At 73.2% G+C, this 56,443-nt stretch carries 49 protein-coding genes and 1 pseudogene (2 of these 50 running past the window's edge); 26 read left to right on the forward strand and 24 right to left on the reverse strand.

All coding sequences use genetic code 11. The annotated features are described in order from the left end of the window. Positions 1-1,254, forward strand: partial view of an FxsB family cyclophane-forming radical SAM/SPASM peptide maturase gene (locus ACIA6T_RS21070; protein ID WP_399447985.1) — the 3' portion only. Its footprint begins 3 nt before the window's first position; only the last 1,254 of its 1,257 coding nucleotides appear in the window; the start codon falls outside the window, past its left edge; it ends in the stop codon at positions 1,252-1,254. After that, positions 1,251-2,552: an aKG-HExxH-type peptide beta-hydroxylase gene (locus ACIA6T_RS21075; RefSeq protein WP_399447986.1), complete on the forward strand. Its 1,302-nt coding sequence runs from the start codon at positions 1,251-1,253 to the stop codon at positions 2,550-2,552. Before ACIA6T_RS21070 ends, ACIA6T_RS21075 begins: the two co-directional genes overlap by 4 nt. A 52-nt stretch (positions 2,553-2,604) precedes the next feature. Here ACIA6T_RS21075 and fxsT read toward each other — a convergent pair whose 3' ends face one another. The 5 genes from fxsT to ACIA6T_RS21100 all read right to left on the reverse strand — a co-directional run bounded on the left by fxsT (position 2,605) and on the right by ACIA6T_RS21100 (position 12,358). Beyond that, positions 2,605-7,176 (reverse strand): FxSxx-COOH system tetratricopeptide repeat protein, encoded by a 4,572-nt coding sequence (fxsT, locus tag ACIA6T_RS21080; protein ID WP_399447987.1) that lies wholly within the window; start codon positions 7,174-7,176, stop codon positions 2,605-2,607. After that, complete coding sequence (locus ACIA6T_RS21085) at positions 7,173-8,279, reverse strand: AAA family ATPase (RefSeq protein ID WP_399447988.1); 1,107 nt, start codon at positions 8,277-8,279, stop codon at positions 7,173-7,175. Before ACIA6T_RS21085 ends, fxsT begins: the two co-directional genes overlap by 4 nt. Continuing rightward, positions 8,276-9,808 carry a hypothetical protein gene (locus tag ACIA6T_RS21090; protein WP_399447989.1) on the reverse strand — a complete coding sequence of 511 codons (1,533 nt, stop codon included), beginning with the start codon at positions 9,806-9,808 and terminating at the stop codon, positions 8,276-8,278. Before ACIA6T_RS21090 ends, ACIA6T_RS21085 begins: the two co-directional genes overlap by 4 nt. Further along, positions 9,805-11,034 carry a trypsin-like peptidase domain-containing protein gene (locus ACIA6T_RS21095; RefSeq protein WP_399447990.1) on the reverse strand — a complete coding sequence of 410 codons (1,230 nt, stop codon included), beginning with the start codon at positions 11,032-11,034 and terminating at the stop codon, positions 9,805-9,807. Before ACIA6T_RS21095 ends, ACIA6T_RS21090 begins: the two co-directional genes overlap by 4 nt. A gap of 355 nt (positions 11,035-11,389) precedes the next feature. Beyond that, entirely contained in the window at positions 11,390-12,358 is a 969-nt protein-coding gene (locus ACIA6T_RS21100; protein WP_399447991.1) for an endonuclease/exonuclease/phosphatase family protein, read from the reverse strand. 166 nt (positions 12,359-12,524) lie between these two features. On the opposite strand from ACIA6T_RS21100, the gene ACIA6T_RS21105 reads away from it, so the two are divergent. Then, positions 12,525-13,505, forward strand: coding sequence for an aldo/keto reductase (locus ACIA6T_RS21105; RefSeq protein WP_399447992.1), 981 nt, complete (start codon positions 12,525-12,527; stop codon positions 13,503-13,505). 6 nt (positions 13,506-13,511) lie between these two features. Here the strand turns inward: ACIA6T_RS21105 and ACIA6T_RS21110 are convergent, their stop codons facing one another. The 5 genes from ACIA6T_RS21110 to iolC are packed head-to-tail and all read right to left on the reverse strand — an operon-like array spanning position 13,512 to position 19,001. Then, the gene (locus ACIA6T_RS21110; RefSeq protein WP_399447993.1) at positions 13,512-14,297 is read right to left on the reverse strand and encodes a GntR family transcriptional regulator; all 786 of its coding nucleotides are present in this window, start codon (positions 14,295-14,297) and stop codon (positions 13,512-13,514) included. Between the two features lie 32 nt (positions 14,298-14,329). After that, a complete protein-coding gene (iolD, locus tag ACIA6T_RS21115; protein ID WP_399447994.1) occupies positions 14,330-16,201 on the reverse strand; it encodes a 3D-(3,5/4)-trihydroxycyclohexane-1,2-dione acylhydrolase (decyclizing) in 1,872 nt (623 codons plus the stop codon). After that, on the reverse strand, positions 16,198-17,091 hold the full coding sequence (iolB, locus tag ACIA6T_RS21120; RefSeq protein ID WP_399447995.1) for a 5-deoxy-glucuronate isomerase: 894 nt from the start codon (positions 17,089-17,091) through the stop codon (positions 16,198-16,200). Before iolB ends, iolD begins: the two co-directional genes overlap by 4 nt. 28 nt (positions 17,092-17,119) lie before the next feature. Beyond that, on the reverse strand, positions 17,120-17,995 hold the full coding sequence (locus tag ACIA6T_RS21125) for a deoxyribose-phosphate aldolase (protein WP_399447996.1): 876 nt from the start codon (positions 17,993-17,995) through the stop codon (positions 17,120-17,122). A 13-nt stretch (positions 17,996-18,008) separates the two neighbouring features. Continuing rightward, the gene (gene iolC / locus ACIA6T_RS21130; RefSeq protein WP_399447997.1) at positions 18,009-19,001 is read right to left on the reverse strand and encodes a 5-dehydro-2-deoxygluconokinase; all 993 of its coding nucleotides are present in this window, start codon (positions 18,999-19,001) and stop codon (positions 18,009-18,011) included. A 309-nt stretch (positions 19,002-19,310) separates the two neighbouring features. Here iolC and ACIA6T_RS21135 point away from each other — a divergent pair, with 309 nt between their 5' ends. The 5 genes from ACIA6T_RS21135 to ACIA6T_RS21155 are packed head-to-tail and all read left to right on the forward strand — an operon-like array spanning position 19,311 to position 24,272. Beyond that, a complete protein-coding gene (locus ACIA6T_RS21135; protein WP_399447998.1) occupies positions 19,311-20,327 on the forward strand; it encodes a sugar ABC transporter substrate-binding protein in 1,017 nt (338 codons plus the stop codon). Next, complete coding sequence (locus tag ACIA6T_RS21140) at positions 20,327-21,403, forward strand: ABC transporter permease (protein ID WP_399447999.1); 1,077 nt, start codon at positions 20,327-20,329, stop codon at positions 21,401-21,403. Before ACIA6T_RS21135 ends, ACIA6T_RS21140 begins: the two co-directional genes overlap by 1 nt. A gap of 5 nt (positions 21,404-21,408) precedes the next feature. Further along, complete coding sequence (locus ACIA6T_RS21145; RefSeq protein WP_399448000.1) at positions 21,409-22,320, forward strand: ATP-binding cassette domain-containing protein; 912 nt, start codon at positions 21,409-21,411, stop codon at positions 22,318-22,320. A gap of 1 nt (position 22,321) precedes the next feature. Continuing rightward, entirely contained in the window at positions 22,322-23,224 is a 903-nt protein-coding gene (locus ACIA6T_RS21150) for a sugar phosphate isomerase/epimerase family protein (protein WP_399448001.1), read from the forward strand. A 28-nt stretch (positions 23,225-23,252) separates the two neighbouring features. Further along, positions 23,253-24,272: a Gfo/Idh/MocA family protein gene (locus ACIA6T_RS21155; RefSeq protein WP_399448002.1), complete on the forward strand. Its 1,020-nt coding sequence runs from the start codon at positions 23,253-23,255 to the stop codon at positions 24,270-24,272. Between the two features lie 73 nt (positions 24,273-24,345). On the opposite strand, the gene ACIA6T_RS21160 is transcribed toward ACIA6T_RS21155, so the two are convergent. The 3 genes and pseudogenes from ACIA6T_RS21160 to ACIA6T_RS21170 form a co-directional block, all read right to left on the reverse strand. Beyond that, positions 24,346-25,350 carry a Gfo/Idh/MocA family oxidoreductase gene (locus ACIA6T_RS21160; protein ID WP_399448003.1) on the reverse strand — a complete coding sequence of 335 codons (1,005 nt, stop codon included), beginning with the start codon at positions 25,348-25,350 and terminating at the stop codon, positions 24,346-24,348. 56 nt (positions 25,351-25,406) lie between these two features. Beyond that, positions 25,407-26,216: pseudogene (locus tag ACIA6T_RS21165) on the reverse strand (SDR family oxidoreductase); the annotation flags it as partial. Between the two features lie 18 nt (positions 26,217-26,234). Beyond that, positions 26,235-27,410: a phytanoyl-CoA dioxygenase family protein gene (locus tag ACIA6T_RS21170; RefSeq protein WP_399448004.1), complete on the reverse strand. Its 1,176-nt coding sequence runs from the start codon at positions 27,408-27,410 to the stop codon at positions 26,235-26,237. A 107-nt stretch (positions 27,411-27,517) separates the two neighbouring features. Between ACIA6T_RS21170 and ACIA6T_RS21175 the strand changes: the two genes are divergently transcribed. From ACIA6T_RS21175 to ACIA6T_RS21195, 5 genes are all read left to right on the forward strand, one after another. Continuing rightward, positions 27,518-28,555, forward strand: coding sequence for a LacI family DNA-binding transcriptional regulator (locus tag ACIA6T_RS21175; RefSeq protein ID WP_399448005.1), 1,038 nt, complete (start codon positions 27,518-27,520; stop codon positions 28,553-28,555). A gap of 53 nt (positions 28,556-28,608) precedes the next feature. After that, positions 28,609-29,223 carry a TMEM175 family protein gene (locus ACIA6T_RS21180; protein ID WP_399448006.1) on the forward strand — a complete coding sequence of 205 codons (615 nt, stop codon included), beginning with the start codon at positions 28,609-28,611 and terminating at the stop codon, positions 29,221-29,223. A gap of 490 nt (positions 29,224-29,713) precedes the next feature. After that, the gene (gene aceE / locus ACIA6T_RS21185; RefSeq protein ID WP_399448007.1) at positions 29,714-32,419 is read left to right on the forward strand and encodes a pyruvate dehydrogenase (acetyl-transferring), homodimeric type; all 2,706 of its coding nucleotides are present in this window, start codon (positions 29,714-29,716) and stop codon (positions 32,417-32,419) included. Positions 32,420-32,479: 60 nt separating this feature from the next. Further along, the gene (locus ACIA6T_RS21190) at positions 32,480-33,454 is read left to right on the forward strand and encodes a helix-turn-helix transcriptional regulator (protein WP_399448008.1); all 975 of its coding nucleotides are present in this window, start codon (positions 32,480-32,482) and stop codon (positions 33,452-33,454) included. A 304-nt stretch (positions 33,455-33,758) separates the two neighbouring features. Continuing rightward, positions 33,759-34,277 (forward strand): DUF4240 domain-containing protein, encoded by a 519-nt coding sequence (locus ACIA6T_RS21195; RefSeq protein WP_399448126.1) that lies wholly within the window; start codon positions 33,759-33,761, stop codon positions 34,275-34,277. Positions 34,278-34,290: 13 nt separating this feature from the next. On the opposite strand, the gene ACIA6T_RS21200 is transcribed toward ACIA6T_RS21195, so the two are convergent. Together ACIA6T_RS21200 and ACIA6T_RS21205 are read right to left on the reverse strand one after the other, a co-directional pair. Beyond that, entirely contained in the window at positions 34,291-34,467 is a 177-nt protein-coding gene (locus ACIA6T_RS21200) for a hypothetical protein (RefSeq protein ID WP_385058846.1), read from the reverse strand. Then, a complete protein-coding gene (locus tag ACIA6T_RS21205) occupies positions 34,464-35,390 on the reverse strand; it encodes a peptidoglycan recognition protein (RefSeq protein ID WP_399448009.1) in 927 nt (308 codons plus the stop codon). The genes ACIA6T_RS21200 and ACIA6T_RS21205 overlap by 4 nt, the downstream gene beginning before the upstream one ends. 198 nt (positions 35,391-35,588) lie before the next feature. Between ACIA6T_RS21205 and ACIA6T_RS21210 the strand changes: the two genes are divergently transcribed. Continuing rightward, on the forward strand, positions 35,589-36,773 hold the full coding sequence (locus tag ACIA6T_RS21210) for a MarP family serine protease (RefSeq protein ID WP_399448010.1): 1,185 nt from the start codon (positions 35,589-35,591) through the stop codon (positions 36,771-36,773). Between the two features lie 16 nt (positions 36,774-36,789). Here ACIA6T_RS21210 and ACIA6T_RS21215 read toward each other — a convergent pair whose 3' ends face one another. Next, complete coding sequence (locus ACIA6T_RS21215) at positions 36,790-37,275, reverse strand: GNAT family N-acetyltransferase (protein ID WP_399448011.1); 486 nt, start codon at positions 37,273-37,275, stop codon at positions 36,790-36,792. A gap of 71 nt (positions 37,276-37,346) precedes the next feature. Between ACIA6T_RS21215 and ACIA6T_RS21220 the strand changes: the two genes are divergently transcribed. Together ACIA6T_RS21220 and ACIA6T_RS21225 are read left to right on the forward strand one after the other, a co-directional pair. Beyond that, entirely contained in the window at positions 37,347-38,249 is a 903-nt protein-coding gene (locus tag ACIA6T_RS21220; RefSeq protein WP_399448012.1) for a TIGR01777 family oxidoreductase, read from the forward strand. Positions 38,250-38,647: 398 nt separating this feature from the next. Further along, positions 38,648-40,051 carry an NAD(P)/FAD-dependent oxidoreductase gene (locus tag ACIA6T_RS21225; RefSeq protein ID WP_399448013.1) on the forward strand — a complete coding sequence of 468 codons (1,404 nt, stop codon included), beginning with the start codon at positions 38,648-38,650 and terminating at the stop codon, positions 40,049-40,051. Between the two features lie 271 nt (positions 40,052-40,322). Here the strand turns inward: ACIA6T_RS21225 and ACIA6T_RS21230 are convergent, their stop codons facing one another. Next, on the reverse strand, positions 40,323-41,777 hold the full coding sequence (locus ACIA6T_RS21230; RefSeq protein ID WP_399448014.1) for a regulator: 1,455 nt from the start codon (positions 41,775-41,777) through the stop codon (positions 40,323-40,325). Between the two features lie 263 nt (positions 41,778-42,040). Here ACIA6T_RS21230 and lipB point away from each other — a divergent pair, with 263 nt between their 5' ends. From lipB to ACIA6T_RS21250, 4 genes are all read left to right on the forward strand, one after another. Next, complete coding sequence (lipB, locus tag ACIA6T_RS21235) at positions 42,041-42,838, forward strand: lipoyl(octanoyl) transferase LipB (RefSeq protein WP_399448015.1); 798 nt, start codon at positions 42,041-42,043, stop codon at positions 42,836-42,838. Between the two features lie 130 nt (positions 42,839-42,968). Continuing rightward, positions 42,969-43,934, forward strand: a complete 966-nt coding sequence (gene lipA / locus ACIA6T_RS21240) for a lipoyl synthase (RefSeq protein WP_399448016.1) — start codon at positions 42,969-42,971, stop codon at positions 43,932-43,934. A 255-nt stretch (positions 43,935-44,189) separates the two neighbouring features. Continuing rightward, positions 44,190-44,420, forward strand: a complete 231-nt coding sequence (locus ACIA6T_RS21245) for a hypothetical protein (protein WP_399448017.1) — start codon at positions 44,190-44,192, stop codon at positions 44,418-44,420. A gap of 37 nt (positions 44,421-44,457) precedes the next feature. Then, the gene (locus ACIA6T_RS21250; protein ID WP_073935628.1) at positions 44,458-45,162 is read left to right on the forward strand and encodes a DUF4191 domain-containing protein; all 705 of its coding nucleotides are present in this window, start codon (positions 44,458-44,460) and stop codon (positions 45,160-45,162) included. An 81-nt stretch (positions 45,163-45,243) separates the two neighbouring features. Here the strand turns inward: ACIA6T_RS21250 and ACIA6T_RS21255 are convergent, their stop codons facing one another. Next, positions 45,244-45,714, reverse strand: a complete 471-nt coding sequence (locus ACIA6T_RS21255) for an RDD family protein (RefSeq protein WP_399448018.1) — start codon at positions 45,712-45,714, stop codon at positions 45,244-45,246. Positions 45,715-45,924: 210 nt separating this feature from the next. Between ACIA6T_RS21255 and glnA the strand changes: the two genes are divergently transcribed. From glnA to ACIA6T_RS21275, 4 genes are all read left to right on the forward strand, one after another. Continuing rightward, entirely contained in the window at positions 45,925-47,334 is a 1,410-nt protein-coding gene (glnA, locus tag ACIA6T_RS21260) for a type I glutamate--ammonia ligase (RefSeq protein ID WP_399448019.1), read from the forward strand. Between the two features lie 129 nt (positions 47,335-47,463). After that, a complete protein-coding gene (locus tag ACIA6T_RS21265) occupies positions 47,464-47,724 on the forward strand; it encodes a hypothetical protein (RefSeq protein ID WP_399448020.1) in 261 nt (86 codons plus the stop codon). A 69-nt stretch (positions 47,725-47,793) separates the two neighbouring features. Continuing rightward, the gene (gene htpX, locus ACIA6T_RS21270) at positions 47,794-48,711 is read left to right on the forward strand and encodes a zinc metalloprotease HtpX (RefSeq protein WP_399448021.1); all 918 of its coding nucleotides are present in this window, start codon (positions 47,794-47,796) and stop codon (positions 48,709-48,711) included. Positions 48,712-48,717: 6 nt separating this feature from the next. Continuing rightward, positions 48,718-49,296: a hypothetical protein gene (locus tag ACIA6T_RS21275; protein ID WP_399448022.1), complete on the forward strand. Its 579-nt coding sequence runs from the start codon at positions 48,718-48,720 to the stop codon at positions 49,294-49,296. A gap of 66 nt (positions 49,297-49,362) precedes the next feature. Here ACIA6T_RS21275 and ACIA6T_RS21280 read toward each other — a convergent pair whose 3' ends face one another. The 6 genes from ACIA6T_RS21280 to ACIA6T_RS21305 form a co-directional block, all read right to left on the reverse strand. Continuing rightward, complete coding sequence (locus ACIA6T_RS21280) at positions 49,363-51,924, reverse strand: FtsX-like permease family protein (protein WP_399448023.1); 2,562 nt, start codon at positions 51,922-51,924, stop codon at positions 49,363-49,365. After that, positions 51,921-52,604 (reverse strand): ABC transporter ATP-binding protein, encoded by a 684-nt coding sequence (locus tag ACIA6T_RS21285; protein WP_399448127.1) that lies wholly within the window; start codon positions 52,602-52,604, stop codon positions 51,921-51,923. The genes ACIA6T_RS21280 and ACIA6T_RS21285 overlap by 4 nt, the downstream gene beginning before the upstream one ends. Positions 52,605-52,690: 86 nt before the next feature. Continuing rightward, a complete protein-coding gene (locus ACIA6T_RS21290; protein ID WP_399448024.1) occupies positions 52,691-53,149 on the reverse strand; it encodes a hypothetical protein in 459 nt (152 codons plus the stop codon). Between the two features lie 171 nt (positions 53,150-53,320). Further along, positions 53,321-53,995 (reverse strand): response regulator, encoded by a 675-nt coding sequence (locus ACIA6T_RS21295; RefSeq protein ID WP_399448025.1) that lies wholly within the window; start codon positions 53,993-53,995, stop codon positions 53,321-53,323. Then, positions 53,995-55,242 (reverse strand): sensor histidine kinase, encoded by a 1,248-nt coding sequence (locus tag ACIA6T_RS21300; protein ID WP_399448026.1) that lies wholly within the window; start codon positions 55,240-55,242, stop codon positions 53,995-53,997. The genes ACIA6T_RS21295 and ACIA6T_RS21300 overlap by 1 nt, the downstream gene beginning before the upstream one ends. Before the next feature lie 179 nt (positions 55,243-55,421). Beyond that, positions 55,422-55,736, reverse strand: a complete 315-nt coding sequence (locus ACIA6T_RS21305) for a hypothetical protein (RefSeq protein ID WP_399448027.1) — start codon at positions 55,734-55,736, stop codon at positions 55,422-55,424. Positions 55,737-55,968: 232 nt separating this feature from the next. Here ACIA6T_RS21305 and ACIA6T_RS21310 point away from each other — a divergent pair, with 232 nt between their 5' ends. Together ACIA6T_RS21310 and ACIA6T_RS21315 are read left to right on the forward strand one after the other, a co-directional pair. Then, positions 55,969-56,328: an ArsC/Spx/MgsR family protein gene (locus ACIA6T_RS21310; protein ID WP_399448028.1), complete on the forward strand. Its 360-nt coding sequence runs from the start codon at positions 55,969-55,971 to the stop codon at positions 56,326-56,328. 109 nt (positions 56,329-56,437) lie between these two features. Next, positions 56,438-56,443: the start of a hypothetical protein gene (locus ACIA6T_RS21315; protein WP_399448029.1), read on the forward strand. 669 nt of this gene lie beyond the right edge of the window; the window shows 6 of its 675 coding nt (coding positions 1-6); the start codon lies at positions 56,438-56,440; its stop codon lies off the right edge, out of view.

A 56,443-nucleotide genomic window follows, 5' to 3' on the forward strand; every position in this document is an offset into this window, starting at 1 on the left:
CCCGAGCGGTCCCGGCCGCCGCTCCCGTTCCGGGAGTTCCTGGTCAAGGTGCACAGCCGCTGCAACCTCGCCTGCCGCTACTGCTACGTGTACGAGAGCGAGGACCGGGGCTGGCGCACCCAGCCGGCCGGAATGGCCCCCGCGACGGCCGGGCGGCTCGTCCTGCGGATCGCCGAGCACGCCCGCCGCCACGCCCTCCGTTCCGTCCGGGTGATCCTGCACGGCGGCGAACCCCTGCTCGCGGGCGGGGAGTTCCTCGCCCGGTTCGTCCGCGGACTGCGGGCCGCGCTGCCCGCCGCCACCCGTGCCGAGGTGGCCCTCCAGACCAACGGCACCCTCCTCGACGAGACGCTCCTGAGGCTCTGCCACGCGGAGGACATCCGGATCGGTGTCAGCCTGGACGGTCCGCCCGCCGTCCACGACCGGTACCGCCGCGACCCGGCCGGCCGCGGCAGCCACGCCCGGGTGGCCGCCGCGCTGGAACTCCTCGCCCGCCCGGAGCACCGTCCGCTCTGGAGCGGACTGCTCACCACGGTCGACCCGACGACCGACCCGCTCACCACGTACGACCACCTGCTCTCGTACGATCCGCCCGCCCTCACCTTCATCCTGCCGCTCGGCAACTGGACCGTCCCCCCGCCCGGCCGCGTCCCGGACCCGGCCCGGACCCCGTACGCCGACTGGCTCGTCCAGGTCTTCGACCGCTGGTACGCAAGCGCGGGCCGGGCGCCGCGTGTCACCCCCTTCGAGTCGGTGATCGACCTGCTGCTCGGCGGCGCCTCCGGCAGCGAGGTGATCGGCGGCGGCCCGAGCCGGCTCGCCGTGATCGACACCGACGGTTCGCTCACGCTCTCCGACCATCTCAAGACCACCTACGACGGGGCCGACCGGACGGGACTCAGCGTGCACCGCGACCCGTTCGACGCGCTGCTCCGCCACCCGGGCGTCGCGGCCCGCCAGGCCGGCCGGGCGGGGCTCTGCGCCGGCTGCCGGGCCTGCCCGCTGGTCGCCGTGTGCGGCGGCGGCCACTACCCGCACCGCTACCGGGCGGGATCCGGCGGCGCGGGTCACGACAACCCGTCCGTGTACTGCCCCGACCTCGCCCGGTTCATCGGCCATGTGGCACGGACCGTCGCCGCCGATCTCCCGGCGACGGCGACGGCGAAGGCGGTCACGAGGACAGAGGCGGCGACGGAGGCGAAGGCGATGGCGGGGCGGACTCCGGGCCGCCGGGACGCGGAGCACGGCCGATGAGCACCCGGTCCCTGTCCCCGCGCGCCTCCCGGCAGGACTTCTGGGAGTCCCTGGCTGCCGGTACCCCCGGTCCGGCCGTCCTCGCCGCTCTGCGCACCGCCCGCCGCAACCGCAACCTCCTGCTGCTCCGCGTCGCCCACCGGTGTCACCGGGCCGACCCGCACTGGGCGGCGGCGGTGGCCCTGCTCGCCGAGGTCCGACGCGCCCGGCCGGACGTCTTCGCCGAACTGCTCGGCGGCCCGGAGGCCGGCGCCTGGCTCGCGCGGCACGCCCCTCCCCGCCTCTCCGAGGGCGGAGCCGCGCGCGGCACCGACCGCGAACCCGCTGCCGGACTCGCCCGTCTCGCCGCCGCGGCGGCCCTCCGCGCCGGGCTCCGCTTCCGGATCCGGGTGCCGGTCGCGGACGGTACGGCGCTGGTTCTGCCCGGGCTCGGCGCTGTCCTCTTCCCGGCCGCGGGCCCCGGTGCCGCCACCGTCCTGCGCGACGGGAGCGGCGCCGCGGCCGTACGGGACGGAGAGCGGCCGGTACCGGTCCACGGTGCCCCGGCGGCCGGGCCCGACGGCACCGGGGGCTGGTTCCCCGTGCCGCGGCTGCGCCTCGGCGGCCGGGTCGCCGTACGGCTCGACACCCTCGACCCGCTGCGGCTCGGCGGCCCCGAGCCCCTGCCTCCCCGCTCCCTGCCGCCCGCCGAGCACGCGGGCTGGGTCCGCCGACTCGACGCCACGTGGCGCTTGCTGACGGAACGCCACCCCGAGCGGGCGGAGACGGTCGCGGAGGTGCTGCGTGTGCTCGTGCCGCTCACGGAGGAGGACGGAACCGGCTGGCACAGCGCCTCGTTCGGCGACGCGACCGGACGGGTCGCGCTCTCCCCGGTCGACGACCCGGCCGAACTCGCCGCAGACCTCGTCCACGAGACCCAGCACTCGCTGCTCTACGCCGCCATGGACCTCGTCGAACTGCTCGACTCCCCGCCCGGAGCCCGGGCCGACGCCCCTTGGAGCGATCGGCCCCGCCCGCCTGCCGCGCTGCTCCAGGGCAGCTCCGCCTTCCTCGTCACGGCCGGCTTCTGGCGCACCGAACTGCGGCTCGGCGACCCCGCCGCCCGGCGGCCGTACGAGCACAGCCGGCGCGCCGCCGCAACCGCCCTCGCCACCCTCACCGCCCACGACGACTGGACGACGCAGGAGGGCCGGCGGCTGCTCGGTGCCCTGCGCGCCGTCCTCGCCTCGTGGGAAGAGCGGGACCGCTGGGAAGAACGGGACCGCTGGGAAGAGCGGGGCCCTCGCCCGCTCCCGTGAGGCCGCCGCCCGGCCCACGGGAGCGGGCGAGGGCCCCGCGGGCGCCGGGGCGTCACAGCGGGGGCGGCTCGATGTCGCACTCCGCGCGTCGCCCGGCCTCCGCCGACAGCGTCTCCCCGTGCTCGGCCCCCAGGGTGTCGTGGTAGCGGCGCACCACCGAGGCCAGCAGCTCCGCGCCCCGCTCCTCCTCCCCGCAGGACACGAGGTCGAGCGACACGTTGCGCAGGGCGGCCAGGGTCGCCGGATGCCGGTCCCCGTAGCGCTCCTCCAGGGTCCGGGCGCACCGCTCGCCCAGGTCGCGCGCCGCCTCGTGCTCGCCCGTCCTGGCCAGCCCCGTGGCCAGGTTGACGTGCGCGAGCAGCGCCCACGGATGCGTCTCGTGCAACACCCGTTCGAGACCGGGCGCGGTCTCCTGGTCGAGCCGGAGCGCCTGCGGGAACTTGCCCACCGCGCGCAGCGCGGCACCGTGGTTGACGGCCGCCACGTACGTCAGCGGGTGCTCGGTGCCGAGCACCGTCCGGTACCGCTCCAAGGCCTGCGCGCCCTGCCGCTCGGCGGCCTCGGCGTCGCCCGTCAGCCGCAGGTCGTTGGCGAGGTTGGCGAACGCGGCGAGCGTGTCGATGTGCATCGGCCCGAGGATCGCCACGTACAGGTCGAGCACCTCCTCGGCCAGTGTCCGCGCCCGGTCGAACCGACCGGCCTTGCGGCAGGTCACCGACATGTTCTTGATCGCCCGCATGGTGTGCGGATGCCGGTCGCCGTACTGTGCGCGGTACTGCGCGAGCGTCTGCTCCTGGAGCTCCAGAGCCGCCGCGTACTCGCCGCACTCGCGCATGTCGCGGGCCACGTTGTTGACGGAGAAGAGAGTGGAGAGCGCGGTGGCGCCGAGGACCGTGCGGAGGTCCTGGTGGACGCGCCGGTCGAGGTCCAGGGCCTCCCCGTAGCGCCCGTTGACGCGCAGGCTCACCCCGTAGTTGTGCCCGGCCCGCAGGGTGAACGGGTCCTCCGCCCCGTACATGTTCACGCTGCGCCGGTACGCGTCCTCGTCCAGCTTCAGGGCGTCCGCGAACCGGCCCGCCGTCCGCAGGTCGGCGGCGAGTACTCCGGCGGCCGTGAGCGTGTACTCGTGGTCGTCGCCCACCGTCTCCCGAAGCCGCCGCAGCACCTCCTCGCTCAGTGGCCGCGAGACGGCGAACTCGGCCAGCTGCCAGTGGGCGCTCGCCCGGTGCCGCGTCGCCCACAGGGTCTGGAGGTCGTCCGCGCCCAGGAAGGACTGCCAGTCCGTGCTGATCCGCTCGCCGAGCTGCGCCGCTCCGCGCAGCACGCCCCGCGCCAGCAGGTAGGTGATCAGATTGATCGCGGTGTCCCGGATGTGCCGGTCCTCGCAGCGCGGCAGCCCCGTCGGTTCCAGGTGCGGAAGGATGTCGGCGTAGTTCTGCCAGTGCTCGGACCGCTGGGTGTCGCCCGGGTCGTGCGCGGCGATGACCTGGTGCACCAGGTGCCGCATCTCGCTCTGTTCCCGTGCCGGCAGTTCGTCCTGGAGGACCGCTCGCACCAGTCGGTGCATCTGCACCGTCCCGGCCACGTTGTCGACGGTGAGCAGCGAGAACTGGTTGATCGCCCGGATGGCACGGCCCCGGGACAGCGGGTCGCGGGCGAGCCGCATGAGCGCCGGGGGCAACGGCAGCATCCTGGCGTCGTGCAGAAAGTCCAGCGCCACCGGCTCGGACCCGAAGAAGGCCAGCAGACGCAGGAGTTCGAGCGCGCCCGGCGCCTGCGTGGCCAGCGTCTCCATGGAGGCCCGCCACACCACCGCCACCGGCAGGGTGATCGAGTCGACCCCCTCGGCGAGCACCTCGGCCCGTCGCTGCTCGATCATCGTCAGGAAGTCCGGCACCGCGATGCCGGTCTGCCGCTGCAGCGCCGCGCACTGCTCCAGGGCGAGCGGCAGATCGCCGAGGAGTTCGGCCAGCTGGTCCGCCTGCTCCGGACCGGCCCAGGGGGCGCGCGCCCGCAGGAAGTCCAGGCTCTCGGCACGGGTGAACACGTCCACCTTGGTCGCGAGCACCCGGTCCGACCAGCCGGCGTGGCGCGAGGTGATGAGGATGCGTCCGGTCCCCTCGGAGTCGCCGATCAGTGACGGCAGGTACGGGATGACCTCGTTGGGCTGTCCCGCGTTGTCGAACACCAGCAGCCAGCGGCTGTGCGGTGCTCCCGAGGCCAGCGCCGCCAGCACACGCGCCACCGTGTCGCTCTGCCGGTCCGGCACCAGGCCGAGTTCCGGCGCCAGCATGGTCAGCTGGGCCCGGATCACCGCGGGCTGTTCGGCGTCGATCCACCACACCCGGTCGTACTCGTGCCGGTGCAGCTGGACGTACTTCAGGGCGAGCTGCGTCTTGCCGACGCCCCCGAGGCCGTGCAGCGCGTGCGGCAGGACGGCGGCCCGTGTGCTCGTACCCAACTGCCGGTGCAGCTCGGCCAGTTCGCTCTCTCGCCCGGCGAAGTGCGGATTGGGCAGGGGGACGGAACGGGGTGAGCGGGACTGGCCGGAAGGGGCCGGTCCCTTGGTGCCGGTGCCGGTGCCGGTGCCGGTGCCGCCGGGGCCGGGGGGCGTGACACCCGGTGCGGTGCCTCCCGCCGCTGGGGGTTCCATGGTGGTGGTGTCCTTTGCGTTCGGGGGCGTTGTGCCGTTGTCCTGGGGGGAGCCGGGGCCGGCTCCGGCCTCGCTCCCGGGGCGAGGGCCGTCTCCTTCTCCGCCCGCCCCGCCGGTCCGCGAGGCGCCGTCCGCCGGAGCGCTCCCCGCCGGGTCCTCCTCCGCCGTCACCCCTTCCCCGGTGGTGACCGGACCGAACGGAGCGGTCCCCCGAACCGGGTCCCAAACCGCACCATAGGGTGGACCGAGCGCCTTGAGCGCGGGTCCCGCGGCGTCGAGGAGTTCGCGGTCCAGATCGGTGAGGGTGTCCGCGTCGGGCTTCTCCCGGCTGCCGATCACGGTGCGCAGCAGATCCGGCCGGGCCCCGACCGCACGTCCGGCCAGCGCGGAGGTCTCCTGGAGCGCGCGCAGCAGTTCGGTGCGGCCCAGCCCGCGCAGCAGCCGGGAGCGCACCCCGTCCAGGAACTCGAACATGTACTCCTCGCCGGTCCGCCCCCGGGCGGCCGTGGTGCGCAACGCGAGCAGTCCGCCCAGCAGGATCTCCGCGAACGGCAGCGGTCCGCCGGCCGCCACCGGCCCCCGCCGCACCGCCTCCACCACCTCGGGCCGCAGCGGCACCATCGCGAGCCGGGCCGCCAACCGCCGCGCGGCCGGGGAGGCGTGCTGCAGGAACCTCCGCACCGCCAGGTCCGGCGGCACCGGACGGCGTCGTTCCTCCCAGGTGAACGGAGGCAGACAGTGCGGCGTGAGCCCCTGCTCGTCCACCAGCAGCGAGGTCGTTTCGGCCCATGGCAGGGCGCCCCCGGTCACCATCCGGGCCCAGCCCGCGAACCAGCCGGGTTCCAGTTCCAGCACGGGCACGGGGAGGGGCAGCGGATCGGCCGGGTCGCTGTCGCGGGGCCGCTCCCACCGGCCGTACCGCAGCAGTTCGAGACGGGAATTGGGGAGCCCCGGCGCGAAGGCGCGCACCCGCAGGTCCATCGGCACGCCGTCGCAGAGGTCCCACAGATGGGTCGGAAGCGGCTGCAGCACGGCGACGGGCGCGCGCCTGCCCCAGGTGTGCAGCAACCGGGGCACGGCCCCGCCCGCCCAGGCGTCGCCCACGCAGTCGCTCATCACCAGGACGATCCGGCGCCCGTCCGGATGGAACAGTTCGGCGGGGCTGTGCCGTAGCCCCCCGTCGGCCGAGCGCAGCACCGCGTGCTTGCCGTCCCGGGTGTCCAGCGACCAGAGCCGCACGTCGGCGAACGCGCCCTGCGTGCGCAGCAGTTCGGCGAACGCGCGGGCCACCGGCTGCCACACCGTCATGGACACGCTGCGCTCCACGACGAGGGCCACTTCGAACCAGCGGTCGGGTGGCCGGGTGAGCACCGGGTGCCATTGGCCGGTCTCGGCCGCCCGTACGGCGGTCGCCTCCTCGTCCAGCACCCGTCGCCGGGCGCCGCCCGGCAGCCGGCGATTGAGCGGCCGCAGGGCCCGGGCCAGGCCCCGGGCGTCGCGGAGCGCGCCGGGTAACTCCTCCCCGGTGACGGCCCCCCGGCCGGAGGAGAGCGTGTGGGAGATCCGGGGGAGGGCGGGCAGCGGGCCGTCGGGGACGGCCGGGCCGGTGGCGCCGGCGCCGGGAGCGGGGGGACCGTGCGCCGTCGCCGTCGCCGTCGCCGTCGCCGTTCCGCCCGCGCCGTTCCCGGGATCCGTCCCGTCGTCCGTTCCGGTGTCCGTTCCTGTGCCGTTGTCCGCTGTTTCGGACGTGTCCTCCGGCGTGGGGGAGACTCCGGAAGGACCGCCGGGGGCCGCGCCGGTTTCGCGGCCGTCGACACCCGGACCGCCCGTCTCCCGGTCGCCCGTCTCCCGGTCGCCGGTGTCCCGGTCGGGGCCCGGTGGCCCCTCCTCCTGCCCGATCACCTCCGCGAGCCAGAGCGCCTCCGCCCATTCGCGGGCCGTGGGCTCTGCGGAGCCTTCGGGTCCGGTCATGGTGAGGTGTCCGAGGACAGGTTCCGCCAGAGGGCGTCGCGCAGTTGCAGCCAGGAGGCGTCGTCCGCCTCGGCGGCGCCGTTGGTGAGCATGTGCACGGTGTTGAGCAGCTGGTCGATGGCGAGGTCGGCGCTGTCGCCCCGCTGTTCCACGAACTCCCGCACCAGCTCCCGCGTCCGCTCGTCGAGCGCCCCGCCGAAGTGGGAGGCGACCATCGCGGCGAGCCGCTGCCCGTCCGGTGCGGGCATCCGCACCTCCAGACACCTGCGGCGAAAGGCGGGTGGGAAGTCGCGCTCCCCGTTGCTGGTGATCACCACGATGGGGAACTCGGCGCAGCGCACCCGGCCCGCCGTCACGGTGACCCGGTGGTCGTGGTCGGCGGTGGCCACCTCCACCTGGCGCCGCGACTGGGCGAGCCGCTCCAGCTCGGGGACGTGGTATTCGCCCTCCTCGAAGGTGTGCAGCAGGTCGTTGGGGAGGTCCACGTCGCTCTTGTCCAGCTCGTCGACGAGGAGCACCCGGGGCCGCCGCCACGGCAGCAGGGCCGTCCCCAGCGGGCCGAGCGTGAGGTAGCGGCCGATGCCGGGCAGCGGGCCGTCCCCGGTGGGGGAGCGGCGTCCCGGCTGCGGGGCGTCCTGGACCCGGCCGATGGCGTCGTAGTCGTACAGACCGTCGCGGAGCGTGGTGCGGCTGACCACCGGCCACCACAACACCCTGCCCAGCCCCAGCTCGGAGGCGATCTGGTGGGCGAGGGAGGACTTCCCGGTGCCCGGCGCCCCCGTGACGAGCAGCGGGCGGCGCAGATGGATCGCGGCGTTGACGACGTGCAGCGTCTTCGGGGCCAGCGTGCCGCCGCGCCGCCTGCCGAGCCGGCGCCGGGTGTCCTGGTCGTCGGAGGGCAGCGGCACGTCCAGCGGACCGCGTTCGGACTCCGGCCGGAAACGGCGCCAGGCCGGCGGCGGGGGGAGCTTCGGCAGCACCTCGTCCTGCGGTGAGCGGTGCTCACCGGTGTCCCGGAAGACCCACCAGCCGGGGACGGAGGATCCGTCGGTCCCGCCCGCACCGTTCGTGCCGCCCGTCACGCGGTGCACGGTCCCGCTCATCGCAAGCCACCCCCGGTCGACGGATGCCCCAATGCGGAGTCCGCCCCCTCCAGTCCGTCACGGCCGTCCCACACTAGGCTGATGTGCCGATGCAGGTCCAGAACGGAGAAGACCTCCGCGTCCGGTCCCACTTCCCCCCTCAGCATCCTTACCCGCTCGGGCAGTTCCATGAGCCTGCCGGCCAGTACTTTCCGTGTCTTTCGTTCCGCCTCCGGATGGCCGCCCACCTCGCGCACCGCCACGATCACCGGCATCCCCATCTCCAGCAGCACGTTGACCGCGTCCCCCTCCAGACCGCCGGTGTACGGGGGAGGTTCGAGGAACAGCCAGCCGAGCTGCTCGCGGTCGTGACGCAGCTGACGGAGCAGTTCCACCGGCCGCAGCCGCTCGCCGTACGGCACCACGCGTACCGCGGCCGACTCGAAGGCGGTCTCCGGAGCGGTGGTGAGGAGGTCGGACCGGGCGTGGAGCCGCGGACGCCAGTGCGGCTTCGCCCACCGGTCCCGGCTGCGGACCAGGACCGTGTGGTCGGCGCCGATCGGACGCGCCACCGAGTCCGGCGGCCGGGCCATGATCTGGTCCACCGGCAGCCACAGAAGCGGCCTCGGCAGCAGGAACTCGACCACCATTCCCGCGCTCAGCTCCCCGAGCTCCTGTACGCAGGACAGATAGCGGCCCGCGACCTCGCCCTCCATCGCGGCCCGTGAGGAGAGCTGCACCGGCTCGCCGTACGGCCGTGCCCCGTCCGGGCCGGGCGGCACCACCCAGGACCGCACGGTGTAGAGGTCGGGCACGGGCGTGCGCGCGGTGATCTCCAGGAGGAGCCGGTACGGGGAGAGCGGCCGGCCGGCCCGGGCGGCCACCTCGTCGCGCAGCCGGGCCAGCCGCTGCGGACTGCGGCAGCCCAGATGGGCGGCGACCCGCCCGCTCCAGGCGTGCAGCCGGGCCCGGAGCGGGGTGTCCTCCAGGACGGCGACGGTCTCGACGAAGACGAGCAGGGGGTGTGGCTCGTTCTCCCAGCCGTACGGCAGGTCCTCGAAGACCGCCAGCAGGGCCGGGACCTCGCCGTGCCGCTCGTCGTGGCCCCGGCCGGACCCCCGGTCCCCGGGGGCGGCGGGGCCGGCGCCGGTCTCGTGCAGGACGCGCAGGGCGAGGGGGCGCAGCCGGGGCGCCTGATCGCAGGATTCCAGGAGTTCGCACAGGGTCCGGCGGTGGTGCGGCTCCAGGAGGTCCGAGGGGAAGAGCTGCCGGTGCAGCCGCTCCACCGCCCGCCAGCTGGTCGTCTTCCGGTGGCCGCGGGAGAACTCCTCCAGATAGACGGCCAGCCCGCCCGGATGGTCGGCGCAGTAGGCCAGTTCCAGGGCGAGCGCCTCCACGGTGGCGCCCTCGGGCGAGCGCGGGGCCGCCCCGTGCTCCGAGGCGACCCGCTGAAGCGCCGCCCGCCGGGCCGAGGCGGTGTCCGTGGACGAGCGCTGGAGCCGGAGCATCTCGTTGGCCAGCGCCCAGTACGGATCGCGGGAGCCGCTCATCGGGCGGCCCCGCCGCCGGCCCCCGGCGCACGCAGCCGGGCGACCTCGCGGTCGAACTCCCGCATCGGCAGCGAGCGCGACTCGTACCAGCGCAACGCCGCCGCGAACCGGTCGATGCCGTCCTCGTACTCCAGGCAGAGCCCGAGCACCGCCCGGGCGTCGTTGATCAGGACCCCGGTGCGCTCGACATGGAAGGCGATGTGGTCCCCGGTGTCCCGCAGCACCCGCTCCCGGCGGTGCGGGTCGGCGAAGCTCCGCACCTTCACGAGCACCCGGGCGAGATCCCGCTCGGCGCTGGGCGGCCAGGGCGGCGGAAGGACGTCCTCCGCGCCGGGACCGCGGTCCGGTCCGTACGAACCGGGGCCGTCGGCCGGGTCGTGCGAGCCGGGGGCGCCGTACGGAGCGTACGGCCGGTGCGCGTGGGGACCGGATCCGCGGGGCCCGCCGGTGCCCGGGACCCCGTCCGCCCCGGCGGCGGGGCCGGTCACCACGTCCGCGAGGTCGGGGCAGTACCGCACGACGACCTCGACCGGTATGAGCCAGCCGGTGCGGCGCTCCGCGCGGGTGTCCTCCGCGACCACCAGGCCGATCACGTACCCGGAGTCGTCGACGACCCCCGCCCCGCTGTAGCCCTGCCGCAACCGGTCCCCGGCCTCGCTCGCCGCCTCGAGCTGCATCCACTCGGGGCTCAGCCCGCCGGACCCCACCAGGCGCGCCCGCAGCCACAGCCCTGCGGGCGCGCCGACGACCTGCCCGAAGGCCCGGACGATCCGGTCGCGGGCGGGGCCGCACGGCCGCAGCCCCGCGGGCCGGCAGTCGACCGGGGCGTCCCCGTACAGGTCGAGCACCGCGACGTCGGCCCGCTCCTCGTCCGGCGGAGCCCATCCCCGGGGCGCGACTCGGGCGCGCACCGGCCCGGCACCGGGTGCGAGGGAGCCGGGGAAGTCCACCGTGAGTTCCGCCTCCCGCGGGTCCCCGGCATCGGGACCGAGCGCTCCTTCCACGACGTGCGCGCAGGTCACCACCCTGTTACCGGCTACGAGCACCCCCGCGCCGGCCGGCGTCCCCCGTGTGTCCAGGATCCGTACGCGCCATGACTCCGCGAGTGAATGTTCCACCCCTGCCCCCCGTTTCCCGCTCCGCGAGCCTCCGCCACGCACCCCGTCCGCCGGGGTCGGGCACGGCCGCGGTGAACCAGGTGCTGGAGGCGCGCGTGTTACGGCCATGCTAAGCAGCAATACCCGGTCGGCGTCCCGACAAGACGTCTGAATCGGACGGGAGGGCCGAAGGGTGGCCGAAATGCCGCCGTCGCGGTTCTCCGCGGGCCGGGACGGCCGGTGACGGGGCGCCGGCCGGACAGGTGGTGCCGGCCCGGCAGCCCGGCCACGAGCCGCCGATCGTTCCGCCGGCCGGGACCCGCGCCGGTACGGTCCACTGTTCGAGGTACTCGCCGGCCCGCCCGACGACGCCGGGGGTGCGGTTCGGCCCGTACCGGACGGTGTCGTTCTACAGCCCGGGGCCGAACACGCTCCCGCACGGACCTACCGGACCCGGCATCACCCGATCGAGTCCGGTACTCGTTCACCGCAGTGCGATCCGAGCCGCGACCGGCAGGTGGTCGCTGCCGGTGGCGGGCAGGGTGCGGATGTGGGGGACGGTCGCCGAGCGGGCCATGACCTGGTCGATCCGGGCCATGGGGAGGGCGGCGGGGAAGCTGAAGGCGAAGCCCCGTTGCGCCACGCTCATCCGTGAGGTGAGCGGGGCCAGCCCGCGGTCGTCGACCGTGCCGTTGAGGTCGCCCAGCAGGATCACCGTTTCCAGCGGCTCGGCGGCGACGGCCCTGCCCAGCAGGCCGGCGCTCTCGTCGCGCCGGGAGGACGCGAGGCCGCCCGCCCCCACACGGACCGAGGGCAGGTGCGCGACGTACGCCGCGATCTCGCCGTGCGGCGTGTGGACCACGGTCCGCAGTCCGCGACTCCAGGGTTCCGTGACGCCCCGCGGTCTGATGTCCAGGAGCCGGGCGTCGGTGAGCGGGTGCTTCGACCACAGTCCGACGGTGCCCCGGACCGCGTGGTACGGGTAGTCCGGGGCGAGCGTCCTCTCGTATACCGCGAGCGCCGGGGGCACCAGTTCCTGCAGCGCGACGAGATCGGGTCCGACGGCGGCCAGGGCGCGGGCCGTGCCCGCCGGGTCGGTGTTCTCGTCACTGACGTTGTGCTGCACCACGACCAGGTCGTGCGGGCCGGACCCCCCGACGGGCAGGAGCAGCCCGCCGAAGTGGTACGTCCAGGCCGCCGTCGGCAGGAGCAGCGCCACCAGGGCGGTGGCCGAACGGCGCAGCAGGGCCCAGCCGAACAGCACGACGATCACCAGCCCGAGCCACGGCAGGAACGTCTCCAGCAGACTGCCCACCCGGCCCACGGAGTTGGGCACCACCCGGTGGAACACCGGCAGCCCGGCCGTCAGCACCGCGAGCGCGGCGGGCACCCGCCCCCGCGTCCACACCCACCGGCGCCACACCTCTCGGGGCACCGCTGTCGTCTGCTCCACCTGGTTTCCCGTCCGCTCGACTCGTTGTCCAGGACGAACCGTGGAGCGGATCGGTTTCCGCTTCGCCTCGACGCACCGCGAAGACGCTTGACTTGGAGCGCTCTCCAAGAGGAAGACTCCCGTTCCGTGCCCCGACGCCGGGGGACGAAAACGGGAGGGATCAGGCATGAAGTACCGCACCATCGGCACCGGTCCGCACAGCCGCCGCGTGAGTGTGCTCGCGCTCGGGGCGATGCTGTTCGGATCGGTGACCGACGAGAAGACCTCCTTCGCCCTGCTCGACCGCTATGTCGAGGCCGGCGGGAACTTCATCGACACGTCCGACAACTACGCCTTCTGGGCCGACGGCGGCCAGGGCGGACAGAGCGAGGAACTGCTCGGCCGCTGGCGCCGCAGCCGGGGGGCCGGCGACGAGATCGTCTTCGCGACCAAGCTCGGCGCCCGCCCCCTCGCCCCCGGCACGAGCTACACCGACAACGCCGAGGGCCTGTCCGCGAAGGTGATCCGGGAGTCGTCCGAACGCAGCCGCGAACGGCTCGGCCTGGAGCGGCTGGACCTGCTGTACGCGCACATCGACGACCACACCGTCCCCCAGCGCGAGACCGTCGAAGGATTCGGGGAACTGGTCGCCGAGGGCACGGTCGGGCTGCTCGGGGTGAGCAACCAGGCCGTGTGGCGGGTGGAGCGGGCCCGCGCCCTCGCGGCGGCGGCCGGCCTGCCCGGCTACGAGGTCCTGCAGTACCAGCACAGCTATCTGCGGCCCCGCGCCGACGTCCCCGACGACCTCTTCCCCGACGGCGGCCTCGGCCACGCGGGCGCGGAACTGGCCGGCTATCTGCGGGCCGAGCCCGCCCTGACCCTGGTCGCCTACTCGCCGCTGCTCAAGGGCGCCTACGCCCGCCCCGAACGCCTGCCCGGAGACTACGACCACCCGGGCACCCCCGCCCGCCTCGCGGTGCTGCACGAGGTCGCCCGGGAGACCGGGGCGACGCCGGGCCAGGTGGTGCTGGCCTGGCAGCTCGGCCACGAGCTGCCGATCCTCCCGCTGGCCGGGGTGTCGTCCCTGGCGCAGCTGGAGGAGAACCTGGCGGCGGTGGACCTGGAACTGTCGGCGGAGCAGCGGGCCCGGCTGGACGCGGCGCACTGAACCGCCTCACGGTCTGACCAGCAGCTGGAAGTCGAACGAGTACCGGGACGCACGGTAGACGTGGGTCCCGTACTCCACCGGCCGGCCGGTGTCGTCGTAGGCCGTGCGCTGCATGGTGAGCAGGGCGGCGCCCTCCTTCTCGTCCAGCCGGGAGGCCTCCGCCGCGGTGGCCGCGCGGGCGCCGACGGTCTGGCGGGCGCTGTGCAGGGTGATGCCGGCCGAACGCATCATCCGGTACAGGCCGGTCGCTTCGAGCCGGGAGCCGTCGAGGCCGAGCAGGCCCGACGGGAGGTAGTTGCACAGCAGGGCGACCGGCTGTGCGTGGGTGCGGCGCAGGCGTTCCAGCAGGACGACCTCGGCGCCCTCGGCCAGTCCCAGGGCGACCGCCACGTCGGCCGGCGCCCGCACCGTCTCGTTGCGGATCACCCGCGTGGTCGGGCCCTGCCCGGCCGTCTCCAGGTCGTCGTAGAGACTGCTCAGTTCCAGGGGGCGCCTGACCTGACTGTGCACCACCTGCGTGCCCACCCCGCGCCGCCGGACCAGGAGCCCCTTGTCGACGAGGGACTGGATGGCCTGGCGGACGGTGGGCCGGGACAGGCCGAGCCGCACGGACAGGTCGACCTCGTTGCCCAGCAGGTTGCCGGGGGCGAGGACGCCCTGCTCGATCGCCGCCTCCAGCTGCTGCGCGAGCTGGTGGTACAGCGGCACCGGACTGCCCCGGTCCAGGGTGAAGTCCAGGGTGCTCAGCGCGGGTCCGGTCGCGGCACGTGCGGGGCCGCCGGTCTTCGCCATGGACGTGCCTTCCTGTAGCAGCGCGGTCGGGTTCAGAGGTGCCGGCGGCGGCCGGTCACCTCGGCGTCGTACCGTGCGCGGGCCCGGACGGCGGCCTCGCGGGCGGACACCTCGGCCACCGGCACGTCCCACCAGGCCTCGGCCGGGGGAGCGGTGGGAGCGGGGTCGGTCTCGACGTACACGCACGTCGGCCGGGAGGAGGCACGAGCCTCGGCCAGCGCGTTCCGCAGCTCCCGCACGGTCTTGGCGCGCAGTACGTCCATGCCGAGGCTGGCCGCGTTCGCCGCGAGGTCCACGGGCAGCGGGGCGCCGGTGAAGGTGCCGTCGGCGGCCCGGTGACGGTAGGCGGTGCCGAAGCGCTCGGCGCCCACCGACTCCGACAGGCCGCCGATGGAGGCGTACCCGTGGTTCTGGATCAGGACCAGCTTGACCGGGAGGTTCTCCTGGACGGCGGTGACGATCTCCGTCGGGTTCATCAGGTAGGTGCCGTCGCCGACCAGCGCCCACACCGGGGTGCCGGGAGCGGCCTGCTGGACACCCAGCGCGGCCGGGATCTCGTAGCCCATGCAGGAGTAGCCGTACTCCAGGTGGTACTGGCGGGGGCTGCGGGAGCGCCACAGCTTGTGCAGGTCGCCGGGGAGCGAACCGGCCGCGTTGATCAGCACGTCCTCGTCGCCGACGACCGCGTCGAGCGCGCCGATCACCTGTGTCTGCGTCGGTACGGCCGTGTCGTCGTCCGCGCGGTAGGCGGTCTCGACGACCCGCTCCCAGCGCTCCTTGCCGGCCCGGTACTCCGCCTCGTACGACGGCTCCACGCGGTGGCCGGCGAGCGCCCCGGCGAGCTGTTCCAGACCGGTGCGCGCGTCGCCGACCAGGGTGCGCGCCGCCAGCTTGTGCGCGTCGAACCCGGTGATGTTGAGGTTGAGGAAGCGGACGTCCGGGTTCTGGAAGAGGGTGCCGGAGGCGGTGGTGAAGTCGGAGTAGCGGGTGCCGACGCCGATCACCAGGTCGGCGGTGCGGGCGAGTTCGTCGCTCACCGCCGTGCCGGTGTGGCCGATGCCGCCGAGGTCGGCGGGGTGGTCGTGGCGCAGGGAGCCCTTGCCGGCCTGGGTGGAGGCGACCGGGATGCCGGTGGCGTCCACGAACGCCTTCAGCGCCTCCTCGGCCTCGCTGTGGTGGATCCCGCCGCCCGCGACGATCAGCGGGCGCCGCGCCGCCCGTACGGCCTGCGCGGCGGCCGTCAGCTCCGCCGGGTCCGGGGCGGGACGTCGTACGGACCAGACGCGTTCGGCGAAGAACTCCTCCGGCCAGTCGTACGCCTCCGCCTGCACGTCCTGGGGGAGGGCCAGCGTCACCGCACCGGTCTCGGCCGGGTCGGTGAGCACCCGCACGGCGCCCAGCGCGGAGGGGATCAGGGCCTCGGGGCGGGTGACGCGGTCGAAGTAGCGCGACACCGGGCGGAGCGTGTCGTTGACCGACACGTCGGCCTCGACCGGGTGCTCCAGCTGCTGGAGCAGCGGGTCGGCGACGCGCGAGGCGAAGTAGTCGCCGGGGAGCAGGAGCACCGGCAGCCGGTTGACGGTGGCGAGGGCGGCGCCGGTGACGAGGTTGGTCGCGCCGGGGCCGATGGACGTCGTCACCGCCTGCGCCGAGAGCCGGTTGAGCTGGCGGGCGTGGCCGACGGCGGCGTGCACCATCGCCTGCTCGTTGCGGCCCTGGTGGTACGGCATGACCTCGCGGTACTCGACGAGTGCCTGCCCGATCCCGGCCACGTTGCCGTGGCCGAAGATGCCCCAGGTGCCCGCGATCAGCCGGCGGCGCACACCGTCGCGTTCGGTGTACTGGGCGGACAGGAACCGCACCAGTGCCTGGGCGGTCGTCAGACGGCGGGTGGTGGCGCTCATACGGACCTCTCCGGTGCGGTGTAGAGGGGGAGTCGGGGGTCGACGGGCCGGTCCGGCCAGGTGTCGCGGATCCAGGCGTGGTCGGGGTGGTCGCGGATCAGCCAGGCGCGTTCGGCCTCGGGTCCCGCCATGACGTTGAGGTAGTACATGTGGTGGCCGGGCACGGCCATGGACGGGCCGTGCCAGCCGTCCGGGATGAGGACGACGTCGCCGTCGCGCACCTCGGCCAGCACGTCCGTCTCACGGCCCGGACCGGACGGGGAGACCCGCTGGTAGCCGAGGCCGGGGACGCCGTCGTGGCCGGCGAACTCGAAGTAGTAGATCTCCTCCAGCACGGACTCCTCGCCGGGCCGGTGCTCGTCGTGCTTGTGCGGCGGGAAGGACGACCAGTTGCCGCCCGGGGTGAGCACCTCGACCGCGATGAGCTTGTCGCACTCGAACACGCCTGCCGCACCGAAGTTGTTGACCTGCCGGGAGCAGTTCCCGGTGCCGCGCAGCTCCACGGGCACGTCGGAGGCCGGTCCGTAACGGGCGGGCAGCCGGCGGGTGCAGCGGGCGCCGGTGAGCGCGAACCGTCCGCCGTCCGCCGAGGACACCGTCGCGCGGGCGTCGCGCGGGACGTACGCGAAGTCGGTGACGCCGTCGAACACACCGGTGCGGCCGGCGAGTTCGAAGGTGTCGTGGCCGAAGTCGTCGTCGGCGGCGACCGTGCAGCCGCCGCTCAGCGGCAGCACGATCCACTCGCTGTCGCCGGTGTCGAAGGTGTGCGCGCCGCCGGGCGGCAGCCGGAGCACGCGCAGGCTGGAGTGGCCCCAGCCGGCGTTCTCCGGGTTCACGTCGACGGCGTAGGGGCCGGTGAGGGCCCTGCCCGCGGGAAGGTGATGTGTCATGGCGTGCCTCCGGGTCGCAACGGGCTTCTCACAACAGGCCGACGGCCGTGTCCACCGCCGTCTCCACACTGCCCTCGGCCGGGTAGAGCAGCGAACGGCCGACGACCATCCCCATCACGGTGGGCAGCCGCAGCGCCTTGCCCCACCGCTCGTACGCCGCCTCCTGGTCGCCGACCTCGCCGCCGAGCAGGACGACGGGCAGCGTGGAGGCCCCCAGCACCTCCGGCATGGCGTCGACGTCGTCGGTGACGGGGAGTTTCAGCCAGGTGTAGGCGGAGGTGCCGCCCAGACCGGAGGCGATGGCGATGGAACGGGTGACGGCCTCGGCGGACAGGTCGTTGCGGACCCGGCCGTCCACCCGGCGCGAGATGAACGGCTCCACGAACACCGGCAGCCGGCGTCCGGCCATGGCGTCCACGGCGCGGGCGGCGGACTCCAGGGTGGCCAGCGAGCCCGGGTCGTCGTAGTCGATACGGACCAGCAGCTTGCCCGCGTCGAAGCCCAGCCGGGCGATGTCCTCCGCGCGGTGGCCGGTGAAGCGGTCGTCCATCTCGAAGGACGCCCCGGCCAGGCCGCCCCGGTTCATCGAGCCCATGACGACCTTGTTCTCCAGCACCCCGAGGAGCAGCAGGTCCTCCAGGATGTCGGCGGTGGCCAGCACCCCGTCGACGCCCGGCCGGGACAGCGCGATGCAGAGACGTTCCAGCAGGTCGGCGCGGTGGGCCATGGCCAGCCGGCGGTCGCCGATGCCGAGCGCGCCCCGCGCGGGGTGGTCGGCGGCCACGATCATCAGCCGGCCGCTGTCGCCGATCAGCGGGCGCCGTGCCCGGCGGGCGGCGGCCTCGGCGACGGCCTCCGGGTTGCGGGCCCGGACCGTGGTGAGGTCGGGGATGCTGAGGTTCAAGGAAGGGCTCCGTTCAGGACTGGCTCGGCAGGCCCGCCGTGCCCGGCGAGGCGGCCCGCGCGAGGAGGTCCGCGACCTCCGGCTCGGTCGGCATGGCGGACGAACAGGCGAGGCGGGAGGCGACGACGGCTCCCGCGGCGTTGGCGTGGCGCATGGTCCGCTCCAGGTCCCAGCCGGAGAGCAGACCGTGGCAGAGCGAGCCGCCGAAGGCGTCGCCCGCTCCGAGGCCGTTGACCACCTCGACCGGCACCGGGGGCACCTCGGCCCGGGTGCCGTCGCGGTGCACGGCGAGCACGCCCCTCGGGCCCTGCTTGACCACGGCCAGTTCCACACCGGCTTCCAGCAGCGCCTCGGCGCAGGCCCCGGGCTCGCGCACACCGGTGGCGACCTCGCACTCGTCGAGGTTGCCGACCGCGACCGTGGCGTGCCGCAGCGCCTCGCGGTAGTAGGGGCGGGCCTGCTCCGGGTCCCGCCAGAACATGGGGCGCCAGTCCAGGTCGAAGACGGTGGTTCCGGCCCGGTCGCGGGCCTCCAGGGCGGTGAGGGTGGCCGAGCGGCTGGGTTCCTCGCTCAGACCGGTGCCGGTGATCCAGAAGACGCCGGCCGCGCGGACGGCGGTCAGGTCCAGTTCGTCGGCGCGGATCTCCAGGTCGGGGGCCTTGGGGCGGCGGTAGAAGTAGAGCGGGAAGTCGTCCGGCGGGAAGATCTCGCAGAAGGTGACAGGGGTGGGGTACGCGGCGACCGGGGCGACCCAGCGGTCGTCCACGCCGAACTCCTTCAGCGCCTCGTGCAGAAACGTGCCGAACGGGTCCTCACCGGTACGCGTGATGATTGCCGCGGAACGGCCCATCCGGGCGGCCGCCACCGCGACATTCGCGGCCGATCCGCCCAGGAATTTCCCGAACGTCTCCACGCGCGCGAGCGGAACGCCGGTCTCCAGTGGATAAAGATCGACCCCGATGCGACCCATGGTGATCAGGTCGAAATAGTGTGGTGGGACGGCCATTGAGCGACGCTCCTCGAGCTGCTGGGGATGCGGGTCCCAGGGCGCCCTGCCACGGTGGGGCGAGGATTCCGGGGACCTGCCGCCTCACAGGTGTAGGTCTCGGAGGGCGGCGATGTCAATAGTTTGTACTTACATTCGGACTAGTTAGTGAAATGATGTCTTAACAAAGTATTGACACCCGGCGGTTCTGGGGATTGGATCGCGTCCCAGCATGACCGCCGTGTTCCATGGCACGCCCCCGGATTTCCGAGGCACCGGATCCTCGGACTCCCGCCCTTTCCCCGCGTAGCACAGTGAGGTGCAGGACAGATGGACCGCTCTTCGCACACCCGCTCCCGCAGAATCGCGTTCGTCGCGGTCGCGGCGGCAGCCGCCCTGACCCTCGCCGGCTGCTCCAGCGGTTCCGGTGGCAAGGAGTCCGAGGAGGGCGGGGCCGACGCCTCCGCGGGCAAGGCGGACACGCCCCGCATGAAGGTCGCCCTCGTCACCCACCAGGCGCCCGGCGACACCTTCTGGGACATCGTGCGCAAGGGCGCCGAGGCCGCCGCGGCCAAGGACAACGTCGACCTCGTCTACAGCAACGACCCGAACGCCGGCACCCAGGCCACCCTGGTGCAGAACGCGATCGACCAGAAGGTCGACGGCATCGCGGTCACCCTCGCCAAGCCGGACGCGCTGAAGGCCGTCATAGCCAAGGCGAACGCGGCCGGCATCCCCGTCGTCGGCCTCAACTCCGGCCTGAGCGACTGGAAGGACCTCGGCCTGCTCGAGTTCTTCGGCCAGGACGAGTCGGTGGCGGGCGAGGCGTTCGGCAAGAAGCTGAACGAGGTCGGCGCGAAGAACACCGTCTGCGTCATCCACGAGCAGGGCAACGTCGGCCTGACCCAGCGGTGCGACGGGGTGAAGAAGACCTTCGAGGGCGAGACCCAGATCCTCAACGTCAACGGCACCGACATGCCGTCGGTGAAGTCGACGATCACCGCGAAGCTGAAGCAGGACTCCTCCATCGACTACGTCGTCACCCTCGGCGCGCCCTTCGCGCCGACCGCGGTGCAGTCGGTGGGCGACGCGGGCAGCAAGGCGAAGGTCGCCACCTTCGACCTCAACAAGGAGCTGACCAAGGCGATCGGGGCCGGCGACATCGAGTTCGCCGTGGACCAGCAGCCCTATCTGCAGGGCTACCTCGCCGTCGACGGCCTGTGGCTCTACAAGAACAACGGCAACTACAGCGGCGGCGGTGAGCAGCCGGTGCTGACCGGCCCGGCGTTCGTCGACGAGTCCAACGTCGACGCGGTCTCCGAGTACGCCGCGAAGGGCACTCGGTGATGAGCATGGCCCAACAGGCTGAGCCGGCGGTGACCCCACCGCCGGCCCCCGGCCCGAAACAGAGCGACGGCCGCACCGTGCGGCGCCCGCTCGCACTGCGGCTCCTCGCCCGGCCCGAGGTCGGGGTGTTCCTCGGCGCCGTGGCCGTCATGGTGTTCTTCCTGTTCGCCGCTCCGCCGGTGCGGGACGGCGGCTCCATGGCGAACATCCTGTACCAGTCGTCGGTCATCGGGATCATGGCGCTGCCCGTGGCCCTGCTGATGATCGGCGGCGAGTTCGACCTCTCGGCCGGTGTCGCCGTCGTGACCTCGGCACTGACCGCGAGCATGCTCAGCTACCAGCTCACCCTGAACGTGTGGATGGGCGTGATCGTCGCCCTGGCGGTCTCCCTGGGCATCGGCGCGTTCAACGGCTGGATGCTGGTCAGAACCGGGCTGCCCAGCTTCCTGGTCACCCTCGGCACCTTCCTGATCCTGCAGGGTGTGAACCTGGCGGTGACCAAGATGGTCACCGGCAACGTCGCCACCGACAGCATCAGCGACATGGACGGCTTCGACCAGGCCAAGGCCCTCTTCGCCTCCAGCTTCGACGTCGCGGGCGTCCAGGTGAAGATCACCGTGGTGTGGTGGCTCGTCTTCGCCGCCCTCGCCACCTGGGTGCTGCTGCGCACCAAGTACGGCAACTGGGTCTTCGCCGTCGGCGGCAACAAGGAAAGCGCCCGCGCGGTCGGCGTCCCCGTCACCTTCACCAAGATCTCCCTGTTCATGCTGGTCGGCTTCGGCGCCTGGTTCGTCGGCATGCACAACCTGTTCTCCTTCAACACCGTGCAGTCCGGCGAGGGCGTGGGCCAGGAGCTCATCTACATCGCCGCGGCCGTCATCGGCGGCTGTCTGCTGACCGGCGGCGCCGGCAGCGCGATCGGCCCGGTCTTCGGCGCCTTCATGTTCGGCATGGTGCAGCAGGGCATCGTCTACGCCGGCTGGAACCCGGACTGGTTCAAGGCCTTCCTCGGCGTGATGCTGCTCGGCGCCGTCCTCATCAATCTGTGGGTCCAGCGCCAGGCGACCCGGAGGTGACCGCAATGACCGACAAGACCACCGGCACCCACGGCTCCGTCCTCGAGGACACCGTGCCCGACGGCGACCGCCCCCTGGTCGAACTCCGCGCCGCCGGCAAGTCCTACGGCAACATCCGCGCCCTGCACGGCGTCGACCTCACCGTCCACCCCGCCAAGGTGACCTGCGTCCTCGGCGACAACGGCGCCGGCAAGTCCACCCTCATCAAGATCATCTCGGGGCTGCACCAGCACACCGAGGGCGAGTTCCTCGTCGACGGCGAGCCGGTGCGCTTCTCCACCCCGCGCGAGGCCCTCGACAAGGGCATCGCCACCGTCTACCAGGACCTCGCGGTCGTCCCGCTGATGCCGGTGTGGCGGAACTTCTTCCTCGGCTCCGAGATGACCAAGGGCCCCTGGCCCGTCCGCCGCCTCGACATCGACCGGATGAAGAAGACGGCCGACGAGGAACTGCGCAACATGGGCATCGTCCTGGACGACCTGGAGCAGCCCATCGGCACCCTCTCCGGCGGCCAGCGCCAGTGCGTCGCCATCGCCCGCGCCGTCTACTTCGGCGCCCGCGTCCTCATCCTCGACGAGCCGACCGCCGCCCTCGGCGTCAAGCAGTCCGGCGTGGTCCTCAAGTACATCGCGATGGCCCGCGACCGCGGCCTCGGCGTCATCTTCATCACCCACAACCCGCACCACGCCTACATGGTCGGCGACCACTTCAGCGTGCTGCGCCTGGGCACCGTGGAACTGTCCGCCCCCCGCAGCGAGGTGGGCCTCGAGGAGCTGACCAACCACATGGCCGGCGGTGCCGAACTGGCCGCGCTCAAGCACGAGCTGGCGCAGGTCGGCGGCGTCGACACCGAGGAACTCCCCGAGGAGGGCGACCTCCAGGCCCCCGCAGCCGCAACTCCGGAAGGAAAGTCCTGACATGGCAGTCGCGCTCGACCGCATCCGGGTCGGTTCCGCCCCCGACTCCTGGGGCGTCTGGTTCCCCGACGACCCGCGGCAGGTGCCCTGGCAGCGCTTCCTCGACGAGGTCGCCGAGGCCGGCTACTCCTGGATCGAACTCGGCCCCTACGGCTACCTCCCCACCGACCCGGCCCGCCTCGGCGACGAGGTGAGGAAGCGCGGCCTCGAGGTCTCCGCCGGCACCATCTTCTGCGGACTGCACCGCGGCCCGTCCGAATGGGACACCACCTGGGAGCAGGTCGGCCGGGTCGCCGCGCTCACCCGGGACATGGGCGCGAAGCACCTCGTCGTCATCCCGTCCTTCTGGCGCGACGACAAGACCGCCGAGATCCTCGAAGCCCCGGAGCTCACCACCGAGCAGTGGGGTCACCTCACCAAGGGCATGGAACGCCTCGGCCGCGAGGTGAAGGACACGTACGGCCTGGACATCGTCGTCCACCCGCACGCCGACACCCACATCGACACCGAGGAGCACGTCGAGCGCTTCCTCGACTCGACCGACTCCAACCTGGTCAACCTCTGCCTGGACACCGGCCACTACGCCTACTGCGGCGGCGACAGCGTCAAGCTGATCGAGACCTACGGCGAGCGCATCGGCTACCTCCACCTCAAGCAGGTCGACCCGGAGATCCTCGCCGACGTCGTCAGGAACGAGGTCCCGTTCGGGCCGGCCGTGCAGCGCGGGGTGATGTGCGAACCGCCCGCCGGCGTCCCCGAACTGGGCCCGGTCCTCACGGCCGCGCAGAAACTGGACGTGGACCTGTTCGCGATCGTCGAGCAGGACATGTACCCCTGCGAGCCCGACAAGCCGCTTCCCATCGCCGTACGCACCCGCAAGTTCCTCCGCTCCTGCGGCGCCTGACGAGCCCGACGAAGGGGAGGCGCAAGACATGAACCGGCGCGAGCCACTGCGCATCGCCGTCATCGGCACCGGCCGGATGGGCGCCGACCACGTGCGCCGTATCGACCGGGTCGTCAGCGGCGCGCGGGTCACCGCCGTCGTGGACATCGACGCCGAACGGGCCGAGGCCGTCGCCGCGGGCGTCGACGGCTGCACCGCCCACACCGAACCGGCCGCCGCGATGGCGACGGCCGACGTCGACGCCGTACTCGTCGCCTCCTCAGGGCCGGCCCACGAGGCCGCCCTGCTCACCGCGTTCGAGCACGACCTGCCCGTCCTGTGCGAGAAGCCGCTCACCCCCGACGCGGCCTCCGCCCTGCGCGTCATGGAGGCCGAACAGGCCCTCGGCCACCGCAGGGTCCAGGTCGGCTTCATGCGCCGCTACGACACCGAGTACGTGCGGCTCAAAGCCCTGCTGGAGACCGGGCGGCTGGGCCGCCCGCTGATGCTGCACAACCGGCACCGCAACGTGGCCAGCGCGCCCTTCTTCACCAGTGCCATGCTCGTCACCGACTCCGTGGCCCACGAGGTGGACGCCACCCGCTGGCTGCTCGGCCACGAGATCACCGCCGTCACGGTCCTGCGCCCCACCCCTTCCTCCGGCGCCCCCGAGGGACTGCGCGACCCGCAGTTCGTCGTCCTGGAGACCGACGGCGGCGCGCTCAGTGACGTCGAGATCTTCGTCAACTGCGGCTTCGGCTACCAGGTGCAGGCCGAGGTGGTCTGCGAACGCGGCACCGCCCGCATCGGCGACGGCCACGCCCTGGTCACCAACACGGCAGGCCGCTGGGGCGGCACCATCACCCAGGACTGGACCGAACGCTTCGCCCAGGCCTACGACGACGAGATCCAGACCTGGGTCGACACCACCCGCCGCGGCGAGATCACCGGCCCCAGCACGTGGGACGGCTACGCCGCGGCGGCCGTGTGCGAGGCGGGGGTGCGGGCGCTGGAGGAGGGCGGCCGGGTGGAGGTCGACCTGGTGCGGAAGCCCGCGCTGTACCGGTGACAGCGGGCCCGCCCGCTCACCCGCCCGTGCGACTCCCGGGATTCCGATGCGCGGGGGTCCCGGCCGGACCCGCTTACGAGTGCCGCACCTCCTCGACGGTGACCGGACGGTGCTCGTGCAGCGACAGTGTGCACGCCTCGGCGATCCAGCCCGCCTCCAGGGCGTCCGCGACCGTGCACGGCGAGGGGCGGGTACCGGCCACGACCTCGGTGAACACGGCCAGTTCGGCACGGTAGGCGGCCGTGAACCGGTCCATGAAGAAGTCGTGGGGAGTACCGGCCGGGAAGGTCACGCCCGGTTCCACCGACCGCAGCGGCAGCTTGTCGTCCAGCCCCACCGCGATCGAGTCGGCGAAGCCGTGGAGCTCCATACGGACGTCGTAACCGCGGGCGTTGTGACGGCTGTTGGAGACCACCGCGAGAGTGCCGTCGTCCAGCGTGAGGACCGCGCCGGTCGTGTCCGCGTCGCCCGCCTCCCTGATGCAGTCGGCGCCCCGGTTGCCGCCGGCCGCGTACACCTCGGTCACCTCGCGGCCGGTCACCCAGCGGATGATGTCGAAGTCGTGCACCGAGCAGTCCCGGAAGATGCCCCCGGACGCGGCGATGTACGCGGCCGGCGGCGGCGCCGGGTCCAGCGTGGTCGAGCGCACGGTGTGCAGCTCGCCCAGTTCCCCGCTCCGTACGGCGGCCCGCGCGGCGGTGAAGCCGGCGTCGAAGCGGCGGTTGAAGCCGATCTGGACCGGCACGTCACGGCTCTCGACCGCCTTCAGCACCTCCACCCCCTCGGCCATGGTGCGGGCCACCGGCTTCTCGCAGAAGACGGGCACGCCCGCCTCCACACAGGCGAGGATCAGCGCCGGGTGGGCGTCGGTCGCGGCGGCGACGACCACGCCGTCCACCCCGGCCGCGAGCAGGGCCTCGGGGGAGTCCGCGACCTCGACGTCGAACCGTTCGGCGGCGGCCTTCGCGGCGTCCGTGAACGGGTCGGAGACGACGAGGGACTCGACGGTGCCGAGCCCGGCGAGGGTCTCGGCGTGGAAGGCGCCGATGCGGCCGAGGCCGAGGATTCCGATGCGCATGGGGGACGGTGCTCCTTGCTTGCGGGTTCGTACGAGCGGGGCGTGCGGGGAGGTCGGTCGAGGCCGCCGAGGACGTTCTGGTCCCAGTCGATCACGGAGCCGGTGACCACCCCGGAACGGTCGGAGAGCAGCAGGACCACGAAGTCGGCGATCTCGTCCGGTTGGCCGAGCTTTCCCATCGGCAGCCGTGCGGCGGCCTGTTCGCGCCAGTCGTCCCCGGCGCCGTGGAAGGCGCGCCGGGTGGCGTCCTCGCCCTCGGTGGCGGTCCAGCCGATGTCCAGGCCGTTGATCCGGATCCGGTCCCAGCGGTGGGCGTGCGCCGCGATGGGGGTCCCCCCGCGCGAGCGAAGCCGAGCGTGGGGGAGGGTCAGGCCGATCAGCCCCGCCTTCGCGGCGACGTACGGCGCCAGGAACGGCTGCCCGCCGTGCGCGGAGGAGGTGATGACGTTGACGACCGTGCCGGGTGCCGCGCGCCGCACCATGTCGGCGACGGCGGCCTGCATGGCGAAGAACGGCGCCTTGAGGTTGACCGCGATGTGCTGGTCGAACAGTTCGGGCGTGGTGTCGAGCAGTGTCCCGCGCGAGGTGAGTCCCGCGGAGTTGACCAGGCAGTCGACCCGCCCGTACGCCTCCACCACCCGCGCGACACAGGCCGTGGCCTGCTCGGCGTCCGCCAGGTCGGCCCGTACGAACATCGCCCTGCCGCCCGCGGCGGCCAGCTCGGCCACCAGCGCCTCACCCGGCTCCGGGCGCCGCCCGCTCACGGCCACGACCGCCCCCTCGCGGACCGCGGCCCGCGCGACGGCCGCGCCGACGCCCTGGCTGCCGCCGTCGACGAGGACGATCCTGTCGTCGAGAAGTCCCACGCCTGTGTCCGGGTCCTCTCAGCTCTCGCGCCGCTTGGCGCCGGCCCGCAGTTCGCCCCGCAGGGTCCGCGCGGTCCAGCCCTCGCGCAGCGCCCGGCGTACGACATCGGCCTGCGAGGGCGGGGCCAGGCCCTCGACCGGCGGGTCGCGGTCGAGGTTGGTGGGGAAGGGGTACCCCTCGGCGCTCGCCGCGATCACGTTCTCCAGCCACCGCTCGCCGGCGCCCTCGCCCCGCCGCCTGAGGAGCACCGGGTAGACGGCGCCCGCCACGGCCTCGCGGTCCACCGTCTCCATCGCCCGGCCGAACGCCGACGACACCTGGAGCAGGTTGGCCATGCGCCGGATGTCCGCCGAGTGGTTGGCGCCGGCGGCGTGGAACAGCGCCGGGTTGAAGAACACCACGTCGCCCTTGGCGAGCGGCAGCTGCACGTGGTGCTCCTCGAAGTACGCCCGGAACTCCGGGCGCCGCCAGGCGAGATAGCCCGGATCGTACTTCTGCGAGTGCGGCAGGTACAGCGTGGGCCCGGACTCGACGGGCATGTCGCAGTGTGCCACCGCGCCCTGGAGGGTGAGCACGGGGGAGAGGCGGTGCACGTGCGCCGGGTAGGCGGAGGCGGCCTCGTCGGAGAGGAACCCGAGGTGGTAGTCGCGGTGCACGGTCTGCGCGGCGCCGCCCGGGTTCACCACGTTGACCTGGGAGGTGACCTGGTAGCCGGGGCCGAGCCAGGCCGAGGAGACCAGCGCGATCACGTCGTTGGCGTAGTACTCGGCGAACGCCTCCGGGGCGTACAGGGCCGCCTTCTCCAGGGCGTTCCACACCCGGTCGTTGGCGCCCGGCCTGGCGAAGTGGTCGCCGGCACCGGCGCCCGAGGCGCGCTGCTCGGCGATCAGGGCGTCGAACACGGCGGTCGTCCGGTCCACGACCGCCGGGTCGGCGAAGGCCCCGCGGATCACCACGATGCCGGGACCGTCCGCGAACGCGCGCACCAGCTCGGCCTGTACGGCACGGCGGTCGGCGAGGGCGAGCCGGTCGGCGTCGTACAGCAGCACGTTCCGCTCGACGCCACCGGCGTGCGGGTAGGCGTCGAGGCCGGTCGGCTGCTCGACCAGTGCGCGGAAGGAGTCCAGGTCGCAGTCCCGCTCGGACAGCCAGGCGGCCGGCACGGGCGTCCGCTGGTGGGTGGAGGCTGACATGGGGCCGTCCCTTCGGGTCACGGAGCGACGCGGCTGATGTCATTCTTGTCAGTACAAACCCTGCGAACAACCAGCAGCAAGCCATCAAAAACCCCTCAGGAGCGGATGTGGGCCACCCCTTCCCGATCCGGGAAATCGCACGTCAGGCCGGTTTGAGCGAGGCCACGGTGGACCGGGTCCTCAACGGCCGGGGCGGGGTGCGGGAGAGCACCGCGCGGGAGGTGCACCGGGCGATCGCCGACCTCGACCGGCAGCGCACCCAGGTCCGGCTGGTCGGCCGGACGTTCATGGTGGACATCGTGATGCAGTCGCCGGAGCGGTTCTCCACCGCCGTCCGGGCCGCCCTGGAGGCCGAACTGCCCTCCCTGCACCCGGCGGTGGTCCGCTCCCGCTTCCACTTCCGGGAGACGGGCCCGGCGGGGGAGCTGGTCGCGCTCCTCGACCGGATCGGCCGGCGCGGCTCCCAGGGTGTGCTGCTCAAGGCGCCCGACGTTCCCGAGGTGACCGCGGCCGTCGGCCGGCTCGTGGCGGCGGGGGTTCCCGTGGTGACCCTGGTGACGGACCTGCCGGCGAGCGCCCGGATCGGGCACGTCGGCAGCGACAACCGGGCGGCGGGCGCGACCGCCGCCTACCTCATGGGGCAGTGGCTGGGCGACCGGCCCGGCAACGTGCTCACCAGTCTCTCCAGCGGCTCCTTCCGCAACGAGGAGGAGCGCGAGATGGGCTTCCGCGCCACCATGCGCGCCCGGCACCCCGGGCGCAGCCTCGTCGAGATCGCCGAGGGACACGGCCTGGACGCCGCCACCCAGTACGACCTGGTCCGGGCCGCCCTGGAACACGACCCGGAGATCCGCGCGGTCTACTCGATCGGCGGCGGCAACATCGCCACCCTGCGCGCCTTCGAGGACGCCGGGCGGGAGTGCGCGGTGTTCGTGGCGCACGACCTCGACCACGACAACACCCGGCTGCTGCGCGAGCACCGGCTGTCCGCCGTGCTCCACCACGATCTGCGCCACGACCTGCGGGAGGCCTGCCACCTGGTGATGCGCGCCCACGGCGCCCTGCCGCCGGCCGGCCCCACCCTTCCCTCCGCCGTCCAGGTGGTGACCCCCTACAACATGCCGCCCCCGACGACGGCGGGGTGACGGCCGGGCGTGTAACCACGTGCCGTGGGCCGGGCCTGCCTACCGTCGTGTGCATGAGGAATCCGACCCCCGAAGGCGGGCCCGAGCGGCTGGTCGCGCTCGCCGACGGCGTGTTCGCCATCGCCATCACCCTGCTGGTCCTGGACATCTCCGTGCCGCAGGGGCTGGACTCCGAGGAGCTCCACCAGGCCCTGAGCGACCTGCTGCCCAACCTGGGCGCCTACGGGATCAGCCTGGCGGTGCTGGGCGGCTTCTGGCGCGACCACCGGGCGATCTTCCGCACGGTCCGGCAGGTGGACGGGCAGGTGATCTCGCTGACCGTGCTCGGTCTGGGCCTCGCGGCACTGCTGCCGTTCCCGACCGCGCTGGTCTCCGAGTACGGCGACGAAAGCGTCTCGGTGATCATCTACGCGGTGACGGTGGCTTCGCTCGGCGCCGTCCACCTGGCGCTGGCCGTCCTCGTCGCCCGGCGCCCCCGGCTGCGCGGCGGAGCCGCACCCGTGCGGGACGAGGTGCTCTACGCCGTCGACCTGGGGGCGACGGTGGCGGTTTTCCTGGTGACCGTCCCGCTCGCCCTGGCCGTCGGGCCCGCCGCCATGTGGTGGTGGCTGGTGCTGGTGCCGGTGAAGGTGTGGCTGGGCCGGCGCGAGAACGCCCGGTCGGAGTGACCGCTCCTTTTCTTCGCCCCCGCCGCCCCTTCCCGTCCCTGGGGGCTGCGCCCCCAGCCCCCCTCGCGCAGTTCCCCGCGCCCCTTCAGGGGCGCGGGGAACTGCGCGAGCAACCACCCACCCACCCGCACATCGGGGTCAAAGGGGCAGCGCCCCTTGAGGACGATGGGGGTACCTCCCGCTCGAGCGAAGTCGAGAGTGGGGGAGGGACGGGGCGGCGGGGGCGAGAGAAAGGCAGGGCGCACGCCCGGATGCTCGTTCGCGGCCACCGCGTCTCACCTGCGCAAACCCCCCGACTGGACAGTCACCCCGTGCCACCGCCGGAGGCACCGGGTGCCGACTTTCTCGGGATCGAGAGATTTTGCCCCTCAACCCTTTGATCGATCATCGATCAGCGAGTTACAGTCGCCAGCGGGCTTGCACCCGAGCCCTCCGCCCTGTCCTGCCAAAGACACAAGGGCACCCCCCTTCGACTGAGGAAGGCGGCGACATGACGACCGACCCCAACGCCATCCAGCCGAGCGAGCTCGACCAGCTCCCGGACCGCGACCCCGAGGAGACCGCCGAGTGGCAGGCCTCCCTGGACGCCGTCACCGAGGCGGCCGGGCCGCACCGTGCCGCGTACCTGATGCGCCGCACGCTGGAGCGTGCCGAGGGAGCCGGCCTCGCGCTGCCGAAGCTCCTCGAGACGGACTACGTCAACACCATCCCCACCGCCGCCGAGCCCGCCGTGGACGGCGACGAGGCGCTGGAGCAGCGGATCACCGCCTGGAACCGCTGGAACGCGGCGGCCATGGTGACCCGCGGCAGCAAGTACGGCGTCGGCGGCCACATCGCCACCTTCGCCTCCGCGGCCTGGCTGTACGAGACCGGCTTCAACCACTTCTTCCGCGGCAAGGAGGGTGACGGCTCCGGCGACCAGCTCTACATCCAGGGCCACGCCTCCCCCGGCATCTACGCCCGCGCCTTCCTCGACGGCCGGATCGGCGAGGAGCAGCTCGACAACTTCCGCCGCGAGGCGGGCGGCAACGGCCTGCCGTCGTACCCGCACCCGCGCCGCCTCCCCTGGCTGTGGGAGTTCCCGACCGTGTCGATGGGCCTCGGCCCCATCTCCGCGATCTACCAGGCGCGCTTCAACCGCTATCTGACCAGCCGCGGCATCAAGGACGTCTCCGACTCCCACGTGTGGGCGTTCCTCGGCGACGGCGAGATGGACGAGCCCGAGTCGACGACCGCGCTCACCCTCGCCTCCCGCGAGCAGCTCGACAACCTGACCTTCGTCATCAACTGCAACCTGCAGCGCCTCGACGGTCCGGTCCGCGCCAACTTCAAGATCGTGCAGGAGCTGGAGGCCCAGTTCCGCGGCGCCGGCTGGAACGTCATCAAGACCCTGTGGGGCACGGCGTGGGACGAGCTGTTCCGGCTCGACACCACCGGCGCCCTCGTACGACGCCTCCGCGAGGTACCCGACGCGCAGGTGCAGACGTACCAGACGCGCGACGCCGCCTACATCCGCGAGGACTTCTTCGGCAAGGACCCGGCGCTCGTCGAGATGGCGAAGCTGCTGGGCGACGACAAGATCCTCGAGTGCTTCCACCTCTCGCGCGGCGGCCACGAGTCCCGCAAGGTGTACGCCGCGTACAAGGCCGCGCTCGCCCACAAGGGCGCGCCGACCGTGATCCTGGCACAGACGGTCAAGGGACACACCCTCGGTGAGGGCTTCGCCTCCAAGAACGCCAACCACCAGATGAAGAAGCTGACGGTGGACGAGTTCAAGGCGATGCGCGACCGGCTCGAACTGCCGATCTCGGACGCCCAGTTCGTCGACGGCCAGGTCCCCTACGTCCACCCGGGCGCCGACTCCCCCGAGGTCCGTTACCTCCAGGAGCGCCGTGCCGCCCTCGGCGGTCCGGCCCCGGCCCGCCGCGTGCACCCGGTGGCCCCGCTGCCCCAGCCCGCCGACAAGGCGTTCGCCGCCTTCGACAAGGGCTCCGGCTCGCAGAACGTGGCCACCACCATGGCGTTCGTCCGCCTGGTCAAGGACCTGGTCCGCGACAAGGAGACCGGCAGGCGCTGGGTGCCGATCGTCCCCGACGAGGCGCGCACCTTCGGCATGGAGAGCCTCTTCCCGTCCCTCGGCATCTACTCGCCGATGGGCCAGACGTACGAGCCGGTCGACCGCGACCAGCTCATGTACTACAAGGAAGCCAAGAACGGCCAGATCTTCAACGAGGGCATCACCGAGGCCGGTGCCATGGCCGAGTTCGTCGCCGCCTCGACGTCGTACGCGACGCACGGCGAGACGATGATCCCGTTCTACATCTACTACTCGATGTTCGGCTGGCAGCGCACCGGCGACCAGATGTGGCAGCTCGGCGACCAGCTCGGCCGCGGCTTCCTGGTCGGCGCCACGGCCGGCCGTACGACGCTGACGGGCGAGGGCCTGCAGCACGCCGACGGCCACTCGCCGGTCATCGCCGCGACCAACCCGGCGGCACTGACGTACGACCCGGCGTTCGCGTACGAGATCGGCGTCATCGTCAAGGAGGGTCTGCGCCGGATGTTCGGCGAGGCCCTGCCGGACGAGGACCAGAACGTCTTCTACTACCTGACGGTCTACAACGAGCCGCTGCCGCAGCCCGCCAAGCCGTCGGCCGCCGGTGTCGACGAGGGCATCGTCAAGGGCCTGTACCGCTTCAACACGGCGGAGTCCGCGGGCCTGTCCCCGGCCGCGAACGCGCCGCGGATCCAGCTCCTCGGCTCCGGTACGGCGATCCACTGGGCGCTGAAGGCGCAGAAGCTGCTCGCCGAGGAGTGGGGCGTGGCCGCCGACGTGTGGTCCGCCACCTCGTGGACCGAGCTGCGCCGGGACGCCATGGAGGCGGACGAGGCGCTGCTGCGCGGCGAGGACCGGGTGCCGTTCGTCCGGCAGGCGCTGCAGGGCGCCGAGGGTCCGGTGCTCGCGGTCTCCGACTACATGCGCCAGGTCCCGGACCAGATCGCGCAGTGGGTCGAGCAGGACTACTCGTCGCTGGGCGCCGACGGCTTCGGTCTGTCGGACACCCGTGACGCGGCCCGCCGCCACTTCGGTGTCGACGCCGAGTCGATCGTCGTCGCGGCCCTGGCGCAGCTCGCCCGCCGTGGTGAGGTCCAGGCCGCGTCCGTGAAGGAAGCGCGCGCGAAGTACGGCCTGTGACGGCTTGATCATGCAGGAGGCCCCCGCCTACTCGGCGGGGGCTTCTTGCATGATGGGCGCATGCGCGCTGCCCGGCTGATCAAGATGGTGCTGCTGCTCCAGTCCCGGCCCTCCATGACCGCCGCCGAGCTGGCACGGGAGCTGGAGGTGTCGGAGCGGACGGTCACCCGGGACGCGCAGGCGCTGTCGGAGGCCGGGGTGCCGGTGTACGCGGACCGGGGGCGGATCGGGGGCTACCGGCTGGTCGGCGGGTACCGGACGCGGCTGACGGGGCTGGCGCGCGGGGAGGCGGAGGCGCTGTTCCTGTCCGGGGTGCCGGGGGCGCTGCGTGAGATGGGGCTGGAGGACGCGGCGTCGGCGGCCCGGCTGAAGGTGTCGGCGGCCTTGCTGCCGTCCCTGCGGGACGCCTCCCGTACGGCGGCGCAGCGGTTTCATCTGGACGCGCCGAACTGGTTCCACGAGCCGGACACGCCTGAGCTGCTGCCGGCGGTCGCGGACGCCGTGTGGGACGACCGGCGGGTCACCGCCCGGTACCGGCGTGACGGCGGCGAGGTGGAGCGGGAGCTGGAGCCGTACGGGCTCGTGCTCAAGGCGGGGGTCTGGTACCTGTGTGCGCGGGTTTCCGGGCGGGGGTCCTTCCGGGTGTACCGGATCGACCGGTTCACGGCGGTGGAGGCGGGCGCGGAGCGTTTCGAGCGGGCGGAGGACTTCGATCTGCCGGCGTTCTGGGGGGAGCGGGCGGAGCAGTTCGCGCGGTCGATCCTGCGGGCGGAGGTCGTGGTGCGGCTGTCGGCGGAGGGGGTGCGTCGGCTGCCCTGCGCCGTGGACGCGGTCGCGGCGCGGGAGGCGTTGGAGCGGGCGGGGGAGCCGGACGGGGGCGGGTGGGTGACGGTGACTCTGCCGGTGGAGTCCGAGGAGGTCGCCCATGAGCAGCTGACGGCGTTGGGGGCGGAGGTGGAGGTGCTGGCGCCGCCGTCCCTGCGGGAGCGGTTCGTGGCGGGGGCCGTGCGGCTGGCGGAGCTGTACGGGTGCTGAGAACACGGTGCTGAAAGGGGGGCCCTTTTCGATTCCCTGGTGCGGGAGAGTGCCCTCCGGGGTTTTCGCCCCCGCCGCCCCTTCCCTTCCCGTCCCTGGGGGCTTCGCCCCCAGACCCCCGTGCGCAGTTCCCCGCGCCCCTCTGTGCGCCCACGCGGCGGAGCCGCATGTCGACACAGCCCCGCGCCCCTCTGTGCGCCCACGCGGCGGAGCCGCATGTCGACACGGCCCCGCGCCCCTTCGCGCATCCCCTTGTGCGCTGCGGGTGCGTCTGTGCGGCGTAGGGTCGATGCTTGTCCTCGTGATGGACGAGACGGAGTTCTGGGAGCTGGTGGACGCCGCCCGTGAGGACGCCGGGGGTGATCCCGAGGAGCAGGCCGATCTGTTGGTGGAGCGGCTGCTGCGGCTGGACCCGGAGGCGGTTCTGGACTTCGCCCGTCACTTCGAGTCCCGGTACCACCGCGCCTACCACTGGGATCTGTGGGGCGCCGCCTGGGTGCTGCTGGACGGGGCGAGCGACGACGCCTTCGACTACTTCCGGTGCTGGCTGATCGGCCAGGGCCGGGAGGTGTTCGAGGGGGCGCTGCACGACCCGGACGCGCTGGCCGGCCTGCTGGACGACTTCGACGAGGAGGTCGACGGCGACGGCGAGGACCTCGGTTACGCGGCGGACGAGGCGTACGAGCAGCTCACCGGGACGGTGGCGCCCGACCTCGACCTGCCCCCGGCTCCCGCGGAGCCGGAGGGCACGCCGCTCGACTTCGAGAACGAGGCCCTGCTCGCCGAACGCTACCCGCGGCTGTGGGAGCGGTTCGGGGGCTGAGCGGCGGGCTCGGTCACAGGCGCCGGTGAGGGCTCGGCGCGTGGCGCAGGGGCGCGGCGTTGGCCTGCATGAGGGCGGCGGCGGTGTGGGCCGCCGGGCCCAGGACGACGGCGGCTGCGGCGCACAGGGCCGTCCAGGGGCGGCGCAGGGCGTCCGCCCAGGTGGTACTTCGGTCGGGCGTGTCGTTCATGGGACCTGCTCTTCGTTCCGTGTGTTGCGTGTGTTCCGTGTGTCGTTGTCGTTCCGTACGGCGGTCTGGGTGTCGTCGGGCACGGTCTCCCCGGTCCCGCGTCCCTGGAGGCGGGCCGCCAGGGTCCTGATCTCCGGGAGGCGGGCCTTGAGGGCGGCGCCCGGGCAGTCGGTCATGTAGCCGTCGCTGTGGCCGGCGACGGTGGGCAGGACGGCGGTGGTGCCGGCCGCGTAGCGGCTGCCGCCGTTGCTGGAGACCAGCCGGACGTCGGCGCGCGGGTCGGTGCCGGACGTGCCGAGCTTCCAGGCGGCCACGGCGGCGATCGCGCGCAGCATCGCCTGCGGCACCTCCGCCCCCTCGGTGAAGGTGCCGAGGGCGGCGATCCCGGTGGTGCGGTGGTTGAAGCCCTGGGTGTGGGCGCCGGTGACGGGGCGGTCGGTGCCGCCCGCGCGGCCCTCGTAGACGGTGCCGCAGCGGTCGACGACGAAGTTGTAGCCGAGGTCGTCCCAGTCGCGGGCGCCGGTCTGTCCTTCGTACAGGCCCCGGATGATGCCGGGGGCGTCGGCGCAGTCGTAGCCGTTGGGCGAGTCGGTGTGGTGGACGAAGACGGCGACGACCTCGTCGTCGTAGCGCGGCGGCGGCTGTTCCCGCTCGGTGTCGCCCAGCCAGACGGAGCGGGGTACGACGGCCGGCGCCGGCGCCCGATGGGCGGCCGCGGCCCGCGCGGCGCCGCGCGCGGCGGAGTTCTCCGCGGCGTGCTCGACGCCGTAGGCGCACAGCACCAGGGCGACCGCGGCGGCCACGCCCGGCAGACAGCCGAGCGGCGCCGTGACGGCCCGCGGCAGGCGCGGGGAGCCGGGCCCGCCGGGTATCCGGGGGGAGCGGCGTCTCCGCGCTCCGCGCGGTCTCCTGGGGACACGCATGGTCCCACTGTGGGCAGGTCCTCCCGGGTCCGCGATCCGTGCTGCGCCACCCGGTGGAACCATCGTCTCGGTCCGCGACGTTCTCCCGGGTACACGCGCGCGTGGCCGCATTCCCGCGGCCGTCGCGCGCGTGGCTGATCACCGGGCCCCTCCCCCACGTACTGATGGGCCGGTGGTCCCGAGAGAAAGGCGGCGTGCGTGGACCTGCTCGACATCCTGCTGTTGCTGGTCGTCCTGGCCTACGCGGCGTCCGGTTACCGGCGCGGGCTGCTGGCGGGCTGTGTCTCGCTGGCCGGTTTCGTGGGCGGTGCGGTCGTGGGCGTGTGGATCCTGCCGTGGGTGATGGACCTGGTGACGCCGGGGACGACCCGGGCGACGGTGACGGCCGTGTTCACGGTGCTGCTGCCGGCCGTGACGGGCCACGAGCTGGCGGGACGGCTGGCGCTCAGACTGCGGCGGGAGCTGGACCGGGGCCCGCTGCGGGTGGCGGACGGGGCCGGCGGGGCGGTGGCCAACTCGGTGGCCGTGCTGATCGTGGCGTGGGTGGTGGCGAGTGTGCTGGGCGCCTCCTCCTCCCCGCTGGTGACGTCGGCGATCCGGGACTCGCGGCTGCTGGGCGCGGTGCAGGACGTGATGCCGGACACCACCCCGGGCTGGTTCTCCCGGGCCACGTCGGCGCTGACCGAGGCGGGTTTCCCGCAGGTCTTCAACCCGTTCGAGAACGAGTCGACCGCCGAGGTCGCCGCGCCCACCGGCGACAGCGTCACCGCGGCGGCCACCCGGGCCGCGCAGCGCGGCACGGTGAAGGTCGAGGGCGTGACGGGCACCCAGGGCCGCGAGGGCAGCGGCTTCGTGTACGCGACGGAGCACGTGATGACCAACGCCCATGTGGTGGCCGGCATCGACGGGCCGACCGTGCGCGTGGGCGGGGTGGGACGGACGTACGAGGCACGGGTGGTGCTCTTCGACCCGCGCAAGGACGTGGCCGTGCTGTACGTGCCGGAGCTGCGGGCTCCCGTCCTGGAGTTCGACGACGACGCCGGCCGCGGCGACTCGGCGGTCGTCGCGGGCTACCCGCAGGACGGCGACCTCAACCTGCAGGCGGCGACGGTCGCCGGCCGGCTCCAGGCCCGGGGGCAGAACATCTACAACGACGCGGTGGTCACCCGCGAGATCTACTCGATCCGCTCGACCGTCCGCCCCGGCAACTCCGGCGGCCCGCTGCTGACCACCGAGGGCCGGGTGTACGGCGTGGTGTTCGCGCGTTCCACCTCGGACGCGGAGACCGGTTACGTGCTGACGGCGGACGAGGTGGCGGACGAAGCCGAGCGCGCGGCGGACGCGACGGCGCCGGTGGACACCGGGGAGCCGGTGACCTCGTAGGCCCTGTCAGGGCCGGTCAGAGCAGCGACCGGCCCATCATGACGTCGTCGACGTACTCGCCCCCGACGAAGAACTCCCCCGGCTGCACGCCCTCCACGACGAAGCCCTCGGACTCGTACAGCGCCCGGGCGGCGGTGTTGTGGCCGAGCACGCGCAGGGTGATCCGGCGGGCGCCGCGCTCCCGTGCCTCCGCGACGGCGGCCCGCACCAGGGCCCGCCCCACGCCCAGACCGCGCGCCTCCTCGGCGACGGCGAGACCGCGGATCTGCCGTACGTGCGCGTTGCTGGCGAGTTCGGTGGCGAAGCCGAGACGGACGTAACCCACGACCCGGCCCCCGTGCTCGGCGACACGATGGTCCCGGGGCCCGGACCGCTCGCTGAAGAACCAGTCGTACGACGGCCGCGGGGTGACGGCGTGCAGGGTGGACCAGGTCTCGCGGTCGAGACGGGCCAGTTCCCCCTCGTCGTCGGGACGGGCGACACGTATGGACGGCTCGGACATGAGCGCCACTGTACGGGCGGCTCGCGTCGCCCGGCCGTGATTTCCGTGCCGCGAGGGGCAGGATGGACGGCATGGAACGTTCCCGAATCGCGGTGGCCGGTGCGTCCGGGCTCATCGGTGGCGCGCTGGCCCGGTCCCTGACGGCGGACGGGCACGAGGTGGTCCGGCTGGTGCGGCGCGCGCCGCGGGCGGCGGGCGAGGTCCGGTGGGACCCGGAGCGCGGGTCGGTGGACGCGGACGGTCTCGCCGGGTGCGACGCGGTGGTCAATCTGGCGGGCGCCGGGGTCGGCAGCCGGCGCTGGACGGCGGAGTACAAGGCGCGGATCAGGGCCAGCCGGGTCGGGGGCACGACCGCGCTCGCCGAGGCCGTCGCCGGGCTGCCCGAGGACGTACGGCCCCGGGTGTTCCTCAACGGCAGCGCGATCGGCTACTACGGCGAGACCGGCGACCGGACGGTGGACGAGAGCGCGCCGCCGGGCGAGGGCTTCCTGCCGGAGCTGTGCGTCGAGTGGGAGGCGGCCGCGGCACCGGCGCGGGAGGCGGGCGTACGGACGGTGTTCGCGCGCACCGGGCTGGTGGTGGCGCGCGAGGGAGGGGCGTGGGGCAGGCTCTTCCCCCTCTTCCGGGCCGGGCTGGGCGGACGGATGGGCGACGGGCGCCAGTACTGGTCGTTCATCGCCCTGCACGACGAGGTGGCGGCCCTGCGCCACCTCCTCGACACCGAGGGGCTGTCCGGGCCGTTCAACCTGACCGCGCCGCATCCGGTGACCAACCGTGAGATCACCGGGGCGATGGCGCGCGTGCTGCGCCGGCCGGCGGTGTTCGCGGTGCCGGCACCGGTGCTGCGGACGGTGCTCGGGGAGATGGCCGGGGACGTCCTCGGCAGCGCCCGGGTGCTGCCGGCACGGCTGCTGGAGTCAGGCTTCCGGTTCGCGTTCCCCCGGATCGAGGGGGCGGTCCGGGCGGCGCTGTGAGCGCGCGGGCGGGAAGGCGGGCCCGCGGAGAAGCGGGAGGGCACACGGGCGGGAAGGCCGGCCCGCGGAGAAGCGGGAGGGCACGCCCACGGGAATGCGGGAGGGCACACGGGCGGGAAGGCCGGCCCGCGGAGAAGCGGGAGGGCACGCCCGCGTAGAAGCGGGAAGGTGCGCACGCATGACCACGGTCTGCCCGGAACCGATCCGGCTCTGAGCCCTCTGCGACCACATCGTGCCCACCCGGCGTGCGTATGCGACCGTCGTGCGCCCGTGCTCTGTCCATGCGCGACTGACCAGGCACTCGGCCACGGCCCTAACCTCGATCCGAACTCGGGTATCCCCGGGGCCCGTTGAGGGCATGACGTCTCCAGCGCCCGCGCAACCTCGAGGAGGGGCACGTGCTTGAGCCCACGTACCAGGCGGACGTCGTCGTCGTGGGAGCCGGGGTCGCCGGACTCTCCGCGGCACGACGACTGACCAGCGCAGGAGTCACCACCCTGGTCCTGGAGGCCGCCCATGAGGTGGGCGGCCGGATGGCGACCGAGAAGGTCGACGGTTTCCGGCTCGACCGGATCGGACGGCTGCTGTCCACGGCGTATCCCGAACTACGGCCGGCCTCGGGCCTCGACGGGCTGGTGCTGCGGCCCTTCGCGCCCGGTGTCCTGCTGCACAGCGACGGACGGCACCACCGTGCGGGCGTGCAGCCGGGCGCGAGGGGGGCGCGGAGCGCGAGGGGCGCGCTCCATGCCGTGCGCGCCCTGGCGAGCGCCCCACGGCCGGGTGGCGGGCCCAGAAGGCCGGTGGCCGTGCCCGGACGGCAGGTGTCCGTGCCCCGCAGCCGCACCGGCGCCCCCCTGGGCACGGCGGTCGACCAGGCCCGTCTGGGCGCCGCGTTCAGCAAACTCGCGGGCACGCCGGTGGAACGGCTGCTGGCCCGGCCCGAGACGACGGCGGCCGAGGCGCTGCCGGCCCGGGGCCTGCCCGCCCGCACCATCGACGGCTTCCTGCGCCCTCTCCTCGCCGCCCTGCTGTGCGACCCGGACCTCACCACGTCCAGCCGGTGCGCGGATCTGGCGCTGCGGGCGTTCGCGAGCGGACGGCTGTGTGCGCCGGAGGGCGGTGCGGAGGCGCTGCCGCGGCAGTTGGCGCGGACGCTGCCGCCGGGCACGGTGCGCACGGGGGTGCGGGTCACCTCCGTGTCGACGACCTCGGTGACCACCGCGGAGCACGGGGAGTTCCGGTGCGGCGCGGTGCTGATCGCGACCGGGGCGCGGGCCGCCGCCGAGCTGCTGCCCGGGCTGCGGGTGCCGGACTTCCACCCCGTGACGGTGGTGCACCACAGCGTCGACGAGGTCCCGGGGACCGGTGCCTCGCTGCTGCTCGACGCCGAGCGGGGCGGGCCGGTGGCGCACACGGCGGTCGTCAGCCGGGTCGACCCGTCCAGGGCCCCGGCCGGGCGCACGCTGGTCAGCTCGACGGTCCTGGGGCCTCCGGTGCCGGGGGTGGACACTGCCGTACGCATGCATCTGGCCCGGCTGTACGGGGTGTCGACGGCGCGCTGGGAGACGCTGGGTGTGTACCACACGGCGGAGGCGGTGCCGGTGATGCGGCCGCCGCACGATCTGCGGCGGCCGGTGCGGTTGCTGGCGGGGCTGTACGTGTGTGGTGATCACCGGGACACCGGGACGGTGCAGGGGGCGTTGCACTCGGCGCACCGGGCGGCTGCGGCGATCCTGACGGATCTGGGGGCGGGGCGGTCGATGCACCGGGCGGAGCCCGTGCCGAGCGCTCGCGCGGCGTGAGCCGGGGGGGGGCGGGTGCGGCACTTCGCGGGTGCCCCGCGCGGGTGTGGGCCGGGGGTGGTCGCGCGGCCCGGCGCTTGCGTGGTGCCGTCGCGCCCACCCGTGCCGCCCCAGCGGCACGACTGCCCGCGGGAGCGGAGCAGGCAAAGGCGGCACGGCTGCCCGCCGGGGGGCGGCGCGGCTGCCCGCCGGGGGGCGGAGCAGGCAAAGGCGGCACGACTGCCCGCCGGGGGGCGGCGCGGCTGCCCGCCCCCGCGGATGCCGCGCGGGTTCAGCCGTACGCCGCGACCCTGTCGCGGTACGTGCGTACGGGGGCCGCGTCCCGGTACGGCTCCAGTCTGCGCTCGAAGTCCCGGACGTACTCGACGGCTCGGACCGAGCGCATCTCCGCCGCCGCCCCGGCCGCCTCGGCGGCCAGCTGGCACGCCTGGTCCAGCTCCCCCAGCCCGAGCCGGGCGGTCGCCAGCACCACCCGGCAGAAGAGCCGGCTGCGGGCGTACCCCGGCGCCCGCAGCTGCAGCGACCGCTCCGCGTGCTGCGCGGCGGCCCGGAACTGCTGCAGATCCCGGTGGCAGTGCCCGAACTCGTCGGCGAGCTGCGCCTCGTCGAAGAAGCGCGCCCAGTACGGAACCTCGTCACCGGGCCGCGCGCCCTCCAGCGCCCGCTCCGCGCGCACCAGCGCCGCCGTACAGGCCCGCACCTCCCCCAGCACCCCGTGCCCCCGCGCCTCGGCCGCGTGCAGCAGCGCCTGCACGACCGGCGGGCCCGACCCGCCCGCCCCCTGCTGGGCGACCCGCGCGAGCTGCACGGCCTCCCGCCCGTGCCCGAGGTAGACGGCCTGCCGGCTCATGGTGACCAGGACGTACGCACCGTACGGCCGGTCCCCCGCCGCCTGCGCCAGCCGCAGCGCCTGCACGAAGTACCGCTGCGCGAGCCCGTGCGCCGCGATGTCGTACGACGTCCACCCGGCCAGCCGCGTCAGATCCGCGGCGGCCGCGAACAGCCGGCGCCCGGTCTGCTCGCCGTACGTGCCGCGCAGCATCGGCTCGCACTCGTGCTCCAGGTACCGCACGAGGGCCTGGCGGGCGTGCCCGCCGCCGTACGCGTCGTCGAGCGTGCGGAACAGCTCGCCGACCGAACGCAGCGCCGCGATGTCACCGCCGGTGACCCGGTGGCCCGGACCGCGTTCGGCCGTGGCACGCCGGCGTGTGAGCAGTTCGGCCGGCCGGAGCGGCGGCCGGCCCTGCGCCGGGATCCGTACCGGCGGCTCCGCCCGGGCCACCTTCTCGTCCGCCCGCCCGATCAGCCAGTCCCGGCTCGGCACGACCAGCCCCGCCGAGGTGAAGGCGATCTTCCGCAGCTCGGCGTGGCTGCCGGAGTCCTTGCGCCACAGCCCGCTGACGATGTCGACGGCCTCCTCGGGGGTGGCGGCGAACTCCAGCCCCGCGTAGACCGGAGCACAGGCGTCCAGCCCCAGGTCCTGGGCGGTCAGCCGCCGCCCCAGGCGCCGGGTGAAAACCTCGGCGATCAGCGCCGGTGTCGTACCGCGGGGCTGCTGCCCGCGCAGCCAGCGGGTGACGGACGTCTTGTCGTATCTCAGGTCGAGCCCGTGTTCGAGACCGAGCTGGTCCACGCGACGGGCGAGTCCCGCGTTGGAGAACCCCGCTTCTGCGATGAGCGCGGCGAGCTGTCGGTTGGGGGTGCGCTGCGCGGGTCGTTCCGTCATCTGCGGTGCGGTCTCCTGCCTTCCGGCTGAGCGAGGTGCCCGGATTGCCTGTGAGCAGCCCTTATGGCCACACGGACGGCGCGAATGTAGCGGAGAGTAAGCACCTGATCGCAGAATTCGACCAGCATTCATCCGATCGTGTGAGGATTGCCCCAAAGCTGACAGCGGGCCCCGACCGGCCCCCGGCCGGCCCCCGCTCGAACGGTCGTACAGTGGCGTGGGCGCGTTTCGTGCCTGACGACCTTCTAGGGAGGCGCTTCGCCATGAGCGATTTGCGGTTCGTGCGGATGGGCTTCGGGGCCGAGGCCGTGGACTACCAGCTGGCCTGGGACGAGCAGCGCCGGGTGCACGCGGCACGGTTCGCCGACGAGGTGCCCGACACCGTGATCCTCCTGGAGCACCCCCCGGTCTACACGGCCGGCCGGCGCACCGCGGAGAGCGAGCGCCCCCTCGACGGCACCCCGGTCATCGACGTGGACCGCGGCGGCAAGATCACCTGGCACGGCCCCGGCCAGCTCGTGGGCTACCCGATCCAGAAGCTGCCCCGCCCGGTGGACGTGGTCGCGCACGTCCGCCGCCTGGAGGAGGCCCTGATCCGCACCTGCGCGGAGTTCGGCCTGGAGACCACCCGGGTCGAGGGCCGCAGCGGGGTGTGGGTGCTGGGCGATCCGGTGGAGCAGCGCCCCGCGCTCGGCGGACTCTCCCTGGACTTCGACCCCCGGCTCACCGACGACGAGTTCGACCCCCGCCTCAACGGCCCGGAGTACGCGCCCTCCAACGCCGGCCAGCGCCGCGAGGACCGCAAGATCGCCGCGATCGGCATCCGGGTGGCCAAGGGCGTCACCATGCACGGCTTCGCGCTGAACGTGAACCCCGACAACAAGTGGTTCGACCGGATCATCCCGTGCGGCATCCGCGACGCGGGCGTCGCCTCCCTGGCGAACGAGCTGGGCCGCGACATCACGATCGCCGAGGTGCTCCCCGTGGCGGAACGCCACCTCCGGGACATCCTGGAGAACGCGGAACCGAAGCCCCGGGTCATCGAGAAGACACCGGCGTAGAAACAGCCCGTCCAGGGCCGGAGCGGGGACCTGGGGCGGCAGCCCCGGCGGCCCCGGCACCCGCGCCGGGTTTCAAATCAACGGGCGTACCCTTGAGCACGCCGAAGAATCAATCGCTAGGGAGCCGGTCGTGTCCGCAGTCGCACCCGACGGACGCAAGATGCTGCGCCTGGAGGTCCGCAACAGCCAGACCCCCATCGAGCGCAAGCCCGAGTGGATCAAGACCCGGGCGAAAATGGGCCCCGAGTACTCCAAGATGCAGAACCTCGTCAAGAGCGAGGGGCTGCACACGGTCTGCCAGGAAGCCGGCTGTCCGAACATCTACGAGTGCTGGGAGGACCGCGAGGCGACCTTCCTCATCGGCGGCGACCAGTGCACCCGGCGCTGCGACTTCTGCCAGATCGACACCGGCAAGCCCGAGGCGCTGGACCGTGACGAGCCGCGCCGCGTGGGCGAGTCGGTCGTCACCATGGACCTGAACTACGCCACCATCACCGGCGTCGCCCGCGACGACCTGGAGGACGGCGGCGCCTGGCTGTACGCGGAGACCGTGCGCCAGATCCACGCGCAGACGGCGGAGCGCGCGGACGGCCGCACCAAGGTCGAGCTGCTCGCCCCCGACTTCAACGCGGTCCCCGAGCAGTTGGAGGAGGTCTTCTCCTCCCGCCCCGAGGTGTTCGCGCACAACGTCGAGACGGTCCCCCGGATCTTCAAGCGGATCCGCCCCGGCTTCCGCTACGACCGCTCCCTGAAGGTCATCACCGACGCCCGTGACTACGGCCTGGTCACCAAGTCGAACCTGATCCTCGGCATGGGCGAGACCCGCGAGGAGGTCAGCGACGCGCTGAAGCAGCTGCACGACGCGGGCTGCGAGCTGGTCACCATCACGCAGTACCTGCGGCCCTCCGTGCGCCACCACCCCGTGGAGCGCTGGGTGAAGCCGCAGGAGTTCGTGGAGCTGAAGGAGGAGGCCGAGCAGATCGGCTTCTCCGGTGTGATGTCCGGCCCGCTGGTCCGCTCCTCGTACCGCGCCGGCCGCCTGTACCGGATGGCGGTCGAGAAGCGGGGCGCGTACGTGGCCTCGCAGGCCGTCTGAGCCCCGCAGCAGCCCGGACCGAGCGCGTGTGAATTCACGCACAAGGCCCTACCGGTCAGTAATGGCCGAGACCGCGCGGTCCCGACCGTCCTCGCAGATGAGGGCACAGGTCGGGGCCGCGTCGGCGTTCCGGACCCTCCCACCGAGGCTTCATGCCTGTTTGACCGGCCGGTCACGCCCTGGTAACACCAGTCAGTGAGCCTGGAATCACAGCACGTACACCCCTACCCGCCGGCACCGAGGGAGACCTCCACCATGCAGGCCGCGCCCGTCCGCGCCACCGCCATCCCGTCCTTCACCACCGCGCTGCGCGCCGTCGAGTCGCTGCTGATGAGCGGCGGCCAGCGCACCGCCCGCCGCAACGCCTGGACCTCGGTGCTGGAGGACCGCCGTCGCGCCAGGGACCGGGTCGAGGCGCAGCGCGTCCTCGACCAGACCCCGGGCACCCCGCCCCTGAGCGCTCCGTCCCTGCCGACCCGCCCCTGACCTACCGCCCCCCGCGGGGACACGTAGACTTCATGGCATGGCGAGGAAGGAAACCGCAGCGGACGCTGCGAACCCCGGGCGACTGAAGCAGATCGCCCTGACCTACAAGATGACCCGCAGGGCCGACAAGAAGATCGGTCTTGTACTCGCGGCTGTCGGAATCGTCACCTTCGGTGTCTTCCTTGCGATCGGTTTCTTGATCGGGCACCCCATCTATCTCGGCATCCTGGGCCTCCTGCTCGCCTTCCTCGCGACGGCGATCGTCTTCGGGCGCAGGGCCGAGCGGGCCGCCTTCGGGCAGATGGAGGGACAGCCGGGCGCCGCCGCGGCCGTGCTCGACAACATCGGCCGGGGCTGGACGACGACCCCCGCGGTGGCGATGAACCGCAACCAGGACGTGGTGCACCGCGCGGTCGGCAAGGCCGGCATCGTGCTGGTCGCCGAGGGCAACCCGAACCGGGTGAAGAGCCTGCTGGCCGCCGAGAAGAAGAAGATGAACCGCATCGTCGCGGACGTCCCGGTGCACGACCTGATCGTGGGCACCGGCGAGGGCCAGGTCGAGCTGAAGAAGGTCCGTACGACCATGCTCAAGCTGCCCCGCGTGCTCACCGGTCCGCAGGTCACCGCGACCAACGACCGGCTGCGCGCCCTGGGCGACCTGATGAGCAACATGCCGCTGCCGAAGGGCCCGATGCCCAAGGGCATGAGACTGCCGAAGGGCGGCGGCCCGAGGGGCCGCTGACCCACCCTTTCCTCTACGACGACGGGGGCGCCGGAATCGGATTCCGGCGCCCCCGTCGTCGTGTCCCGTCGGAAGCGGCCGTCAGATCCGCACCTCGACCGTGCGGGCCAGCCGGTCGTGCAGTCCGCGGCCGTCACGGTCCCAGACGAGGGCGGGGACGGCCAGGCACAGCAGCACCGAGCGCACCAGCCCGCGCAGCGGCTGGATCCGGCCGCTGCCGAGGGCGACCACCCGCAGCCCGAGCAGACGCTTGCCGGGGGTGAAGCCGACCGTGCCGACGGTGAGGACGCTCAGCACGAGGAACACCAGCAGCGCCCAGTTGCTGGTCGCCTGCCCCTCATAGCCCTCGGTGATCAGACCGTATGCGATCAGGACGCACAGACCCCAGTCCACGGCGAGGGCGCCGAGCCTGCGGCCGGGTCCCGCGATCGAGCCCGGTCCGTTCTCCGGCAGCCCCAGCTGCTCGCCCCGGTAGCCGAACTCGGCACCGGCGTCCTCCAGGGCCGCGCGGGGCCCCGAGAGCCATGATCCGATTGCTTGCCTGTTGTCCACCCGTCCACGGTACTGCGCCCGGATATGACCACAGGACGGCGGGGTGCGCCGGGGCTACCGTGGGAGAGAGCCCGGTTAACTTGTGCGAAACAAATGGGTCACGCCCGGGAAATGACCCGTCCCTAGGGTCGAGGGGAGCGTGTGCCGGTCGCACCGGCCACACGAACGATCTACCACCCCGGCGGGACGGTCGGGAGTAGGAGGAGCTGGATGTTCCAGAACGCCGACGACGCCAAGAAGTACCTCGCGGACGAGGACGTCAAGTTCATCGACGTCCGGTTCTGCGACCTCCCGGGTGTGATGCAGCACGTCACCATTCCTGCCGAGGCGTTCGACCCGGACGAGGAGCTGGCGTTCGACGGATCGTCGATCCGCGGTTTCCAGGCCATCCACGAGTCCGACATGTCGCTGCGCGCGGACCTGTCGACCGCCCGGGTCGACCCGTTCCGCCGTGACAAGACGCTGAACATCAACTTCTTCATCCACGACCCGATCACGGGCGAGGCCTACTCCCGCGACCCGCGCAACGTGGCCAAGAAGGCCGAGGCGTACCTGGCCTCCACCGGGATCGCGGACACCGCGTACTTCGGTCCCGAGGCCGAGTTCTACGTCTTCGACAGCGTCCGCTTCAAGACCTCCGAGAACGAGTCCTTCTACCACATCGACTCCGAGGCGGGCGCCTGGAACACCGGTGCGCTGGAGGACAACCGCGGTTACAAGGTCCGCTACAAGGGCGGCTACTTCCCGGTCCCGCCGGTCGACCACTTCGCCGACCTGCGCGCCGAGATGTCCCTGGAGCTGGCCAAGTCCGGCCTGAAGGTCGAGCGCCAGCACCACGAGGTGGGCACCGCCGGCCAGGCCGAGATCAACTACAGGTTCAACACGCTGCTCGCCGCCGCCGACGACCTGCAGCTCTTCAAGTACATCATCAAGAACGTCGCCTGGCGCAACGGCAAGACCGCGACCTTCATGCCGAAGCCGATCTTCGGTGACAACGGCTCGGGCATGCACGTCCACCAGTCGCTGTGGGCGGGCGGCGAGCCGCTCTTCTACGACGAGCAGGGCTACGCCGGCCTGTCGGACACGGCCCGCTACTACATCGGCGGCATCCTCAAGCACGCGCCGTCGCTGCTGGCCTTCACCAACCCGACGGTGAACTCGTACCACCGTCTGGTGCCGGGCTTCGAGGCCCCGGTGAACCTGGTGTACTCGCAGCGCAACCGCTCCGCCGCGATGCGCATCCCGATCACCGGCTCCAACCCGAAGGCCAAGCGCGTGGAGTTCCGCGCCCCGGACGCCTCCGGCAACCCGTACCTGGCCTTCTCGGCGCTGCTGCTGGCCGGCCTGGACGGCGTCAAGAACAAGATCGAGCCGGCCGAGCCGATCGACAAGGACCTCTACGAGCTGGCTCCCGAGGAGCACGCGAACGTGGCCCAGGTCCCGACCTCCCTCGGCGCGGTCCTCGACCGCCTGGAGGCCGACCACGAGTTCCTCCTCCAGGGCGACGTCTTCACGCCGGACCTGATCGAGACGTGGATCGACTTCAAGCGCACCAACGAGATCGCCCCGCTCCAGCTCCGCCCGCACCCGCACGAGTTCGAGCTGTACTTCGACGTGTGATCGGGCCACGGCGCCCCCGCCTCCGGTTCTCCGGGGCGGGGGCGCCGTCGTGTGTCCGGAAATCTTCCCCCGTCGCGTCCGGAGAGGGATCCTTGGTCTGACACTGCTGTTCGAGAGAAGGTCACGGGGATGTCCGAGCGGGACGACGAGGAGCGGGAGTTCGACATCAAGTGGGCGGACGGCGCCGCACACAAGGAGCCGTCGGCCCGGGCCCGGATGCTCGCCGCCCGCTGGAAGGACAACCCGCCCGGACCGGTCCCGTTCCGCGGCGAACCGGAGTACAGGGGATCGTCCGGCCGCTCGTCGTGGGTGTCGACCGCGGTGGTGCTCGGCTGCGTGGCCGCGGTCATCGTGCTGCTGGGCTACGTCAATTCCCGGGGGGCCTACTGAGGCCTCTCCAGGGCCCGGGCAGGTGCACACTGGACATCGGGACGAGTGCCCGACTGCGAGGTGAGGCAGATGCGCAGCCGCTTCCGGAGCGACCGGGGACTGACCGTGCGGATGGGCACCACGCTTTTCCTGCTCGGTCTGCTGTATGTGGGATTCGTCGCCGCGCTGATCGCGCTGCTGAAGTCCTGGGTGCTGGTCGTGGTGATCGTGGCGCTGTTGTTCGGGGCGCAGTACTGGTTCTCCGACCGGATCGCACTGTTCGCGATGCGCGGCCGGATCGTGGAGCGGGACGACTATCCGGAACTGCACGGAGTGGTCGACCGGCTGTCGGCACTGGCCGACATGCCCAAGCCGGTGGTCGCCGTGTCGGCGATGGAGATGCCGAACGCGTTCGCGACGGGCCGGAATTCCGACAACGCCGTGATCTGCGTGACCTCGGGGCTGCTGCGACGGCTGGAGCCCGCCGAACTGGAGGGCGTGCTGGCGCACGAGCTGTCACACGTGGCGCACAAGGACGTCGCCGTGGTCACGATCGCGTCCTTCCTGGGCGTGATCGCGGGGCTGATCGTGCGTTTCGCCTTCTACTCGCAGCTCTTCGGCGGCGGCCGACGGGACCAGAACACCATGGCCGTCCTGGCGGTCGTCATGGGCGTCTCCGCGGCCGTGTACGCGATCAGCTTCCTGCTGATCCGGGCCCTGTCCCGGTACCGGGAGCTGGCGGCGGACCGGGCCGCCGCCCTGCTCACCGGGCGCCCTTCGGCACTGGCGTCCGCGCTCACCAAGGTCACCGGCGACATCGCCCGGATCCCGACCAAGGACCTGCGCACGGCCCAGGCCTTCAACGCGTTCTACTTCACGCCCGCCTTCGGTGCCGAGCCCGGTCTCGGCCGGTTCTTCGCCACCCATCCCAGCCTGGAGCAGCGGCTCGACCAGCTGGGCCGTATCTCGGCGGAGCTGGGTGAGGCGGCACTGCCCGGGAAGCCCTGAGCGGCCATGGGGCTGCTGGACGTCCTGTTCGGCCGGTCCAGGGCCGTGGGGCCGGATCTCGACCGGCTCTTCGCGCTGCCGTCGGCGGCGGTGAGCCTGGAGGCCGCGGCCGGCTTCAGGGCGACCGGTCAGGGCGCGGTCTGCTTCGCGACGGTCGAGGGCGCGGCCTTCGAGCAGACGCACCGCGAGGTGCGCGCCCTGCTGGACGCGGACGCCGGCCGGGCCCCGGTGGAGCTGAGCCGCGACTCCTACGGCTACTCCTGGCTCGTCTCCCACCGCTCCCCCGACGAGCTGCCGCTCCTGGTGAACGACGTGCACGCGGTGAACAGCGCCATGGAGGCCAACGGCTTCGGCCCGCAGCTGCTCTGCTCGCTGGCCGGTTTCCGCGACGACGACGGGCGGCGGCTCGCGCTGGTCTACCTCTACAAACGCGGCACGTTCTACCCCTTCGCCCCGCTGCCCGGCGATCGGCAGCGGCGGGACAACGCGCTGGAGCTGCGGATACGGGCGGTACTCACCGGAGAGCTGCCCGTCGAGGGGGACCTGGGCCGCTGGTTCCCCGTGTGGGGCGCGCCGGGGCTGTAGGGCCGGCCCGTCGCTCCCCCGGACGCCCGCGACAGCCGGCCGGGCGCCCGGCGGCACGCGCTGCCGCTACTCGTCCTGTGCGACGGCGACCGTCGGTGAGGTACGGGAGGCGCGGAGGGCGGGCACCGTGCCCGCGGCGGCGGTCACCAGGACGAGGGCGGCGAAGACCGCCGCGAGTTCCCCGGCCGGCACGCTGAACGGGGCACTCGTCTCGGCGACCCGGACCACCAGCCAGGAGTACGGCATGCCGAGGGCCAGACCGAGGACCCCGCCCAGTACGCCGTAGAGCGCGCACTCCACCGTGACCATGCGGTGCACGGCCGCCCCGCTGAGCCCCAGGGCCCGCAGCAGCCCGAACTCACGCCCCCGTTCGACGACGGTGAGACTCGCCGTGGTCGCGACTCCGACGACCGCCACCAGGACGGTCAGCCCCAGGACCATGATCACTGTCGTGGCCATCGTCCGCAGGTCGTCCGACTCGCCGGCCTGTGCGGCCGGGTCCTCGGCGATGACGCGGCCGTCGCCGCGCTCCGGGCCGGTCAGCGTGTCGGTGATGGCCCGCTGTGCGCGTATCCGCCCCTGGGCGCCGTCCCGCGAGGCGTCGGCGGTGACCGTGGTGGGTGCGGCGTCCGCTCCCATACGGGTGAGGTCCGCGGCGGGGACGAAGAAGTTCCCCCCGTAGGGGCCGGCTCCGGGCAGCGTCGCCGCCACGGTGAGGTGAACGGGGCGGCCCTCGAACTCCAGCGTCACCCGGTCGCCCGCCCGGACGCCGAGCCGGTGGGCGTGGTCGGCGTCCACGACGACGTGGGCGGGTCCGAGGTGGTCGAGGGAGCCGGTGCGGGCGGTCAGGCCCACGCCGGAGCGGACGGTGCCGAGGTCGAGGTCGGAGACGGTCGCGCCGCGGGCGCCCTCGACGACCTCCGCCGTACGGAACGCGGTCACGTCGGCGAGTTCGGGGTGCGAGGCGAGATCGGCGGCCAGCGACCGGTCCAGCGTCTCGCCGTCCCGTGGGTACAGGTGGAAGTCGGCGGGTGCCTCCACCGCCTGCCGGTAGCGCTCGTAGGCGTTCAGGGAGGCGAGGCAGGTCAGGGTCGAGCCGACCAGGCAGGCGCCGAGGGCCACGACGACCGAGACCGAGGCCGCCCTGCCCGGCGCGCCCCCGACGCCCGCGACCGCGAGCCGGCCGGCCGCACCGGTGCGGCGCAGGGGCACGGCGACGGCCGACAGCACCGGCCGGACCAGACGGGGGCCGAGGGCGATCAGGGCCAGGAAGGCCAGCCCGCCCGAGAGCACCACGACGGTCAGCGCCGCGAACCGGTCGAACTCCGTGTCACCCGGCTGGGGCAGCCCGCCGTACTGCCGCCGGGCGAGGAGCGCGGCGCCCGCCGCGCACAGCAGGCCCAGCAGGGTCCGGCCGGTCCCGCTCGCCGCGCCCTCCCCGGACGCCGCGCTGCGCAGGGCCTGCAGCGGGGAGACCCGCGAGGCGCTCAGGGACGGGGCCAGGACCGCCAGGACCGCGAGGAGGCCGGTGCCGAGAACGGTGAGGACGGCCTCCGCCGGCGGAAGGTGGGAGGGGGCGGACAGGTCGTGCCCGAACCGCCCGGCGACCGGGGGGACGAGCCGCCCGCAGCCCCAGGCCGACAGCACACCGGTCGCGCCGGCCAGCAGGCCGACCACCGCCCCTTCGGCGACGAGCGCGGCGGCGAGCCGTCGCGGGGTCGCCCCGATGGCGCGCAGCAGCGCCAGCTGGCGTACGCGCCGTGCGAAGACGATGCGGAAGGTGGAGGTCGCGACGAGGACGGCCGCGCCGACGGCGACGGCGAGGAAGACGGTGACCAGCTCCAGGGTGTCCTTCGCCTCCGCCACCGCCTCGCGGGCCTCCTCCTCCCGCACCTCGTCCCCGGACCGCACCCGCGCTCCGGGCACCGCCCGCCGGATCCGTTCCGCCGGATCCACGGAGCCGGACGCGGAGGACGCGGTGCCGGTGCGGACGTCGATGCGGGAGTAGCCCGGCACGCCGAGCAGTTCGCCGAGCTGGGGGCCGGGGGCGTACCCGGTGGGCTCCGCGTCGTCCGTGGCGGTGCCGCGGACGATGCCGCTGACCTCGACCGTCACCCGTCGGGTGCCCTCGCCGTCGGGTTCGGGCCGCAGCAGGGTGAGCGACGATCCCGGAGCGAGACCGTACTCCCGCGCGGCCCGCGTGTCGACGGCGAGGCGGCCCGGACCGGAGGGGTACGTGCCGTCGAGCAGCCGGACTTCCGCCAGGGCGCCGGTGCCGGGGTCCGCGGACAGGGCGAGGTAGCGTTCGACGGCGCTGCCGTCCAGCGGGCTGCCGCCGTCGAGCCGGCCGACGGCCTCGGTGACTCCGGGCGTCTTCAGGATCTCGCTCAGGCGGTCCTCGTCGATGTCCTCCCCGTCGCCGGGCGTGACCACCAGCGACACCGCTTCGGGTGTGCCGCGGAACCTCTCGACGACGGTCGCGGTGATGATCTGCTGGGCCATGACGGTCCCGAAGACGACGAACGCCGCGATCAGCAGCGACAGTCCGGTCGCCGTGAACCGTCCGGGCCGCCGCAGGAGTTCCGCCACCTGGGAGCCCAGGACGGTCGCGCGCCACGGGGTGCTCATCGCCGCCTCCCCATGACATCGGTGGCGGGGGCGGTGTGCTCGTCCTCGACGACGCGTCCGTCCGCGAGGGTCAGCACCCGGTCCGCGTACCGCGCGGCGGCGGGGTCGTGGGTGACCATCACGACCGTCTGGCCGAGGTCGTCGACGGACCGGCGCAGCAGGGTGAGGACTTCGGTGCCGGCCCGGGAGTCGAGGTTGCCGGTGGGTTCGTCGGCGAAGAGCACGGCCGGCCGGGCCACCAGCGCCCGGGCCACGGCGACCCGCTGCTGCTGGCCCCCGGACAGCTCGGCGGGGCGGTGCGAGAGCCGGTGGGTGATGCCGAGGACCTCGCAGAGGTGGTCCACCAGGGCGCGGTCCGGGCGTCCGCCGGACATGGCGACGGGCAGCACGATGTTCTCGTACGCCGTGAGCTGCGGCAGCAGGTTGAACGACTGGAAGACGAACCCGATCCGCTCCCGGCGCACCCGGGTCAGCTGCCGGTCGGACAGTCCGGTGATCTCCGTCCCGTCCAGGACGATGCTGCCGGAGGTGACGGTGTCGAGTCCGGCGACGCAGTGCATCAGGGTCGACTTGCCCGACCCGGAGGGGCCGACGACGGCGGTGAACCGGGCGCGCCGGACGCCGACGGACACCTCGTCGAGGGCCCGTACCTCGGCGGTGCCCTGGCGGTAGGTCTTCACCAGGTCGGTGGCGGTGATGACGTCGTCCGGTGCGCGGTCGCGGGCGGCGGTGTGGACAGCCATGGGGACGGTTCTCGCGATCCGGGTCAGGCGCCGAGCGGCGGCATGGTGAGGGTGACGCCGGAGTCCGAGCAGTGTCCCCGCGCCTCCTCCTGGAGGGCCTTCACGTCCTTCGCGGACGGCGCTTCGGGCGACTTCTGGGCGGTCGCGAGCGCCCACCCCTCGTACCGGGAGATCTTGGCTCCGAGGTAGCCGTCCTTCATCTTCGCGCGGCGCTCGTCGCCGGTCTCCTGCCACCACTTCTCCGCGTCCGGCGCGGGGCCGGTGGAGATCTCCCCGGCCTCGGTGATGATGCGCTGCGCCAGTCGGCAGTCCTCGGCGGAGGCCTGGCTGAGCTCGTCGCGGTCCAGCCACCAGTACCCCGCTCCGGCGGCCAGGGCCGCGGCGATCGCGGCCGCGGCCGCGCCGACGACGAGACGGTTCCGCTTGCGGTTCTTCGTGGCGGGGGCGGTGGACGTGGCGGGCGTGGTGGGCGTGGTGCTCATCGGGTCCTCCAGGTGTCTTCTCGGCCGCGTTCGGCGACAGTGAGAAGTCTGGAGTTCGGCGGTCCGCCGGACATCGGCCACGGATCCGAGATCGGAGGCGGCGGATCTGGCACACCGGACGGGGTGGTCCCTGCACCTCCGGGGGCAGAACCCGGGGGCGCTTCCGCACCCTCAGGGGGAGGGACGGACCAGTCCGGACTCATAGGCGAACGCGACGGCCTGGGCACGGTCCCGCAGGTGCAGTTTGGCCATGAGGTTGCCCAGGTGCGTCTTCACCGTGGCCCCCGCGACATACAGCTCCGCCGCGATCTCGGCGTTGGACAGTCCCCGGGCGACCAGGGTGAGCACGTCCCGCTCGCGCGCGGTGAGGGCGTCCAGCCGTTCGGCCTGTCCGTTCGCCGGTGCCAGCCGGTCCGAGACCCGGTCGAGGAGCAGCCGGGTGATGCGCGGCGCCACCACCGACTCCCCCGCGGCCAGGACCCGGATGGCGTTCACGACCTCCGTGGCGGGAGCGTTCTTCAGCAGGAAGCCGCCGGCTCCGGCGCGCAGGGCCGCGAACGCGTCCTCGTCGTTGTCGAAGGTGGTCAGCACCAGCACGCCGGGCGGGTCGTCCCGCCGCATCAGCCGCTCCGTGGCCTGGATGCCGTCCATGACGGGCATGCGGATGTCCATGATGACGACGTCCGCCTCGACCTTCTCCAGCAGGTCGAGGGCGTCCGCCCCGTTCTCCGCCTCACCGACGACCTCGATGTCGTCCTGACCGGCCAGCACCATGGAGAAACCGGCCCGGATCAGCGGCTGGTCGTCCACCACGGCCACCCTGATCGGTCTGTCCGTCCGCGTCATCATTTCGTCCTTGTCGGAATCGAGGCACGTACGTGCCATCCGCTGCCGAGCCGGGGGCCGGCCTCGAAGCTGCCGCCCGCGAGCTCCACCCGCTCCCGCATCCCCACGAGTCCGTTCCCCCCGGAGCGTCCGCCGACGCCGTGGCCGGCGAGGGTGCCCGCCCCGTCGTCGGCCACACCGATCAGCAGGGTGCCCCGCTCCTCACGGAGCCGGATGTCGACCCCGGCCCCGGCTCCGGCGTGGCGGAGCACGTTGGTGAGGCACTCCTGGACGATGCGGAAGGCCGTCATCTCCTCCGCCGGTGACAGCCGTCCCTCGCCGACCTCGACCGACACGTCCACGGTGAGCCCGGCGGCCCGGGCGCGTTCGGCGACGACCTCGATCTCGTCGAGGGTGACCAGGCGCCGTGGCGGGTCGCCGTCGGCGGAGTCCGGGTCGCCGGGGTCCGGGTTCCCCTCGCGCAGCACCCGGACGATGCGGTGCATGTCGTCGATCGCGTCCCGGCCCGTGGCGGCGATCGTCCTCAGCGCGGACTCCGCCATGTCCGGCGACTTCCGCAGCACGGCCTCGGCGCCGTCGGCCTGGAGGATCATCACGGCCAGGCTGTGCGCCACCACGTCGTGCAGTTCACGGGCGATCTCGGCCCGCTCCCGGGTCGCGGCCAGCCGGACGCGCTGCTCCTGTTCCCGCTCGGCGTGCCAGACGCGGGCCGTCTGGCTCTCGGCGTAGAGGCGCCGTGTGTGCAGGGCGAAGGCCGTCAGCCAGACCGTCAGCGTCAGCCCCCAGAAGATCAGGAGCGATTCGGGCTCGACGAACGGCTCGATGCCGAGGGCCGGCATCCCCACCGTCCCGGCCGCCGTGGCCAGCAGCACCACGGCGCCCGCGAGATACGGCATCCAGGTGGTCCGGGAGTGGTGGACGACCGACATCATGGCGAACAGCACGGCCACGTCGTACGAGGCGGGCGCCGACGCCAGCGGCAGTTCGGGCAGGTCGTACAGGACGAACTGGACGACGCCCAGCGCCAGGACGGCCGCCAGCACCGTGCCGGGGAACCGTCTGCGGGCCAGCAGGCACAGCGCCATCAGCCCGCCCAGGAGCAGGTCGTACTCGCCGTCGTAGTACTCCGCCGCCACCAGGACCACCAGCGCGATGCCGATGTCGCACGCCCGGGCGACGGCGCGTCCGTACCGGCCGGACGGCGTCATCCAGGCCGACGGGACCGGGACCGTCCTCTCCTCAGCCAACCGTCGTACCTTTCTCCTCCGGCAGGGCCGCGACCGCGCGACCTGCCGGCACAAGTGCCGCCGGACCGCGGCGACTTCGGGATGAGGGCAGCGCCCTCACCCGCCCATACTGCCTCAGCGCCCGGCGCACCGGTGCCGGGCGCCCCGCACACGGAGGCCGCCCGGCACCGGTCCGGAACTCAGCGGTTGTAGCGCATGTACGCGCGCACCATGTGGCACGTGGTGTCCGACGGCGGGTGGACGCCGATCAGCGCCGCCGTGGTGCGGATCTTGTTGTTGCGGGCCTGGCTGGGCAGGTAGACGCCGGAGTCGAGCAGGGCGATGGCGAGCCGCATCGCCTTGAGCCGGCGGTTGTGCGTGACGTACCACTCGCGCGGGCGGCCCGCCGGGAGCGGGTGCTTCTCCACCGGGGCGCAGGGCAGTTCGAGCGGCACGGGACGCTTCGCGGTGGACTGGGTGGGCAGGGGCTTCGGCTTCAGTGCGGCAGCGGGCACGGGCATCCTCCTGTCGCGGTCGGGGCGGCCCTCCGGGATCCCCGACGACCCCGGCACCACCCTCGAACACTGCTTCCAGTCTACTGCCCCCCACTGACAATCAGCAGACCTGACGGAGCCAATAAATGCACTGGTGAGCACGGGTTTTGATGTGCCGTCACACAGGTCCCGCCCGACACGCGCACGGGGACGGAAAATTCGAACAGAGTGGGGTCGGCGTACCGTGGGCGGCATGGAGATCTGGATCAATCCCGCCTGTTCCAAGTGCCGCGGCGCCATCAGCCTGCTCGACGCCGAGGGGGCCGAGTACACCGTCCGCCGCTACCTGGAGGACGTGCCGGGCGAGGACGAGATCCGGGCGGTGCTGGAGCGGCTCGGACTGGAGCCGTGGGACATCACCCGGACCCAGGAGGCCGTCGCGACGGAACTGGGAATCGAGGAGTGGGCGCGGGAGGCCGGTACACGGGACCGCTGGATCGCGGCGCTCGCCTCGCACCCCGGGCTGATCCAGCGGCCGATCATCACGGCGGACGACGGCACGGCGGTCGTGGGCCGCACGGAGGACGCCGTACGGGACGCCCTCTCCCGCTGACAGCCGTGTGACACAGGCCACTTCGTCTGCCCGGTCCAACCGCTGAGCAACTCTGTTCGGTATCTCGTACATAGCGGCGTACGCTCCCCTACCTCTTCAGGAGGCGCGCATGCCG

The sequence above is a fragment of the Streptomyces sp. NPDC051740 genome, from assembly GCF_044453165.1.
GTDB classification, from domain to species: domain Bacteria; phylum Actinomycetota; class Actinomycetes; order Streptomycetales; family Streptomycetaceae; genus Streptomyces; species Streptomyces atrovirens.

Bases quoted from the DNA above. Each gene is read 5' to 3' on its own strand.
- ACIA6T_RS21180 (WP_399448006.1), top strand. From the start codon at position 28,609: ATGAGGAATCCGACCCCCGAAGGCGGGCCCGAGCGGCTGGTCGCGCTC.
- htpX (WP_399448021.1), top strand. From the start codon at position 47,794: ATGCGCAGCCGCTTCCGGAGCGACCGGGGACTGACCGTGCGGATGGGC.
- ACIA6T_RS21150 (WP_399448001.1), top strand. From the start codon at position 22,322: ATGGCAGTCGCGCTCGACCGCATCCGGGTCGGTTCCGCCCCCGACTCC.
- ACIA6T_RS21105 (WP_399447992.1), top strand. From the start codon at position 12,525: ATGAAGTACCGCACCATCGGCACCGGTCCGCACAGCCGCCGCGTGAGT.
- ACIA6T_RS21090 (WP_399447989.1), bottom strand. From the start codon at position 9,808: ATGAGCGGCTCCCGCGATCCGTACTGGGCGCTGGCCAACGAGATGCTC.
- ACIA6T_RS21095 (WP_399447990.1), bottom strand. From the start codon at position 11,034: ATGGCCGTAACACGCGCGCCTCCAGCACCTGGTTCACCGCGGCCGTGC.
- ACIA6T_RS21290 (WP_399448024.1), bottom strand. From the start codon at position 53,149: ATGAGCACCACGCCCACCACGCCCGCCACGTCCACCGCCCCCGCCACG.
- ACIA6T_RS21205 (WP_399448009.1), bottom strand. From the start codon at position 35,390: ATGCGTGTCCCCAGGAGACCGCGCGGAGCGCGGAGACGCCGCTCCCCC.
- lipB (WP_399448015.1), top strand. From the start codon at position 42,041: ATGAGCGATTTGCGGTTCGTGCGGATGGGCTTCGGGGCCGAGGCCGTG.
- ACIA6T_RS21085 (WP_399447988.1), bottom strand. From the start codon at position 8,279: ATGAGCGGGACCGTGCACCGCGTGACGGGCGGCACGAACGGTGCGGGC.
- ACIA6T_RS21215 (WP_399448011.1), bottom strand. From the start codon at position 37,275: ATGTCCGAGCCGTCCATACGTGTCGCCCGTCCCGACGACGAGGGGGAA.
- fxsT (WP_399447987.1), bottom strand. From the start codon at position 7,176: ATGACCGGACCCGAAGGCTCCGCAGAGCCCACGGCCCGCGAATGGGCG.
- ACIA6T_RS21295 (WP_399448025.1), bottom strand. From the start codon at position 53,995: ATGACGCGGACGGACAGACCGATCAGGGTGGCCGTGGTGGACGACCAG.
- ACIA6T_RS21220 (WP_399448012.1), top strand. From the start codon at position 37,347: ATGGAACGTTCCCGAATCGCGGTGGCCGGTGCGTCCGGGCTCATCGGT.
- ACIA6T_RS21075 (WP_399447986.1), top strand. From the start codon at position 1,251: ATGAGCACCCGGTCCCTGTCCCCGCGCGCCTCCCGGCAGGACTTCTGG.
- ACIA6T_RS21145 (WP_399448000.1), top strand. From the start codon at position 21,409: ATGACCGACAAGACCACCGGCACCCACGGCTCCGTCCTCGAGGACACC.
- ACIA6T_RS21190 (WP_399448008.1), top strand. From the start codon at position 32,480: ATGCGCGCTGCCCGGCTGATCAAGATGGTGCTGCTGCTCCAGTCCCGG.
- ACIA6T_RS21170 (WP_399448004.1), bottom strand. From the start codon at position 27,410: ATGTCAGCCTCCACCCACCAGCGGACGCCCGTGCCGGCCGCCTGGCTG.
- ACIA6T_RS21245 (WP_399448017.1), top strand. From the start codon at position 44,190: ATGCAGGCCGCGCCCGTCCGCGCCACCGCCATCCCGTCCTTCACCACC.
- ACIA6T_RS21160 (WP_399448003.1), bottom strand. From the start codon at position 25,350: ATGCGCATCGGAATCCTCGGCCTCGGCCGCATCGGCGCCTTCCACGCC.
- ACIA6T_RS21135 (WP_399447998.1), top strand. From the start codon at position 19,311: ATGGACCGCTCTTCGCACACCCGCTCCCGCAGAATCGCGTTCGTCGCG.
- ACIA6T_RS21280 (WP_399448023.1), bottom strand. From the start codon at position 51,924: ATGAGCACCCCGTGGCGCGCGACCGTCCTGGGCTCCCAGGTGGCGGAA.
- ACIA6T_RS21140 (WP_399447999.1), top strand. From the start codon at position 20,327: ATGAGCATGGCCCAACAGGCTGAGCCGGCGGTGACCCCACCGCCGGCC.
- ACIA6T_RS21275 (WP_399448022.1), top strand. From the start codon at position 48,718: ATGGGGCTGCTGGACGTCCTGTTCGGCCGGTCCAGGGCCGTGGGGCCG.
- ACIA6T_RS21200 (WP_385058846.1), bottom strand. From the start codon at position 34,467: ATGAACGACACGCCCGACCGAAGTACCACCTGGGCGGACGCCCTGCGC.
- iolC (WP_399447997.1), bottom strand. From the start codon at position 19,001: ATGGCCGTCCCACCACACTATTTCGACCTGATCACCATGGGTCGCATC.
- ACIA6T_RS21310 (WP_399448028.1), top strand. From the start codon at position 55,969: ATGGAGATCTGGATCAATCCCGCCTGTTCCAAGTGCCGCGGCGCCATC.
- glnA (WP_399448019.1), top strand. From the start codon at position 45,925: ATGTTCCAGAACGCCGACGACGCCAAGAAGTACCTCGCGGACGAGGAC.
- ACIA6T_RS21230 (WP_399448014.1), bottom strand. From the start codon at position 41,777: ATGACGGAACGACCCGCGCAGCGCACCCCCAACCGACAGCTCGCCGCG.
- aceE (WP_399448007.1), top strand. From the start codon at position 29,714: ATGACGACCGACCCCAACGCCATCCAGCCGAGCGAGCTCGACCAGCTC.
- iolB (WP_399447995.1), bottom strand. From the start codon at position 17,091: ATGACACATCACCTTCCCGCGGGCAGGGCCCTCACCGGCCCCTACGCC.
- ACIA6T_RS21265 (WP_399448020.1), top strand. From the start codon at position 47,464: ATGTCCGAGCGGGACGACGAGGAGCGGGAGTTCGACATCAAGTGGGCG.
- ACIA6T_RS21110 (WP_399447993.1), bottom strand. From the start codon at position 14,297: ATGGCGAAGACCGGCGGCCCCGCACGTGCCGCGACCGGACCCGCGCTG.
- ACIA6T_RS21250 (WP_073935628.1), top strand. From the start codon at position 44,458: ATGGCGAGGAAGGAAACCGCAGCGGACGCTGCGAACCCCGGGCGACTG.
- iolD (WP_399447994.1), bottom strand. From the start codon at position 16,201: ATGAGCGCCACCACCCGCCGTCTGACGACCGCCCAGGCACTGGTGCGG.
- ACIA6T_RS21195 (WP_399448126.1), top strand. From the start codon at position 33,759: ATGGACGAGACGGAGTTCTGGGAGCTGGTGGACGCCGCCCGTGAGGAC.
- ACIA6T_RS21155 (WP_399448002.1), top strand. From the start codon at position 23,253: ATGAACCGGCGCGAGCCACTGCGCATCGCCGTCATCGGCACCGGCCGG.